The organism is Agrobacterium sp. 22-221-1, from assembly GCF_053522445.1.
Genome location: NZ_JBNWCL010000014.1, coordinates 56714 through 112915, shown reverse-complemented (window position 1 = coordinate 112915; position 56202 = coordinate 56714). Strand labels below are relative to the sequence as shown.

Genomic DNA, 56202 nt, shown 5'->3' with positions numbered 1-56202 from the left:
ACAAGCCCTTCGAAAAGCGCGGGCCGAAGCCGACGAAGAGCTGAGGGCAACTCTGTGACTGACGACGGCAGACATACCTGCTCTCGACGTCATCCTCGGGCTTGTCCCGAGGATCTGCGACCTGTTAATTCCATTCAACGTGATTGGATCCTCGGCACAGGGCCGAGGATGACGCCGCGTAGCTGGTAAGACTCATCTTTCCATCGATTTGCGCTACACCCGTTTTGCGTCTCGCGCGGACAGATAAGCTGTATAGCCAAGAAAAAAGCCCCGCTTTCGCGGGGCTTTTCTGTTTCTATCCGTCAAGAATGCTGCGGTTAGAATTCCAGCGCGCGGTCGCCGTTCTCGTCCTTGATGCGGTTCGGAAGGCCGATCTTGTTCAGGATGTTCAGGAACGGCTTCGGCGGCAGTTCTTCCACATTGGCCATCTGCTTCACGTCCCATTCGCCAGTGGCGATGAGCATGGCAGCGGCGACCGGCGGAACGCCGGCGGTGTAGGAAATGCCCTGCGAGCCGACTTCTTCATAGGCTTCCTTATGGTCGGCCACGTTGTAGATGAAGACTTCGCGTTCCTTGCCGTCCTTGATGCCCTTGACGATATCGCCGATGCAGGTCTTGCCGACGTAATCGGGCGCCAGCGAAGACGGATCGGGCAGCACGGCCTTGACCACCTTCAGCGGCACGACTTCGAGACCTTCGGCGGTCTTGACCGGCTTTTCGGACAGAAGGCCGAGGTTCTTCAGCACCGTGAAGACGTTGATATAGTGATCGCCGAAACCCATCCAGAAGCGCACATCGGCGCCGTCCATGTTCTTGGACAGCGAATGCACTTCGTCATGGCCGGTCATATAGGCCTTCTGCTTGCCGACGACCGGCAGGTCGAATTCCTGGCCGACTTCGAACATCTGGTTCGTCTGCCACTCACCCTTTTGCCAAGAATAGACAACGCCGGTGAATTCGCGGAAATTGATTTCCGGATCGAAGTTGGTCGAGAACCAGCGACCGTGGCTGCCGGCATTGATATCGACGATATCGACCGAGGTGACCTTGTCGAAATAATCATCCTTGGCGAGACGCGCATAGGCGTTCACCACGCCCGGATCGAAGCCGACGCCGAGAATGGCGGTAATGCCCTTTTCCTTGCACTCTTCCGCGCGCTTCCACTCGTAGTTTCCGTACCACGGCGGCGTCTCGCAAATCTTGGTCGGATCCTCGTGGATCGCCGTATCCATATAGGCAACACCCGTGTCCATGCAGGCACGAAGAACGGACATGTTGACGAAAGCCGAACCGACGTTGATGACGATTTCCACGCCGGTTTTCCTGATCAAGGCTTTCGTCGCCTCGATATCCATCGCGTCAAGCGCATGGGCCTCAAGTTTCACATCTGTCTTGAGGCTCTTCTTTTCGCGTACGGACTCGACAATCTTGCGGCACTTTCCCAAAGTCCGTGACGCAATATGAATGTCTCCCAATACATCGCTGTTCTGGGCGCATTTATGCGCCACGACCTGTGCTACGCCACCGGCGCCGATGATCAGAACGTTCTTCTTCATTTCAGGTGATGCCTCCTTTTCCCCGCAGGGATGAGCTTCGTTTCATGTTAAAAACAGGGTTTAAGACAGGCTTTGCTCGAAATCGGCAAAGTCGAATTCACGAACGGCGCGAACGGTGCCGTCCAGTTCCTTGATGGCGATGGTCGGCATCTTCACGCCGTTGAACCAGTTCTTCTTGACCATGGTGTAGCCGGCCGCATCCTGGAAGGAGATGCGGTCGCCGACCTTCAATTCCTTGTCGAAGCGGAAGTCGCCGAAAATATCGCCCGCAAGGCAGGATTTGCCGCAGACCATGTAGGGATGCTCGCCCTCGTTCGGCGACACCTTGGCGGTTTCGCGGTAGATCAGCAGATCGAGCATATGCGCTTCGATGGAGCTGTCGACGATGGCGAGGTTCTTGCCGTTGAACAGCGTGTCGAGAACAGTCACCTCGAGCGTCGTGCTTCTGGTGATCGAGGCTTCGCCCGGCTCCAGATAGACCTGCACGCCGTATTTTTCCGAGAAGGCCGCCAAGCGGTCGCAGAACTGGTCGAGCGGATAATTGTCGCCGGTGAAATGAATGCCGCCGCCGAGGCTGACCCATTCCGCACGCGACAGAAGCGATCCGAATTTCTCCTCGATCTGCGTCAACATGCGGTCGAACAGGGAAAAATCGCTGTTTTCGCAATTATTGTGGATCATGAAGCCGGAAATGCGGTCCATGACCTTGTCGACCTTGGCAACGTCCCATTCGCCGAGACGGCTGAACGGACGCGCAGGATCGGCAAGATCGAAGCTCGAAGAGCTGACCTGCGGGTTGAGGCGCAGACCGCGCGTAATGCCAGAAGCCTTGTCGGAGAAACGCTCGAGCTGACCGATGGAATTGAAGATTATCTTGTCCGCATTCGCAATCACCTCGTCGATTTCATAGTCGGCATAGGCGACGGAATAGGCATGGGTCTCGCCGCCGAATTTCTCGCGGCCGAGACGGACTTCATAAAGCGAGGACGAGGTGGTGCCGTCCATATATTGCGACATGAAATCGAACACCGACCATGTGGCGAAGCACTTCAGCGCCAAGAGCGCCTTGGCGCCGGATTTTTCCCGCACATAGGCAATCTTCTCCATGTTGCGAAGAAGTTTTGTCTTGTCGATGAGGTAATAGGGCGTCTGGAGCATGTCGTTTCACATATTGATTGAAGTCAAGGTACGTCTCGATGATGGGCCTTATAGGATGCTTGTGACAGGAAAACAAATGTCCGGCACCGAATTCCTCGAAAATCGCCCCCGAGCCGAAGTGCCATCAAGAAAACCCGTCCCGTTGCGGAACCAAGCCGGCATCGGCGCGTTTGACTGACGGACAGGCGGGTGTTTCGGCCGCCGAAACGAAGCTTCACGGACGGCGGTGATGTATCATCGTCCTCATCAATGATGTTCAGGAAGGACCTCCCCTATGGCAAGCGTGCGTAGCAGCGTCAGCGACAAGATCCAGCAATCCCTCGAAAACGGCGATGCGGCCGATGTGGCAGCGCAGCTCGCCCAGCTTCGCGAAGATCTGGCTAGTCTTGCCAAGAGCGTGAAGGCGCTCGGCGTCGGCGCTTCGCATGAGCTGAAGGCGCAGGCCGCCCGTGTGGCCGATGACGCGCTTACCGCATCCGGCGAAATGGCCGACAGCGTTCGCAATGAAATCTCCACGCTCAACGACAACCTCACCGACCACGTCCAGAAGAACCCGCTCCAGTCCCTCGGCATCGCCGTCGGCGTCGGTTTCGTGCTCGCCCTCCTGACGCGTCGATAAGGCCGCGCTCATGCTTGAGGCATTGCTGGTCTATCTGGGGGAGACCCAGCGCGAGGGGCGCGTCGTTACACGGCGATTGCGCGCGACCATAATCCTGTCGGTTCTGACCGGGATATTTTTTCTGATCGCCTTCATCGCCGCCGTGGTGGCGGGGTCCATCTATCTTGCCCGGCATGTGGGTGCAGGCCCTGCGGCGCTCGTCGTCGCCGGGACCGCGTTCCTGCTCGGCGTCATCATGCTGGTGGCACTGGCGATCGTCAAACGTCCGAGGGTCTATGCCGCACGTCCCGCTGTCGCGCCTTTGACGGCGGCGCCGCTTGCCGCAGCGCCGCTCGCCCTGCAATCGCTGCTCACGCTGGCGATCCAGGCACGTCCCTATGCGACGCTCGCCGTGGCCGTCGCGGCCGGTTTCCTGGCCACGAGGGTCAATACGAAAAAGTCCAAGTAATTTCTTGGCGACACGATAAGGCAAACCGCGCGTCCAGACGATGGATACGCGGTTTTTTTTATGTTACCCGCGAAGGATAGACTGGTTGATGGCGTTACCCGCCACGCCGCCCTTATTTGAACAAAGTGACATACAGTCTCGGGCAGTCTCGGCGCGTCCGTAATTTTCTGAAAGGCAATTGATGAAGAAGAAAGTCCTTGTCGTCGGCGGTGCCGGCTATATCGGTTCGCACACCTGCCTTCTCCTGTCTGAGCGAGGATATGAACCGGTCGTTTTCGACAATCTGTCCAACGGGCATGAGGAATTCGTCCGCTGGGGACCCTTCGAACAGGGCGATATTCGCGACCGGGCGCGACTGGACGAAGTCTTCGCTAAACACCGGCCGGAAGCCGTTCTGCATTTCGCCGCGCTGATCGAAGTCGGCGAATCCGTCAAGCAGCCCGTGGCTTTCTACGACAACAATGTCATCGGCTCGCTCAACCTGCTCTCCGCCGCCATCGATGCAGGCGTCACGGCCTTCGTTTTTTCGTCCACCTGCGCAACTTACGGATTGCCGGAACAGGTGCCGATCGACGAAACGCACCGGCAGGCGCCGATCAACCCCTATGGCCGCACCAAATGGGTGGTGGAACAGGCGCTGAAGGACTACAGCACCTATAAGGGGCTGCGTTCGGTGATGCTGCGCTACTTCAATGCCGCCGGCGCGGATTTCGAAGGCCGCATCGGCGAATGGCACAAGCCGGAAACCCACGCGATCCCGCTGGCCATCGAGGCCGCACTCGGCCGGCGTCAGGGCTTCAAGGTGTTCGGCACGGATTACGACACGCGCGACGGCACCTGCGTGCGCGACTATATCCACATTCTCGATCTCGCCGATGCACATGTGCGAGCCGTGGATTATCTGCTGGCCGGCGGGGAGACCGTCGAACTCAACCTCGGCACCGGCACCGGCACCACGGTGAAGGAATTGCTGGCGGCGATTTCGGACGTTTCCGGCCGCCCCTTCCCCGTTGAATATACCGGGCGGCGCGACGGCGATTCCACGACGCTCGTCGCCAATAACGACAAGGCGAAGGAGGTTCTCGGCTGGGAACCGCGTTATTCCCTGTCGGACATCATCAAATCCGCCTGGGCGTGGCATTCCTCCCGCAATGCCGGGGATTGAACAGCCGGCGAACAAACATAAAAAGACACCGGCCTGTTGGCCGGTGCCTCCCGCGGGACAGCTGATTGAAGCCGGTCCCGCTCCTGCCTCCCAGGTATGGGAATTAGGGCTTGGTGGCGGATGTCGTCGTGCTGTCGGGAGCCGCCGGCATTGCCGCATTCTTTTCGCTGGCCTTCTGTTCCAGTGTCTTGAATTCGGGAGCGGCCTTCAGCGTTTCCGCCGTTTCGGTCGTTGTCAGACGGATGGTGCCGTCCTGCGCGTTGCGCGTCATCGTTACCTTGTCCATGGGAACAGCGACGTCCTTTGCGCCGATGCCCAGGAAGCCGCCGACGCCGATCACGGCCGCAACCAGACCACCGTCTTCTTCCATGATGAGGTTGGTGACGTTACCGATGCTTTCATCGGCCGCGGTATAGACCGCCTTGCCGATATAATCGTTGGCGCTGACCTGCGTTTCGTCCTGTTCGGTGAGATAAGCGCCGCCTGTCGTTGTCGCCGCGCTGTCATTGGTCGCGGGAGCGGCAGGCGTCATCGGGGTGGCAGGCGGGGTTGCCGGCTCCGTCTGCGCACTCGGATTTGCCGGCGCAGGCTGGGTGGTGCCCTGAGCGATGGCCAGCGGCGCGAAAGCCGTCGTGCCCATGAGGGCGGCAGTGACGAGGATTGTAAGTTTCTTTGCCATTTCGTACCTTCCTTTCATCGTTCTCAACTGGCCGGCGGTGATGAATTTCATGTCCGCTTCTCGGCCGGTTCGTCTGGCAAACGGGTTGGTCGTTGAAATAGTTCCGATTTTTTCAACCGAGCCGGTGCAATTGTGACCTGCCGCAACAACCGAAGGTAAAAATCAGGCATTGCTAAAGGGGGACGGCACGGTATTATCCGTGTCGTAACAATGCCATAACTGCCGGAGTTTTTTGTATGCCTCGACCCGGCGACAGACTGAAAGACATGATCTCGGCTTTGCGTCGGCGCAGTGCGAATTTTTTCCCGACCGCCTCCATCGGCACCTATCTGGTGGTGATGGCTACCGTCATAACCCTGCCGCTCATTCTTTTCGGCGGCTATCTGATGCTGCGCCTCGAGGCGGAAAAACGCGACGACCTGCAACGGGAAACCATTGAGGATGTGCGGGTGGTCTCCCGCAACATCGACCGCCGCCTGCAGGAAATCGCCACCTCGCTCAATCTCCTGTCGCAGTTCCCGGAACTCGAGAGCGGCAACCTCGCCGCGTTTCAGGGGCGCGTCGCAGACAGTCTGAAGCGGGAAGGCCTCTACGCCATTCTCGCCACCAAAGATGGCCAGCAGCGTCTCAATACACGCGTGCCCTATGGCCAGCCGCTCGGCAAGGTGCCAACGGAAGCCAATCTGGCCAGGGCGATCGACTCCCGCCGCATCACCGTCTCGGACATGTTTTTCGGCTCGACCAGCAAGGAATGGGTGTTCAACGTCACCATGCCGCTCGGCCCGGACCTGGACCCCGCCGGAGACGCCCTGATCCTGACGCAGAATACCAGCGACCTGAGCCGGCTCATCCCCACGGAAAACCTGCCGCGCAACTGGGCGGTCGCCATCATTGACGGCAACAACCGCGTTGTCGTCTCAAGCGCGCCCGAAGAGGCGGAAGTGGGCAAGCCGTTTGTCACCCCCGATGTCCTTTCGGAAATGCAGGCCTTCAGCGGCAATTTTTTCGACGGCAAGGGTAATCTCTATGCCTATGCTCAATTGCCGGGCTGGCAATGGAAGACGGTGATGTGGGGTCCGCTCGCCGCAAGCCAGGCGGCGCTGATAGACACCTGGCGACAGATGATGATCGGCAGCCTGCTGCTGGTGCTGATTGCCATTGGCGGCGCCTATCTGGTCGGCCGGCAATTGCGCAGCTCCATTCGTGACCTGACCCTGATGGCCGAGCGCATCGGCGAAGGCGAGATCGTCGCACCCGTCGATACCAAGATAAAGGAGGCCAACCAGGTCGCCATCGCGCTCTCCAACGCATCCTTCGACAGAAGCCAGTCGGAAGAGCGGCTGCAACTGCTGCTGCACGAGCTGGTTCATCGCTCCAAGAACATTCTGACGCTGGTTCAGGCGATGATACGGCAATTGGGACGCGAAAATAAAAGCATTCCGGAATTTCAAAAGGAGGTCGATCACCGCCTGCGCGGCCTTGGAATGTCGATCCGGGCTCTGGCGGAGGTTCAATGGCAGGGTCTGCCGATCCGCAAGCTGATCGAGACCCACCTCGATGTTTTCGGAACCGTGGCGCAGCGCATCGTGCTGGTGGGAGACGATTTCATGCTTTCCCCGGAAGCGGCACAGAATTTCGGTCTGGTGATCCATGAGCTGACGACGAATTCCATCAAATATGGCTCATTGTCGGTCCCATCGGGAAAAATTACCCTGCGCTGGCAGTCGCTTGAAAAAGACGGGCGGCAGATGATCCATCTCGTCTGGACCGAAACCGGCGGACCGCCGGCCAGAGAACCGAGCCGCAAAGGCTTCGGCACCACGGTCATCAAAAGACATGCGGAAGGCGCCTTCGGCGGCCAGGTGCTGACGGAATATCGTGAATCCGGCTTCGAGTGGTCGCTGGAAGCGCCGATGCGTTACTTCACGCCCAAACGGTCGGAACAGACAGGCGCGCATTGAGGCCGGGACTTGCGGACCTATCCGCCGTGCAGACGGCAAAAAAGCCGGGGCAAAAATGGCCGGTATTTTGCACAATGTTAAAAAAAACGCATTTTTTGGGAACCGAATCCGGTCGGGCGTGTTTTTACTGCAGGCCAAGCAATTCCCCCGTCCCCGCCTGAAGCTTGGCTGAAAATAAACAGGTTTCGCCCCTGAAAACCTGTCATAAAAATAGCACGGCTCTTTCATGAGCCGTGCTTTTTGTTTTGGTTTTCATGAAATGAAAGAGGAACCCGGCGCTGCGCGCGATATCGCGATTTCAGGCATCCGCGCCGTCGCCGGACGGAAATTTCAGCCGGTAGACGATCCGCTCCGGCGTCAACTCGTATTCGGCGCTTCCCCCCAATGCGGACGGAACCACCTTTTCGAGCACCACGCTGCCGAAACTGCCGCGCCGGGTCTCCGCCGGCTCTTTCGACGGCATCATCGGCTCATTCCATTCAACGATATAAAAATCACCCTCCTGACGACATTGCAGGGATATGGGCGGGTGATAGGCAAGATTGCCGCTATGGCTGACGGTGTTGACGACCAGCTCGTGGAAGGCGAGCCCGATATAAAGCGCGCCATTCGGATTGAGCAGCAGGTTTTCGCCTTCCATATGGATGAGGTTCGGATATTCCGGCACATAAAGATCGAATTGCTGGCGCAGCAACTCGAATATGCGCGCGCCCCGCCAGTCCGAATCCGTGATGAGATCCTGACTCTGGGCGAGAGCGTGCAGTCGGCCGCGGAACTTACGCAGGAAATCATCCTTGGTCAGGCTGAAACGGGCCGTCTGGCCGGCAAGGCTCTGGATGATCGCCAGGAGATTCTTGGAACGGTGACTGACCTCGCGCAGCAGCGAGCGCAGAAGCTGCTCGCGCCGCCTTTCCGCCGTTACCTCCCGGATGGTGGTTTTCAGCACCGTCTGGTTCGACTGGTTGAAGGTGGAATGGACCTGAAACTGAAAAACCCGGTCCTTGCCGGCGTTGACTTCCAGCATGCCGCGGCTGCCGGCCGTATTCATGTCCTTTTTAAGTTCGGCAAGCCTGGCGGAAAGGTCGTTACCGAACAGATTTTCATCGGTCGGATGGGAATCGGCCGGAAGTTTCCAGACATCCGGCAGATTGGCCACGAATATATAGTCGCGGTTCCAGTCCTGCAGCATGACTGTCTCACCCGAATCGAGCAAGGCGAGGACGAGCGAATCGTGAAGTTCGCTTTCGTCCCTCTCCGCGTTATGCCATGCCAGCCGATGCAAATTCGTCTCCTTGCAGAAAGCCGCGGGGCAGCCCCACGACCGTAACCGCCAACGCCCGGGCACCAGAGTGGTTCCCGGTCAGCCTGCGGTTTCGGCAAAATTCACGCCGCGACGCGTGAGCTTTCGTTGAAAAACAGGGCCTGGCTGATAAGCGCTTTCACCATGTCCGGATTAAACGGCTTCGTCACAAGGAATGTCGGCTCCGGCCGCTCGCCCGTCAGAAGACGCTCGGGGAAGGCGGTGATGAAGATTACCGGCAGCGTGGTCATCTGCAGGATGTCCTTCATCGCATCGAGACCGGAACTGCCATCGGCGAGCTGAATATCGGCAAGTATCATCTTCGGCTGGGTGCGATGGAAGAGATCGAGCGCTTCCGTGTGGGTGCGGGCGATGCCCGTGACGCGGTGGCCGAGATCGGTGACCATCTGCTCGATATCCATGGCGATCAGAGGTTCGTCCTCGATGATCATGATATCGGTCGCCACCTGCCGGGCGATTTCAGACGCTGCCTCGTCGATCAGCTTGCCGACCTGATCCTCGGAGACTTTCAGAACCTCTGCGGTTTCCGAAGGCGTGAATTCTTCGACCGTCGTCAAAAGGAATGCCTGACGGGCCAGCGCCGGCACGGCGGAGAGGTTGGCCGAGGCGCGTTTTTCCCATCCCGACAGGTTTTCGTCGGTCTTAATATTGATCGTGACGGAACTAAAGATCGATACGAACAATTGATAAAGCGAAACGCGATCGCTGCTTGTCTGCGGAAAAATGCTGATATCGGCGATCAGAGCTTCGAGTGTTGCCGCAACATAGGCATCGCCCGTCGATTGTGAGCCGCAAACGGCACGCGCGAACCTGCGCAGATATGGCAGGTGCGGTGCGATGCGTGTAGAAACTGACATGGAATTCTCCCCTTTCATGCGGTCTGCAACGCAAACCCACGATAGCAACGTGCGCATTGCAAAAAAAGTTCCGGACCGCCGGAACTATTTTTTTCACGGCGCATTCTTTGCCACGACGCAAAAGGAATACCGGACGTTATGAGCATATTTCAATCGGACCAAGATCAGCCGGACAATTCGGCCGCCCCCCAGGTTCCACACTCCGGGCGGGCGGTGATTTCCCGTAAGCTCAGGGAGCTTTATGATGCCGTTCAGGATGAAGGCATCCCTGACAAATTCCTCGACCTTCTCGAAAAACTCGATGAAGCCGAAAGCAGAGCCAAAATGAAGGCTTCGGAGGAATGATGGCGAAAGAGCCGGAGCAGACAGAATACAATTTCAAACGGGAAATGCTGGCGGCGCTGCCGAACCTGCGCGCCTTCGCGATTTCGCTCATCCGTTCGCGGGATCGTGCCGACGACCTCGTGCAGGACACGATCATGAAGGCATGGGCGAAACAGGACAGCTACCAGCCGGGCACCAATATGCGGGCGTGGCTGGTGACGATCCTGCGCAACGAGTTCTACAGCCAGATCCGCAAGTCCGGCCGTGAGGTGCAGGATACGGACGGCGTCTATACCTCGCGCCTGTCGGTGCCGCCGGAACAGCATGGTTCGGTCGACCTCCAGGATTTCCGCGCAGCACTGGCAAAACTGCCGGACGACCAGCGTGAAGCGATCCTGCTGATCGGTGCCTCGGGTTTTGCTTACGAGGAAGCCGCCGAAATCTGCGGTTGCCCTGTCGGCACCATCAAGAGCCGCGTCAGCCGCGCAAGGCTGCGCCTGCAGGAATTGCTCGGCATCGAAAACGAAAACGAGTTCGGCCCGGACGCGCAGATGAGCGCGGTCACCGCCGCCGCCACGGCGCGCTGAATTCGGACAGTGGCGAACGGGCAGGCCTGCGTCTGCCCGTTAAAACGATGACAAAGGCCGCAAACCTCTCCTCCGTCATGCCGGATCTAGTCCGGGGTGACGGTGTGCGGATGATACGGCGAGCGCGCGCCTGCCACTGTCTTCGTGTTACCCCTTCAGATACCCGTTTCCTTGACCGATTGCATGACCACGAAGGTCGAGGTGTTGGCGACGGATGGTAGGCTCGAGATTTTCTCGCCAAGTACCCTTCGATACTTGCGGATGTCGCTGGTGCGCACTTTCAGAAGATAATCGAAGGCGCCGGCGATCATGTGGCACTCCTCCACTTCCTTGATCTTGCGCACCGCCGCGTTGAATTCCTCCAGCGCCTTTTCGCGCGTATCGGAAAGCTTTACCTCGGCGAAGGCGATGTGATCGACACCGAGCTTCTGCGGATTGAGCATGGCGCGGAAGCCGAGAATATAGCCCTCATCCACCAGCCGCTTCAGCCGCGTCTGGCAGGGCGTCTTGGAAAGACCGACCCTTTTCGAGAGCTGCAGCACGGACATGCGCCCGTCTTCGCTCAGCGCCTCGAGAATCTTGAGATCGAAGTGATCCAGATCGTCTGTTTTTTGACTATTTGCCATGTAATTTAACGCCATATCTCAAAAATAAAAGTTCATATTGCCTGTTTTATCCTGAAAATAGGGCCATAGCAATTTCTGCGGTGATGATATTGTCTGCCACAGGATGACAAGCGGCGGGCGGAGGACACGCTGCCGCCGAAGGTCTGTCTTCAACAGCGTTTTCAGGATTTTCAGAATGGCCGATGGTGCAAGCAACGCCGGTGTAGTGGCGAACGGTATCTTCCAGAATTTTGCGCCGCCGGTGCGCGAGCAAAGCCTGCTGCGCAAGGCGATCACCGCCGCCTATCGCCGCCCGGAGGAAGAATGCCTGGCGCCGCTGATCGAGGCGGCGACGGTGACGGCGGAAGAGACGAAAGCCATTCGCGACACGGCCCGCAAACTGATCGAGGCATTGCGCGCCAAGACCAAGGGCACCGGCGTCGAAGGTCTGGTGCAGGAATATTCGCTCTCCAGCCATGAGGGCGTGGCGCTGATGTGCCTTGCCGAAGCGCTGCTGCGCATTCCCGACACCGCTACCCGCGACGCACTGATCCGCGACAAGATCGCGCGCGGCGACTGGAAGTCCCATATTGGCGGCGGGCGCTCACTTTTCGTAAACGCCGCCACCTGGGGTCTCGTCATCACCGGCAAGCTGACCTCGACGGTAAACGATAGCGGCCTTTCGGCGGCGCTGACAAAGCTGATCGCCCGCGCCGGCGAACCCGTCATCCGCCGTGGCGTCGATATGGCCATGCGCATGATGGGCGAACAGTTTGTGACCGGCGAAACCATCGGCGAAGCGATCAAGCGTTCGAAGCCGCTGGAAGAACAGGGCTTCCAATATTCCTACGATATGCTGGGCGAAGCCGCGACCACCGCCAAAGATGCGGAGCGTTATTACAAGGACTACGAAAACGCCATCCACGCCATCGGCAAGGCCTCTGCCGGCCGCGGCATCTATGGCGGTCCCGGCATTTCCATCAAGCTTTCGGCGCTGCATCCGCGCTATGCGCGCGCCCAGGCCGAACGGGTGATGGCGGAACTGCTGCCGCGCGTCAAATCCCTGATGCTGCTCAGCAAGAAATACGATATCGGCCTCAACATCGATGCGGAGGAAGCCGACCGGCTGGAACTGTCGCTCGATCTTCTGGAAGAGCTGGCGCTCGACAGGGACCTCGCCGGCTGGAACGGCCTCGGTTTCGTCGTGCAGGCCTATGGCCGCCGCTGCCCCTTCGTTCTGGATTACATTATCGATCTCGCCCGCCGTTCGGGCCGCCGCATCATGGTGCGTCTCGTCAAGGGCGCCTATTGGGACGCGGAAATCAAGCGCGCGCAGGTGGAGGGGCTGGAAGACTTTCCGGTCTTCACCCGCAAGGTCCACACGGATGTCTCCTACATTGCCTGCGCCCGCAAGCTGCTCGCCGCACGCGATCTGGTGTTCCCTCAATTTGCGACCCACAATGCGCAGTCCATGGCGACGATCTACCATCTCGCCGGCCCCGGCTTCAAACTCGGCGACTATGAGTTCCAGTGCCTGCATGGCATGGGCGAACCGCTTTACAGCGAAGTCGTCGGCAAGAAGAAGCTCGACCGCCCCTGCCGCTTCTATGCCCCCGTCGGCACCCATGAGACGCTGCTCGCCTATCTCGTCCGCCGCCTGCTGGAAAACGGTGCGAACTCTTCCTTCGTCAACCGCATTGCCGACCCATCCGTGCCGGTGGATTCCCTGCTGGAAGACCCGGTTGCCGTCGTCAAGGCCTATACCGTTCCCGGCGCACGTCACGACCGCATCGCCGCTCCCGAAGGCCTGTTCGGCCCGGAACGCAAAAACTCCGCCGGTCTCGATCTTTCCAGCGAAACGACGCTTACAGCACTGGACAAAACCCTGAAGGCAGGTGCTGCGACGGAATGGAAAGCCACAGCGCCGCAGGCAGGGGGCAACACGCGCCCGGTTCTCAACCCCGGCGACCACAATGATATCGTCGGCCATGTGACGGAGCCCACCGAATCCGATGTCGAAGCGGCAATGCAGCGGGCGGCGGCCTCAAGCTGGCCCTCCACCCCGGTGGAAGAACGCGCCGCCTGCCTGGAGCGCGCCGCCGATGCGATGCAGGCCGAAATGCCCGCCCTGCTCGGCCTCGTCATGCGCGAAGCGGGAAAATCCATGCCCAACGCCATTGCCGAGGTGCGCGAGGCCATCGACTTCCTGCGTTATTACGCAGCGGAAGCCCGCAGGAACTTCAAATCCGGCGAAACGCCGCTCGGCCCGGTCGTCTGCATCAGCCCGTGGAACTTCCCGCTCGCCATTTTCATCGGTCAGGTGACAGCGGCGCTGGTTGCCGGCAATCCGGTGCTGGCAAAGCCCGCCGAAGAAACGCCGCTGATCGCGGCGCAGGGCGTGCGCCTGTTGCATGAGGCCGGCGTGCCGCAGGATGCAGTGCAGCTTCTGCCGGGCGACGGCAAGACGGGTGCCGCACTTGTTGGCTCACCCCTTACAGCCGGCGTGATGTTCACGGGTTCGACGGAAGTGGCGCGGCTTATTCAGGGCCAGCTTGCCGGCCGGGTTCTGGCCAATGGCCAGCCGGTGCCGCTGATCGCCGAAACCGGCGGCCAGAACGCCATGATCGTCGATTCTTCCGCACTTGCCGAGCAGGTCGTCGCCGATGTCATCGCATCCGCTTTCGACAGCGCCGGCCAGCGCTGCTCGGCGCTGCGCATTCTCTGCCTGCAGGAAGATGTGGCGGACCGCACGCTGACCATGCTGAAAGGCGCACTGCATGAATTGCGCATCGGCCGCACCGACAAGCTCTCCGTCGATGTCGGCCCCGTCATTACCGCCGAGGCGAAGGGCATCATCGAAAAACATATCGAGGGTATGCGCGGGCTCGGCCATCGCATCGAACAGATCACGCTTGCCGGCGAAACCGGCAAGGGCACCTTCGTGCCGCCGACAATCATCGAGATGAAATCGCTCGCCGATCTGAAGCGCGAAGTCTTCGGCCCGGTGCTGCACGTCATCCGCTTCAAGCGCGACAATCTCGACCGGCTGATCGATGAAATCAACGCGACCGGTTACGGCCTGACCTTCGGCCTGCATACCCGTCTCGACGATACGATCCAGCACGTTCTGTCCCGCGTCGCGGCCGGCAATCTTTATGTGAACCGCAACATCATCGGCGCGGTGGTCGGCGTGCAGCCCTTTGGCGGACGCGGCCTTTCCGGCACCGGCCCAAAGGCCGGCGGGCCGCTCTATCTCGGCCGTATGACGCAAACCGCACCGAAGATCGACCGCATTGCCAGCCAGCAGGATCAGGCCGCCGTCGATCTCGCCCGCTGGCTGGATGAAAACGGCGAGACAGTCGCGGCCGAAGCCGCACGGCAGGCGGCGGCACTTTCCGGCCTCGGCTTCGAAACCGAGCTGGCCGGTCCCGTCGGCGAGCGCAATGTCTATGCACTGCATCCGCGTGGAAAGGTTCTGCTGGTTCCGGCAACCGAACAGGGGCTTTACCGCCAGCTTGCGGCAGCGCTCGCGACCGGAAACGCGGTTGTCATCGACAATGCTTCGGGACTGGAGAAATCCATTTACGGACTGCCGGCAACCGTGACCTCGCGCATCGTCTGGGCGGACGACTGGGCAAAGTCCGGTCCCTTCGCCAGCGCGCTGGTCGAGGGCGATGCGCAGCGTATCGTGGCGGTCAATGAAAAGATCGCCGCCCTGCCCGGCCCGCTGGTTCTCGTTCAGGCCGCGGCAACGGAAGCGCTTTCCGGGGAAAGCCAGCCCTATACTCTCGACTGGCTGGTCGAAGAGGTTTCCGTCAGCGTCAATACCACGGCCGCCGGCGGCAATGCCAGCCTGATGAGCATTGGCTGATGATATCGTCCGGCGGGGTCTCGGCCCTGCCGGTTCATGCCTTATCCGTTGGTGTCGCCACGGCCGAAGAGCTGGTTCAGAACCTGCTCTTCCAGCCTTGCGAATTCCGCCGTGCCATGACGGCGCGGCCGCGGCAGTTTCACATCGAGATCGAGCGCGATGCGCCCTTCATCGATGACGACGATGCGATCCGCAAGCGCCACGGCCTCCGATACATCATGGGTGACGAGAACGGCGGTGAATTTCTGCTTGCGCCAGATGCGCTCCAGCAGAAGCTGCATTTCAATGCGGGTGAGCGCATCGAGCGCGCCGAGCGGTTCATCCAGCGCCAGGATTTGCGGATGGGCCACCAGCGCGCGCGCCAGCGCCACGCGCTGCTTCTGGCCGCCGGAAAGCACATAGGGCCACTCACCCGCCCGGTCCTTCAGCCCCACCTCGTCGAGAATTGTAAGCGCCTGCTCCTGCGCCGCCTCACCCTTGGCGATGCCGGTCAGCCCCACGGAGACGTTGCTCGCGATACGTTCCCACGGCAGAAGACGCGGCTCCTGAAACATCATGCGGGTGCGGCTCGATGCATCTTTCGAGACGGTTCCGGTGGTCGGCGTGTCGAGGCCGGCCAGAATACGCAGGAGCGTGCTCTTACCACAGCCGCTCTTGCCGATGATGGCCAGAAACTCGCCTTCTCGCACATCGAGATTGATGCCGCGCAGAACCGGTTTGTCGCCGAAGCTCTTCGCTACATTGCGGAAGCTGAAGGCAACCTTGCCTTCGGTCGTCTTCTCGCGTTGTTCGATTTTCCCCTGCGACGGGAGGGAGGACGGGGCATCCGGGCGTCTCAGCGTCGTAACATTGCCGGTCGACATGGGTTACCTCAGACTTTCTTGAAGGCTGGATGCCATTGCAGGAAGATGCTTTCGAGGAAGCGGGCGAAACTGTCGGCCAGCTTGCCGAGAAGCGCATAGATGAGGATCGACAGTACCACGACGTCGATCAGCAGGAACTCGCGCGCCTGCATGGCCATATAGCCAAGGCCGGACGAGGACGAGATGGTTTCGGCGACGATCAGCGTCAGCCACATGATGCCGAGCGCATAACGCAGGCCGGTGAAAATGGCGGGCAGCGCGCCGGGCAGAATGACCCGCCGGAACAGCGTGAAGGGCGACATGCCATAGGTGCGGCCCATTTCCACCAGTTGCGGATCGACACCCTGAATGCCGAGCAGCGTGTTGATGTAGATCGGGAAAAACACCCCAAGCGCGACGAGGAACAGCTTCGCCTCCTCATCGATGCCGAACCAGAGGATGACCAGCGGAATGAGCGCCAGATGCGGAATGTTGCGGATCATCTGCAGCGTCGTATCGGTGAAGCTGCGGGAGAATTTCGAGAGGCCATTGGCCAGGCCGAAAATGAAGCCGATGGAGCCGCCAATGGCGAAACCGGCGAGTGCGCGGGCGGAGCTGACGCCGATATTGGCGACAAGCTCACCCGAGAGCAGAAGCCGCCAGAAGGCTTCCGCGACAGCCGAAGGAGCAGGCAGCACATTGGCGGAAATCAGACCGGCACGCGCTGCCGCCTCCCAGCCCGCAAGAATGAGTGCGGGGAGCAGCCAGCCTGTGACGCCGCCAATCTCGATACGCTTTCCGGTGCTCATGGCATGCCCTCCGGCTCTTGCTCAGTTCGTCGCGCCCGACCAGACGGCATCCTTGATGCTGATCTGTTTCGGGATCAGGCCGAGGCGATAAAAGCGGTCAGCGGTTTCCTGCTGGCTGGCGACGATCTTGTCATCGATCTTGGTAATGCCGAATTCCGAGCGGTTCGCGGCGAGCGTCTGCGCTTCCAACGGCACGCCCGTCACTTCATGCAAAGCTGCGGCGACCTTGTCGCGGTTGGCGGCAGACCATTTCGCCGCCTCGCCCAGAGCATCGATGGTAATGTTGATGGTATCCGCATTGGATTTGGCGTAATCGCGATTGGCGAGGAAATAGGTGCTGACGGCGAGCACATCGCTGGTGCGGGCCAGAGTGACCGGCTTGTAGCGGGTTTCGGCAATCGCATAGAAGGGATCCCAGACGGCCCAGGCGTCGATCTTGTCGCTGGCGAAAGCTGCCGCGGCATCGGCAGGGCTGAGATAGACCACCTCGATATCGCTGAATTTCAGGCCGCTCTTCTCCAGCGCCGCCACCAGCAGATTATGCGCGCTGGTGCCCTTGCCGACGCCGACCTTCTTGCCCTTGAGATCGGCAACCGACTTGATGCCGCTTTCGGGCTTGGTGAAGATCGCTTCGCCCTTGCCATTCGAAGGAAGGGCCGCGACATAAACGATGGCGGAACCGGCCGCCTGACCGAAGATCGGCGGCGCATCCCCCGTCCAGCCGACATTGATGGAGCCGACATTCAGGGCTTCCACCAGCGGCGGACCAGCGGTGAATTCGACCCACGAAACCTTCACGCCCTTGGCCTCAAGCGCCTTTTCGATGACGCCCTGTTGTCTGGCGATCACCGGCAGGCCGGTTTTCTGGTAACCGATCTTCAGCTCTTCCGCCGCCTGCGCCTGCAGCGGCAGGGCGGAGAATGCGGCGGCAACAAAAAGGCTGGCGGAAAGCGCGCGGCGGGTGATGGCTGGCATTTCATCTCCTTGTCACCAGCCCCTCTGGCCGGTTCACGATATGGAGCAATGCTAGGGTTTTCCATTAAAACGATAGAGAGACGATAATTCAATATGAGCAATATTGCGGGAATAAAATTCCGCGCAAATGCCTCTTTTCCGCAAATCGTCGCGGACGCCCTCGTCCGACCCATCGAATAGAAATGCCGGCGCGGATGGAACCGCGCCGGCATGATGGATCAATTTCTCTATGGAAGCGATTATTCGATATCGAAGGAAACGCCCTGCGCCAAAGGCAGCGCCTTGGAGTAGTTGATGGTGTTGGTGGCGCGGCGCATATAGGCCTTCCACGCATCCGAACCGGATTCACGGCCGCCGCCGGTTTCCTTCTCACCGCCGAAAGCGCCGCCGATTTCCGCACCCGAGGTGCCGATATTGACGTTGGCAATGCCGCAATCGGAGCCTTCCGACGACAGGAACCGTTCCGATTCCTGCATGTCGCGGGTGAAGATCGATGAGGAAAGACCAGCAGCGACGGCGTTATGGTCGTCTATCGCCTGATCGAGGTCGCTGTATTTCATGACGTAGAGGATCGGCGCGAAAGTCTCTTCCAGCACCGGTCCCGCCTGCTTCGGCATTTCGACAAGCGCCGGCTTGACGTAATAAGCATCCGGCGCACCCGTATCCACGCGGCCGCCGCCATTCACCACGCCATCATGGGCTTTCGCCGCTTCGAGGGCCTTCTGCATGCCGTCGAAAGCCGCCTTGTCGACCAGCGGGCCGACGAGGGCCGATGTTTCCAGCGGGTTGCCGACGGAAACGGAGGCATAGGCCTTTTTCAGGCGCGGCACGAGCTGGTCATAGACGCTGTCATGCACGAAGAGACGGCGAAGCGTGGTGCAGCGCTGGCCGGCCGTGCCCATGGCGCCGAAGGCGATGGCGCGCAGCGCCATGTCGAGATCGGCGGAAGGGCAGACGATACCGGCATTGTTGCCGCCCAGTTCCAGAATGGCGCGGGCGAAGCGTTTCGCCAGACGCGGGCCGACATCGCGGCCCATGCGGGTGGAGCCGGTGGCCGAAACGAGCGGCACCTTGGGATTGTCCACCAGAGCTTCACCCACGGCGCGGTCGCCGATCAGAAGCTGCGAGAGACCTTCCGGCGCATCGCCGAAGCGGGCGGCGGCGCGCTCGAAGATGCCCTGAACGGCAAGCGCCGTGAGCGGCGTCTTTTCCGAAGGCTTCCAGACCACCGAATTGCCGCAGACGATGGCGAGCGCCGCATTCCACGACCACACCGCAACCGGGAAGTTGAAGGCGGAGATGACACCGACAACGCCGAGCGGATGCCAGGTTTCCATCATGCGGTGGCCGGGGCGTTCGGTGGCGATGGTGAGACCATAAAGCTGGCGGGAAAGACCGACCGCGAAATCGCAGATATCGATCATTTCCTGCACTTCGCCGAGGCCCTCGGAGGGAACCTTGCCCGCTTCCAGCGAGACAAGACGGCCGAGATCGGCCTTGAAGGCGCGCAGCTCTTCGCCAAGCAGCCGGATCAGTTCACCGCGACGGGGCGCCGGCACATTGCGCCATGCCTTGAAGGCGGCATCGGCCCGGTCGATCACGGCTGCGACACCCGCGACCGAAACGGTCTTGAGATTCGCGACCTGTTCACCCGTCACCGGGCTGAAGGAGGCCATATCGCCGCCGGTATAGAGATCGCGGGCAACGCCCATCCTGTCGAGCAGGGCCGCAGCTTCCTGTTTCACGTCGAGCTTCGTGGTCGCATCCATGTCCATCGTCCTTTTGGCTTAAAAGGGGAGGAAAGGCCGTTTCGATACGGCGCTTTCAACTCCCGTCACTCTTCTTTCCCCGAATTTGCCATTCGTTATGTGAAACTGGTGTTTTGCACCGTTCCATTCTTTCCCGTAATCATATATGGCCATAATGACCCTTTTCCAATGAGGAAAGCGGGTAAGTTGATGCGAGAATGGAATGGATCCGCGCAGAAGACTGGTTCCTGACATCGTTACCCTGCAAGCGTTCGAATGCGCGGCACGGCACGGCAATTTTACGCGTGCAGCGGAAGAACTCAACCTTACGCAGAGCGCGGTGAGCCGACAGATCGGCGAACTGGAAGCGCAGACCGGAATGCAGCTTTTCGAGCGCATCCGCAGGCGGGTCGTGCTTTCCGAAGCGGGGCGTAAATTCCTGCCGGATGTGCGGCGCCTGCTGCAGCAATCCGAACAGCTGATGGTGCGCGCGGTTTCAGCCGGAACTTCACATGCATCGCTTTCCGTCGCGACATTGCCGACATTCGGCAGCCGCTGGCTGATGCCGCGCCTCCACCGCTTTATCGACGCCAATCCTGATATGACGATCACCATCGGCTCGCGCTCGCATCCCTTCGACTTCGACGAGGAAGGTTTCGATCTCGCCATTCACTACGGCCAGCCGGTCTGGGCGCATGGCACCTGCACATTTTTGTGCAACGAGGTGATCGTGCCGGTAGCAAGCCCCGCCCTTGTGCGCCGCGCCGGCGTGAACCAGCCGCAGGATCTGACCGGGCAGCCGCTCCTGCATGTGACGACGCGGCCGAAACTATGGACGGAATGGCTGGAGATGAACGGGGTGACGGCGGAGAATGCCTATCAGGGAAGCCGTTTCGACCAATTCTCGATGATCATCGAGGCCGCCGCAAGCGGCATCGGCTTTGCCCTTCTGCCGAAATATCTCATCGAGGCGGAACTTGCCTCCGGCCGCCTCGAAATCGTCTTCGACATTCCCCTGCAGACCGACAAGAGCTATTACGTCGCCCTGCCGGAAGGGCGGCAGGACAATGCGCTGGCCCGCGCCTTTCAGGGCTGGTTGCTCGATCAGGTCGGCAAGCCGGTGTAATCCGTCATCCGCTCAGTTCGAAGGGCGGAGGGAAACATCATCAAGTCCCGGAAGATCGGGGCCGACGGGCACGATGCGGGTCGGATTGAGCGCCTTGATGGAATAATAACCGCGCTTGATATGGTCGATATTGACCGTATCGCGCACGCCCTGAACGTTCAGCACCCGCATCATATAGGCCTGCAGCGCGGGGTAATCGGCGATACGGCGAAGATTGCATTTGAACAGGCCGTAATAGGCGGCATCGAAACGCACCAGCGTCACGAAAAGCCGGACATCCGTTTCGGTCAGCAGATCGCCGAACAGGAAAGGTCCGCCTGAAACGAGGCGGCTTTCGAGCTCCTGAAGCGTTGCGAACACATCGGCGAAGGCCTCTTCATAGGCGATCTGCGTGGTGGCGAAACCGGTTCTGTAAACGCCGTTGTTGAGGCGTGGATAGATGCGGTCATTGAGAGCGTCGATCTCATCGCGCAGACGTTCCGGATACAGGTCCACGCTATTATCGGCCAGAGCGCCGAAACCGGAATTCAGCATGCGCAGAATATCGGCGGATTCGTTATTGACGATGGTTTTCGTCTTTTTGTCCCAAAGCACGGGCACGGTGGCGCGGCCGGTATAGTGCGGATCCGCGCTGGTATAGACCTCATGCATATAGGTGAAGCCGTTGAGCGTATCGCGATCCGAACCCGGATAGCCGCCGAATTTCCAGCCCTCGTCGGAAAGCGCCGGCTCAACCACGGAAACGGAAATCACCTCTTCCAGCTTCTTCAGCTTTCGGCCGATCAGCGTGCGCGATGCCCAGGGGCAGATCAGCGCGACGTAAAGATGATAACGGCCGCTTTCGGCCGTAAAACCGCCCTCGCCCGTCGGCCCTGCCGAACCATCAGGCGTCACCCAGTTGCGGAAACCGGAGGTCTGGCGAACGAAGCCGCCTTTCTTGTCGGTTGCCTGCACCGGATGCCATTCGGCGGTCCATTTTCCATCCACGAGCATTTGCGGCTCTCCGTTCATCTAAAGATGAAAGCCTTATGGGCCGGGTTGCCGCCGCTTCACAAGCCGCGCTTCGGTTGACGCACTGTTTCCGATCAAGAGTGAGTTCAAAGCCGATTGCGGAAAAACGGGTTCCAGCGCACGGTGCCGAGCCTCACCTTTTCGCGGATCATCGTCAGCAGTCCCGATGCGGCGATGACGGCCAGACCAAGCACGGCGACCGCATCCGGATATTCGTGGAAAAAAGCCATGCCGATCGCCACGGCCCAGAGGATTTGCGAATAATGCGACGGCGCGATCTGGCTTGCTGGCGCGATGCGGGTTGCGACCAGAAGGGTGATCTGCCCCGTTGCCGTGCAAAGGCCGATGAAGGCGAAAGCCAATAGCTGGTGCAGGTTGGGCATGACGAATTCGGGGATGGAGGCAATACCGTTGAAGGTGAGGCCATAAATCAGGAGCACGCCCATGATCGAGGTGCGCTTTTCCTTGCCCGCAAGCGAGCGCAGCAAAACGATGGTCATTGCCGCGAGGAACGCAACGCCGATGGCGGCGAAATGCCCGAGTTCCAGCGTCTTGAAGCCCGGCCGCACGACGAGGATCACGCCGACGATGCCGGCCAGAACCGCCGCCCAGCGCCATGGACCGATATTCTCCTTCAGCACCACGGCGGAAAGCACGGTCACGAAGAGCGGCGACAGGAAGATCAGCGCATAGGCTTCCGCCAGCGGAATGGTGGTGAAGGCGTAGATGCCGAAAATACCCGCGAAAAGGCCGGAGATGGCGCGCCCGTGCACGGCGAAGGGCCGGCTCATGCGCCAGAATTCACGCCACCTTTCCTCGCGCGGCTTGCTGAAGAAAATGAAAATGCCGGAAAATAGAATGCTGAAGAAGCCGATTTCGAAAACGCTGATCTGCGATCCAAGCGACTTGATGGTGGCATCGCCCATGGAAAAGGTCGCATAAGCGAACAGACCGAGCAGAAAACCCTTTTGCATTTGAACGTCCCCAAACACCGACCGCAATGCAAAGCATACCCCGGCCGCGTGGAACGCGACCCGGACGCCCCTTGAAGGGACAGACAGTCTGGCAGATTTGATCCTCAGTCCTATGGCTAGACCCGGCTACCTATGAGTGCAAGCCGCAAAAGAAGTAAAATTGCCCGATTGGACCCGGCCAGTGCAAATGGCTGCAAGGTGCGGCAAATTTGTCCCGCCATGGCCATCACATCCCCGTCATGGAAAGAGGTTAGCCGGTGTTGATCGTGGCGCTTGGCGACGGGCATGAAGGCGGCTAAATATTATCATGCGATTTTCACCCGCCGATTTCCCCGGCTGGTATTGCCGCGTTAACATGGCCTCGCTAACCGAAAGGAAAAAGAATGCGGATTGTGATGATCGGTTCGGGTTATGTCGGCCTCGTGTCCGGCGCGTGTTTTGCGGATTTCGGCCATGACGTGGTCTGCGTCGACAAGATGCCGGAGAAGATCGAAGCCCTGAAAAACGGCCATATCCCGATCTTCGAGCCGGGCCTGGAGACCATCGTCGCCAACAATGCCAAGGCCGGGCGGTTGAGCTTCACCACCGATCTTTCCGCAGCCGTTGCCAATGCCGATGTCGTCTTCATCGCGGTCGGCACGCCGTCGCGGCGCGGCGATGGCCATGCGGATCTCGGTTATGTCTATGCGGCGGCGAAAGAGATCGCCCATGCGCTTGACGGCTTCACGGTGATCGTCACCAAATCCACCGTTCCCGTCGGCACCGGCGACGAGGTGGAGCGTATCATCCACGAGGAAAACCCCTCGGCCGATTTCGCCGTCGTCTCCAACCCGGAATTCCTGCGCGAAGGCGCCGCCATCGAGGATTTCAAGCGGCCGGACCGCATCGTCGTCGGCCTTTCGGATGAGCGCGCCCGCCCCGTCATGACCGAGGTTTACCGCCCGCTTTATCTCAATCAGTCGCCGCTGCTTTTCACCACAAGGCGCGCTTCCGAACTCATCAAATATGCCGCCAACGCCTTTCTGGCGATGAAGATCACCTTCATCAACGAGATGGCTGACCTCTGCGAAAAGGTCGGCGCCAATGTGCAGGATGTCTCGCGCGGCATCGGTCTCGATGGCCGCATCGGCCCGAAATTCCTGCATGCCGGTCCCGGTTATGGCGGTTCCTGTTTCCCGAAGGATACGCTGGCGCTCGCCAAGACCGCGCAGGACTATGATGCGCCGGTGCGGCTGATCGAGACCACCATCGCCATTAACGACAACCGCAAACGCGCCATGGGCCGCAAAGTCATCAACGCGGTGGGCGGCGATGTGCGCGGCAAGAAGATCGCTGTGCTTGGCCTCACCTTTAAACCGAATACCGACGACATGCGCGACAGCCCGGCAATCGCCATCATCCAGACCCTGCAGGACGGCGGCGCGAAAGTGGTGGGTTACGATCCGGAAGGCATGGCGAATGCCCGCCATCTGATGGAAGACATCGACTATGCGGCCGGCCCCTACGAGGCGGCGGAAGATGCCGACGCCGTGGTGATCGTGACGGAATGGAACCAGTTCCGCGCGCTCGACCTGCCGCGCCTGAAAGCGATCATGAAAACCCCTGTTCTGGTGGACCTGCGCAATATCTACCGCACGGATGAGGTCGCCGCGCATGGCTTTATCTATGCCGCAGTCGGCCGTCCGCACGAAGGCGGTTCCGACAAGGGCGCATAGAGGTTTCGTTTTCGCCATTTCATTAAAAGGTTTTCTGCGCTTCGGTCAGACCGCAAACGCACCAACGAATTCGGGATATAATCATCATGCGTTATCTGGTTACCGGCACGGCTGGCTTCATCGGTTTTTATGTTGCGAAGCGACTGTTGGACGCCGGCCATTTCGTGACCGGCTTCGACGGCATGACGAAATATTACGATGTCAGCCTCAAGGAAAAACGCCACGCCATCCTTTCCCGCTCCAACGGTTTCCGGGCCGAAATCGGCATGCTGGAAGATACGGATGCGCTGAAGCGCGCGGCTGAGGCCGCCGAACCGGAGATCATCATCCACCTCGCCGCACAGGCAGGCGTCCGTTACAGCCTTGAAAATCCGCGCGCCTATATCGATTCCAATCTCATCGGCTCATTCAACATGCTGGAGCTCGCGAGAAGCCTTGAGGTCAAGCACCTGATGCTGGCATCGACCTCCTCCATCTACGGCGCCAACGAAAAAATACCCTTCGCGGAAAGCGACAAGGCCGACGAGCCGATGACGCTTTACGCCGCCACCAAAAAATCGATGGAGCTGATGGCGCATAGCTATGCCCATCTGCACAAGCTGCCCACCACCGCCTTCCGTTTCTTCACGGTCTATGGCCCGTGGGGACGGCCGGACATGGCGCCGATCAAATTCGTCGACGCCGTTTCCAACGGCCGGCCGATCGATATTTACGGGCAAGGCAATATGAGCCGCGATTTCACCTATATCGACGATCTGGTGGAGGGCATCGTCCGGTTGAGCGCGATCATCCCGTCCGAGGAAAACCGCGTCACGCAGGAAGGTGTCACCGACACGCTCTCGCACCACGCGCCCTTCCGCGTGGTCAATATCGGCGGCGGCCAGCCGGTGGAGCTGATGCATTTCGTCGAAACGGTCGAAAAGGCGGTCGGGAAACCCGCGATCCGCAACATGCTGCCGATGCAGCAGGGCGATGTTCCCCGCACCTTCGCCTCGCCCGATCTTCTGAAGGCATTGACCGGTTACGTGCCGCAAACCCCGGTCGAAGAGGGGATCAAGGCCCTCGTCGCCTGGTATCGCGAGATGCATCCCGCCGAATTACGGGAATAACCTCACAGCGTCGCCAGCAGGCGATTGGAGATGGTGCCGCCGGAAGCGCTCTGCATGGTGATCTTGGTTTCCACGGCCTCGATGATCGTGTCGCTGAAATTCATCTCCGTGAGATCGCGGATATTGGAAAGCCCGCCCGGCGAAAACACGTTCACCTCCAGTATCTTGTCCCCGACGATATCGAGCCCGACGAGGAACATGCCGTCCTCCACCAGCTTCGGCCGCACCATTTCGGCAAGCGCCACGATCTCATCCGTCACCTTCACGGCTTCCGCCGTGCCATGGGCATGGATATTGGAGCGCAGGTCGCCCTTGGCGGGCACGCGGCGAAGGGCGGCATATTTGCCTTCACGCATCAGCGGGCGGCCATTCATCATGAAGAAACGAATATCGCCATCCTTGGCGGCTGGCAGATAGGCCTGCGCGATCAGATAACCCTCAAGGCTGACAGCCTCGAAAATCTGGTTGAGATTGGTCTCCTTGCTGGAGCCGATCTTGAAGACGTTCTTGCCGCCGGATCCCTGCAGCGGCTTGACGATGACGCCCTTTGGATGCGCGTCGGCAAAGGCGCGTATTTCCTCGACATTGCGCGAAATGATCGTGGTCGGGCGGACGATTTCGGGAAAGCTCTGGAAATAGAGCTTGTTCTGCGCGAGCGCCAGACCTTCGGGATCGTTCAGAACCACGACGCCGCGCTGTTCGGCAAGCCGCCCGAACAGGATGCCGGCATGCACCGCCCATGGCCGTGTGGTCTGGTCGAGCGAGGGGTCGCTGCGCAGCATCAGCGCATCGATTTCCTCCACATCCATGGTCCGCCGTTCCAGCGCCTTGTCCTGCAGCGTGGAATGGAACGTCTCGCCTTTCTTGACTTTACCCTTCGGCAGCACGGTGGCGTGAATGGTCAAACTGTCATCCGAGCGCAGCGTGAAATCGCCGGGCGTCAGATAGACCACCTCATGGCCGCGATTGAGCGCGGCCATGGCAAGCAGGCCGGTCGCGTAGTTCGGTCCCTCGGTTTCGATGGAATTGACGAAAAATGCGATACGCATGAAGCCCCTCCTATAATGTCGCCAGTTCGGCAATGGATAATCCCGCCCGTATTTTTTCCAGCCGTTCATTGGCCTTGGCGGGCAGCAGGAATGCGGGCCTGACGCCCGGCGGGCGAAGCAGGCCGCGCAGGGCGAGCTCCTGCATCACCGGAAAATGGGCGGCGGCGATCTTGCCCATCCAAAACGGATCGAGCGCTCCGCCCCTGCGCAGATGGTCCAGCACCTCCGCCAGCCCGCGCAGATAAATCGCGTCCTTGGAAAGACCGCCGCCGCGATAGATGCGCAGCACCATGTTGAAGGCCCCGGCTTCATCGAAACCGTGATCGCGGGTCATGGTGCGGAAGGTCTCCACGAAGCTTGCCCCATCCAGCATGGCGGCGCAGCCGATAACGCGACCGGCGATCAGCCGCAGGCGCTCGCGCGTCATGCCGCCGGCCAGATGTTCCGCCAGCACCGCCAGCCCTTCCTGCACGCCCTCATACCCGGAAAGGCCGGTGCGGAAGAGCCGCAGCCCCTGAAACGAGCCGTTGAAATAGGTGAGAAGATGCACGCCGATCTCATGCGACAGCAGCGCCTCGACACGGCGCTGCTCCATGACGGTGTGGCGGGAAATCAAGAGCTTCTCGCCCGTCACCATCAGGCCCGGCGGCAGGTCGTCGCGGATCTCGACGCGCGCCTTGAATTCCGGGTCTTCCGCAAGATAGGTCTCGACCATCTCCCGCGACTTCTTGGCGACCGCGTAACAATCGACCATGGCGATTTCGCTGCTTTCCTCCCCGCGCGGGCAATCCGCAAGCACCCGCAGCGCCAGCTGAAGGAGGGCCGGTTCGACAGCGCCATAAAGGGCGCGTGAAAAATCGGTGAAGGTGCGATGGTGCAGATTGGCGAGCATCGTCAGCTGCAGATCGATCTCCTGCTGTTTCTCCCGGTAGAGATTATAAAGCACCGGGTCTTCCAGATGATCGAAAACAACGGAATAAAGCTTGCGTTTCTGCTCCTCGACATCGACGCCGAGCGGCCGGTAGAGCAGGCGCGGCGCGAACTGAAAGCCGCCATCGCGAAATTCCTCGAAGGCTCGGCGGGCATTGATGGGCGTGACGGAAAGCAGAAAATCGAAGGATGAAACAATATCGTCGACGGACCGGTCGGCGCGCCTGACGGCATCGACGAAGGCCTTGCGCCCCAGCGCCCGATGGCTGGTAACCTTGAGCGCGTCCTTGCCCGAAGCGAAGGATGAAAAAGCCTGCAAGCCGGCATCGAAAAGATCGGCGATCATCGTCACCCGCAGGCCCGGATAATCCGCACCGGATTCCGGCTGGCGGTAGATAGGCGCAAAACGCACGCCGATACAGGGAAAATCGAGGCCCGCTTTCTTGAAGCGCTGAACCGGATCGGCATCCGGTTCCGGCCGGGTGATGCGCGGCGTGCGAAAGCGTACCTCGGCTTCACAAACCGCCTTGATGAAGACCCGGCGGGCATTCTGCGTTTCTGGCTCAGCTGTCGCCGAGACTGAAACCTCATAGTGCGGCAGGAAAGGCGAATCGTCTGCCAGCAGGATGTCATGCTCCAGCTCGCCGATATCGAGGACCATGAAAGCACCGAAACGCTGCCGCATAACCGTGCCAACGGCCTCAATCAGCGGCGCGGCCTCCTGAATGGTCGACGCGATCAGATAGGAGGCATGGGCAGCGGCGATATCGCGGGCGGCGAGATTTTTCGTGCCGCCCGTCAGATGCAGGCAGAGGAACGGCAGCGGCCGGTCGATATGCAGACGGCCATCTTTGCCGACATCGCGGCGGATGGCCTTGCCGGCCTCGAGGCAGGACACGACGTCATCGACCAGATCGGCGATGGGAGACGGTGCGCTGCGGGCGGAGGAGAGGTTCATCGCCGCGACCTCAGGCACTCTTCGAGCACCGGCTGGAGTGTTGCGATCGCTTGGCGAATATCCGCCACCACACGCGCATCCGGCTTTCCCGTCCACTCGTCCATGAAGAATTTCTTGAACTCGATTGCGATGGCGCAGCCATTTTCGGCGAACCTTTCATGGATGAAACGGGTCTGCTCCCCCTTGCCCTGGAACGCCACGTTCTCGCGAACATCGAGGCGGCGTCCGCCGATGGTCGCTGACGCGAAATGGTGCCCGACCGCGCTCACGATATCGCCCCAGCGGCTACGATCCATGGAAAAGGTGCCGATATTGATATCAGGCGCTTCCGCCTGCGCCGTCGGTGGCGCGGCGGCGCCCTGCCGGCGATGATTATAGCTGTGTACATCCAGCACCACGAAAGCACCGTGCCGCCTCTCGATTGCAGAGAGCACGGTCTCCAGCATCGCATAATAGTCGGCGTGAAAATCGAGCGATTGCCGGATGGCTTCCCGCGCCGGCTCCTCTTTCCAGACCTCAAGCCCCCAGGATTGTTCCGGCTTCAGATAGATCGCCTGATCGGCCGCACGGTTGAGATCGATTTCGAAACGCGAATGGTGAACGACGAGACGGTTCGTCAATCCCGCGACCATCTCACCGGTGAAAGGGTCTTCCTCCCGCAGCCGCTGTTCCGGGGAAAGGGCGATGAGCCCGGATATGTTCGGTCTAATGCGATGACCGTCGTGAATGGCCGTGCCGATAACCGGTGAATTGCCGAAATCGATCGACCAGAAACCCTTGTTTTCGTTGTTACCGTAGTATTCGCCGTCACTCTGTCTGGCTGCCATGCTGCCTCCCCTGCATCGGGGATAAAACAGCGGGACATGCCCGTTTGTTCCGGTAAAAAATTGCGCGCGATACACTCGGCTTCGGCAACGACGCCGCCGGAAAAAACTGCGGAACCTTACCGGAAAGCCCACGTTGTTCCAGCAGGAGGGGCTGCCGTGTCAAGCGGACGCGATGGCGCTGAAGAACATCGGGATTTTTCCGTTTTCTCCCGGTGGCCAACGAAATGGCAGCCGAGCTTCTTACCCATCCGGCACCCCTCCGTTCCCGCTTTCCACGCACAAGGAGCCGCGACATGGAAAAGACCGAAACACGCAAACTTGCGGAAGAATATTTGCGTCTCGGCGGCACGCGTCAGGTGATGATCGACGACAACAAGACCTTCGTGCGCCAATGGCAGCACGAACCGGCGGAAGCCGAACGGTTCTGGCAAACGCACATCGAAAATCTCGACGCGGAGCGCCTCAAGGACGTGGAATTTTTCCTGCCCTCCATGAATTCCGACAAGGGCAAGTGAACCCAGAAGGAGACAGGTATGACTGCCATCAACGCTGCAAAAATCCTCATTCTCGCAACGGACGGCTATGAGCGTTCCGAATTGCGCGTGCCCTATGACCGGCTGAAGGCCAAAGGTGCGGACGTCAAGATCGCCTCCATCAAGGAGGGCGAGATCAGGAGCTGGGACAAGAAGAACTGGGGCGACAGCATCGCCGTCGATATTCCCGCCCAGGCCGTAAAAACGGAAGATTTTGACGCGCTGGTTCTTCCCGGCGGCCAGATCAATCCGGACGTTCTGCGCCATGACGAGGATGCGATGCGGGTGGTGCGCGATTTCATCAAATCCGGCAAGGTGGTGGCCGCCATCTGCCACGCGCCATGGCTGCTTGTCGAAGCCGACGCCCTGCGTGGCCGCGACGCCACCTCCTATTGGTCGATTAAGACTGACCTCAAGAACGCCGGCGCCAACTGGAAGGATGAAAAGGTGGTGACCGACAAGGGGATCATTACCTCCCGCAGCCCTGACGATCTCGATGCCTTCGTCGCCAAGATCGTGGAAGAGGTCGAGGAAGGCCGCCACGAACGCCGCGCCGCTTAAGACACGCACCCTATTCCCGTGCCGCCGGTTTTCCGGCGGCACTTCTATTTGGGAGGAAGACATGAAAAGCAGATTGCTGGCAAGCGGCGCGGAGCGTACCTTCATCCTCGTCATCGATCCCGAGGAAGAAGCCTTCGAGGCCATCAGGCGCTTTGCCAAGGCCGAGAACATCAACGCCGCCTCGGTGAGCGCGATAGGCGCCTTCGCCACGGCAACACTCGCCTTTTTCGATCTTTCGACGCAGGACTATAAGGAAATACCGGTCACCGACCAGAGCGAGGTTCTGAGCCTGCTCGGCGATATCACCCTTGACGAGAACGACACGCCCAATCCGCACCTGCATGTGGTTCTGGGCTTTGCCGATGGCTCCACCAAGGGCGGCCATTTTCTAAAAGGGGTGGTGCGGCCGACGCTGGAAGTCGTCATCCGCGAAACACCTGCGGAATTGCGGCGCAGCTATCGCCCGGAATTCGGCATCGCTCTCATCGATCCCGCGAAATAAACCCACGGAACCGGAAAAACGCCATTGCGTTATCGCTTTGAACAGGGGGCGGCATGGTGGCGGCGATCAATCGAAGAGATACGGATGATGACGAGGTCGGGCAATTTCTGATCGGCCTCGCGCGCGGCACGGCGGGTGCATTGCTGTTTGCCCTGCCCATGCTGATGACCATGGAAATGTGGTTTCTCGGTCTTTACGTCAATTCCTGGCGGCTTCTTCTGCTCTGCACTCTCAACCTGCCGCTGCTGTTGCTTCTCGCCCGCCGCATCGGTTTCGAAAATGTTCACTCCTGGAGCCAGGCGCTGCGCGACGCGATAATGGCCTATGGGCTGGGCATCGCCGTCAGCGCCGCCGTGCTGCTGCTGTTCGGCATTCTGAACGACCAGATCACCGCCTCCAATATCGTCGCCAAGATTGCGCTGCAATCCGTTCCAGCCAGCATCGGCGCACTGCTTGGGCGCAGCCAGCTCGGTCAGCATTCCGACGCGGAGGATGAAGAGGAGGGCGAATATTCCGGCGAGACGGGTTATCTGCACGAACTGTTCATGATGGTGGTCGGCGCGCTTTTCCTCAGCCTCAATGTCGCGCCGACGGAAGAAATGATCCTGATCGCCTATAAGGTGACGCCCTATCACATTCTGGCGCTTTGCCTGCTGTCGGTCGCCATCATGCATGGCTTTGTCTACGCGCTTCACTTCAAGGGTTCGCACCAGCTTCACGAAGGGCAGAAGTGGTGGCAATCCTTCATCCGCTTCACCCTGCCCGGCTATGTCATCGCCATCGCCATCAGCATCTATACGCTCTGGACCTTCGAGCGCCTCGACCACACCTCGCTGTCGCAGATCATGAATGCCGCCGTCATTCTCGGCGTTCCCGCCTCGATCGGCGCGGCCTCCGCCCGGTTGATCCTGTGAGGACAAGATGACGATATCCAAGGGCCGCAAACATACGGAAAGCCCCGAGCCTCATTGGGTGGAATGGCTGACGGGCGCCATCTGCACGCTTCTTGTCGCCGCCATGCTCGGCTGGATCGGTTATGACATTTATCGCTACAGGCCGGAGGATGCCCGTTTCGAAATCGCCGTTACCGGCGTGGAGGCGCAGGCCGGGCAATACCGGGTGCGGTTCGATATCCGCAACCTGTCCATGACGACGGCGGCGCAGGTGCAGGTGCGCGGCGACCTGCAGCAAAACGGCGCAACGCTGGAGAGCGCCGATGTGACATTCGATTACGTCGCCTCGGAGTCTCGCGACACCGGCACGCTTTTCTTCCGCAACGATCCCCGCAGCGCAACGCTCACCATCAATGTCGCCGGCTATACCGAGCCGTGACACCTTTCAGGATGATTTCATGCCGACATCGGAACTGACGAAAGAACGCGACCTCAGGGATTCAAAGCCCGTGTGGGCGGATACGCCGCGCATTGGCGTCCGCAGCAGGCACACGCCGGAGGCCGACCGTTACGACACGATCGTCGTCGGCGCCGGCATCAGCGGCGCGCTGGTGTCCCACGCCCTGCAACGGCCGGGTCAATCCATGCTGATCGTCGACCGGCGCGAGCCGGTCATGGGCAGCAGCGTCGCCAGCACCGCGATGATCCAGCACGAAATCGACACGCCGCTGACGCAGCTTCGAAAGATGATCGGCAGGCACGCGGCTGACAGGGCATGGCAGCGTTCCGCCCGCGCCGTCCTGCGGCTGGAGGAAATCGTTTCTTCGCTCGGCATTTCCTGCAGCATGAGGCGCAAACAGGCCCTTTATCTGGCTGGAGACGAAATGGGATCGCGCGCGTTAAAGGCCGAAGCGGATGCCCGCAAAGAAGCGGGCATCGAGGCCCGCTTTCTCACCGCTGCGGAACTGAGAGAGCAATACGGCTTGCACCGGACCGGGGCTATCCTCAGCGATATTTCGGCCTCCGCCAATCCCGCGCAGCTGACGGCCGGCCTGCTGCGCCACACGACGGTCGCCGGCGCAGAAATCGTCTCCCAGCTTGAGATCACCGATCTCAGGAACCTCGGCGATGGGGTTGTCCTTGCCACCGCCGGCGGCAAAATTCTTTCAGCGCGCAATGTCGTTTTCTGCACCGGCTATGAATTCCTGAAAATGCTGGAGAGCCCGAAACACCAGATTATTTCCACCTGGGCGCTGGCGAGCAGAAAGGGGCTAGACCTACCCGACTGGCTGGAGAACCATATTGTCTGGGAGGCATCCGATCCCTATCTCTACCTGCGCACCGACCGCGAGGGGCGGATGATCGCCGGAGGCGAGGACGAGGAAAACCCGACCGCCTACCAGTCGGAGCGCAAGCTCGCCGCCAAGGCGGAGACGATCCGCCGCAAGATCGAAAAGCTTCTCGGCATCGATATGGGAAAGCCGGAATATCGCTGGGCGGCGGCCTTCGGCACGACCACCACCGGCCTGCCGCTGATTGGCGCTGTGCCCGGAATGAACAACGTCTATGCCGTGATGGGTTTCGGTGGCAACGGCATCACTTTCAGCCAGATCGCCGCTGAAATCGTGGCCGCCGCCGTCAATGGCGGCAAGGATCCCGACGCCGATCTTTTCCGCTTCGGCTGACGTCGTTCATTCCTCCTTGATGCCCGCCGCCACCTGTATGCGGCGCAGCGTCCACAGGACGACAATGCCCATTACAGAAGCAAGAAGGGCAAGCGGCCACATGCCAAGGCCAGCCGACAGGCCGATTGCCGCCGAAAGCCACATGCTGGCGCCCGTCGTCAGGCCTTTGACATCGCCTCTGGTATAAACGACCACACCCGCCGCGAGAAAGGCGATGCCCGCCGTCACGGCCTCCACCAGCCGGATGGGGTCGAGCCGCGCGGCCTCATGGCCTTCCGCCATCGTCTCCATCATGTGAATGGTGATGACGCAGAAGGTGACGGCGGCGAGGCCGATCAGCATGTTGGTGCGCAGGCCAGCCGTGTTCTTGTGAAACTCACGTTCCAGACCGATCAGGCCGCACAGGATGACCGCGCCGAATACACGCACCAGCAGCACCTCGAAGGGGATGGAAATATTCATGGAAAATTCTTCTGCAAGGCTCTGGGGCACTGTCGCGTCTCCTCCCGAAATTTCTTCACACTAAGTTCGCAGAGGCGCGTTGGTTCCGCGCGGCAATATAAACGTTGCGCGCAACCGAGCCGGAACCATGGGCGCAGCAAAGGGTTTGTCTCCCGTGCGCATGGGCGCACGTCATGCATTTTCACACATGGGAGAAGGAACAATGGCCGAGAAGAAACTCGACGACCTGTTTTACGATACGCTGAAGGATATCTACTACGCCGAGAGGCAGATCCTGAAAGCCCTGCCGAAAATGGCGCGGGCGGCGACCGATCCGAAGCTGAAACAGGCCTTTGAAAAACACAAGGAAGAAACGCAGGGACACATCGAACGCCTGCAGGAAGTGTTCGAGATCATCGGCAGGCGGGCGCAGGGCAAGACCTGCGAAGCTATCCAGGGCATCATTGCCGAAGGTGAGGAGATCATCGACGATTTCAAGGGCACCGCGGCTCTCGATGCCGGCCTCATCTCGTCGGCGCAGGCGGTCGAGCATTACGAGATCGCCCGCTACGGCACGTTGAAAGCCTGGGCGGAAAAGCTTGGACACGGCAATGTCGTTTCCCTGCTGGACGCCACGCTGAAGGAAGAGTCCAAGACCGATGACGCGCTGACTTCGCTCGCCAAGACTTCGATCAATGCGGCAGCCCAGAAAAAGGCGGCATGAGGCTGTCTGCGACACCAACAAAAAACCGGAATGGGCGACCATTCCGGTTTTTTTAGTGTCTTGAAACCTGCGGAAGTTACGGCAGGGTATAGGCGATCACATAATCGCCCGGCTTGGTTCCGACGGAGCCGTGGCCACCCGCAACCATCACCACATATTGCTTGCCGCCATCCAGCGCATAGGTCATCGGCGTTGCCTGGCCGCCGGCCGGCAGGCGCGCTTCCCAAAGCTGCTTGCCGGTCGTCAGGTCATAGGCGCGCAGGTAGTTGTCGACGGCCGCACCGAGGAAGGCGACGCCGCCCTTGGTGATCATCGGCCCGCCAATGCCCGGCACACCCACCTTGAAGGGCAGCGGCAGCGGCGTCATGTCATGGACCGTGCCGTTCTTGTGCTTGTAGGCGATATCGCCGGTGCGGAGATCAGCCCCCGCGACGTAACCCCACGGCGGGGCCTGGCAGGGGATTTTCAGCGGGCCGAGGAACGGGCCCATGAACACGCCATAGGGCGCGCCGTCATTGCGGTTGAGGCCCTGTTCGCTACCCTTTTCGTCTTGACCCTTCGGCGGAATATCGGCGCGCGGCACCAGCCGCGAGGTGAAGGCGAGATAGGTCGGCATGCCGAACATCACCTGACGCTCGGGATCGACCGCCACGCTGCCCCAGTTGAACGTACCGAAATTGCCGGGATAGATGATCGAACCGGTCAGCGAAGGCGGCGTGTAGCGGCCCTTGTAGTTCAGCTGATGGAAGCGAATGCGGCAGGCGAGCTGATCGAACATGGAGACGCCCCACATGTCCTTTTCCTGCAAGGGCTCCGGCTTGAAGGACAAGGCCGTTGTCGGCTGCGTCGGAGAGGTGAAGTCCTCCGGGATGGCGCCGCCCGGCGCGGGCTCTTCGGTGATCGGCAGAAGCGGCTCGCCGGTGCGCCGGTCGAGAACGTAGATATCGCCCTGCTTGGTGGGGCCGACGAGAGCCGGAACGGTCTGGCCATCCTTGGTAATGTCGAGCAGCACCGGCTGGGCCGGCACGTCCATGTCCCAGAGATCGTGATGAACCGTCTGGCGCACCCAGCGATCCTTGCCGGTGTTTATATCCAGCGCGACGATGGAGGAGGAATATTTCTCCACATTCTCGCTGCGGCCCATGCCGAGCTGATCCGGCACCTGATTGCCGAGCGGGATATAAACGAGGCCGAGGCCTTCATCGTAACTGAAGACCGACCAGCTATTCGGAGAATTGGTGGTGTAGGTTTCACCCGCCGAAATCGGTTCGGTTTTCGCCGGGTTACCGGAATCCCAGTTCCAGACGAGCGCGCCGCTGTTCACATCGAAAGAACGAATGACGCCGGACTGTTCCTGCGTGGAATAGTTGTCGTTCACGGCACCGCCGATGATGATCTTGCCCGCCACGATGACGGGCGGCGAGGTCGAATAATAGTAACCGGCAGGATTGTATTTCATGCCCTGCTCGAGATGCAGCACACCCTGATCGGCAAAGGACGTGCAGACCTGACCGGTGGCGGCGTCAAGCGCGATCAGCCGCGCATCCGAGGTCGGCAGGTAGACGCGCTCGGCGCAGGCCGTACCTTGAGCGGCATTCGGCTCGGCATAATAGGAAACGCCGCGGCATGTCTGGTGCTGGCGATCCGGATTGAGACCGACATTCGGGTCGTATTTCCACTTTTCCTTGCCGGTGGCGGCATCGATGGCAATCACCCAATTATGCGGCGTGCAGATATAAAGCGTGTTGCCGATCTTCAGCGGCGTCACCTGATAGGTGGTTTCCCCCACATCATCGGGCAGCTTCACATCGCCCGTCTGGTAACGCCAGGCTTCCTTGAGCTGCGAGACGTTGTCGACATTGACCTGGGTCAGCGGCGAATAACGCTGGCCATAGGGCGTGCGGCCATATTGATGCCAGTCACCGTCAGGCACATTGCCGCCATAGGCGGGCGTGGCAGAGGCCGTTTCCTGAGGCAGGAAACCTGCCGTATCGTGCGGATCCTGCGCCATGGAATATCCGGCCACGATGATGGAGGCGAGGACGGACAGCGCAAGCGGCCAGGCATTCGGCCCGTAGCTAAGCCCGGTCGGGCTCGAAAAACCGAGCGGCTTTCTGACCCAGGGAACCAGAAGCCAGAGGCCGATGAGAATGATGATGCCGCCGCGCGGGCCAAGCTGCCACCAGTCGAAACCGACTTCCCAGACGGCCCAGGCGAGCGTCGCGACAATGAAGACGGCATAAACGTGAAGGGCTGCACGATTGCGCTTGAACAGCAGAATGGCCGTCAAAAGAAAGGCCAGTCCGGAAAGCACGTAATAAAAGCTCCCGCCCAGCATGACGAGCTGAGAGCCGAAACCGAACAGCGCAAGACCGATCAGCGTGAGAACAACTGCAGTGACGGTGACTGCCATGAATGAAACCCCCGATTCCTGTCACTTTGCGTGAAATGAAATCGGGCGCGATCTGGTTCCATGAAAATTATCATCGGCGCGAAAAAACTTCACGCCATGGTGGTCACGGGTTTTGCGGTGCTCCGGTCGAATCCTGCGGCACGGGATTTGTCTCTGTCGATGACGGCGGCTGGGCGCGGCCATTCGCCGGATTGTTGTCGAAGCTTCCGGATCCGGACGGCTGCTGCGGCACGGGCGCAGTCTCGGTCTGCGGGTTCTGCGGCAGGTTCTCGTCGGGTTCGAAAACCGAATATTCGACAACGGCCCAAACCACCAATGCAAGAAGCACGCTGACGATCAGAATGACAAGCACGGGACGGCCGCGCGCCCCCTGCCGCGCGCGCGTTGCCGTTTCGCTTTTCGGCGCATCCCGACCGTCGAGATAGCTGGCATTTTCTCTGGCCATGTCGTTCACTCCCTGTAACCCTGTTGATCTAATCATTGGGGTCAGGGTTTTGTTCCAGACGCGGAAAAGGATTAGTTTCAACCCCATTCCAGCGGCCTGCGTATCGAAGCGCCAGCGCAGCGTTGGATATGCGAAAATTATTTCGCGGTCCAGCCGCCATCGATGGAAATGGTGGTGCCGGTGATGGAGCGGGCCATATCGCCGGAGAGATAAAGCGCCATTTCCGCCACTTCTTCCGGTTGCACAAACCGCCTGGTCGGCTGCGGCGCAAGCATCACCTTCTTCACCACCTCCTCCTCGCTCATGCCATGCACGCGCGCCTGATCGGCAACCTGGGCGGCGACAAGCGGCGTCCAAACATAACCGGGGCAGATGGCGTTGCAGGTGATGCCGAGTTCGGCCACCTCCAGCGCCACGCTTTTCGTCAGGCCCACCACCGCATGTTTGGTCGCCACATAAGGCCCCTTGAAGGGCGAAGCGCGCAGGCCGTGCGCGGAAGCGATGTTGACGATGCGGCCCCAGCCTCTTTCCTTCATGCCCGGCAGGGCCGCATGGATGGTGTGAAACGTGCTGTCGAGCGAGATGGCAACGATGCGGGAAAAATCGGCGAAATCGAACTCGTCGATCGGCGCGACCTTCTGAATGCCGGCATTGTTGACGAGGACGTCGATATGACCGAATTCGGCAATGACGGTTTCCGGCAGATGGGCGCTTTCATCATAATTGGCGAGGTTGGCGGCAAAATAGACCGGCCTGTGCCGCGCCACCTTCGCGACCGCCTCCAGCGCCTGCGTCGCCTCCTCCGTCGTCTCTATGCCATGCACCGCGACCAGATACCCCGCCTCGGCGAAACGCTTGGCGATGGCGAGCCCGATGCCGCTGGTGGAACCCGTGACGAGCACGGTTTTCGGTTGATCCTCCATCGGCCTAGTCCTTCAGCTGCGGCAGGTTGCGGAAAAGTTCGAGCGCTTCGGGATTGGCGAGCGCATCGGCATTCTTCACCGGCCGGCCATGGATGGTGTCGCGCACCGCGATTTCGGAAATCTTGCCCGAACGCGTGCGGGGAATGGCGCTGACGGCAATGATCCTTGCCGGCACATGCCGCGGCGTCGCACCCGAACGGATGCGGCTGCGGATGGTCTTTTCCAGCTCTTCCGTCAGGGTTGCACCGCCCTTCATGCGCAGGAAGAGGATGACCCGCTGGTCACCGTCGATATCCTGCCCCACGGCAATGGCCTCTTCGACTTCAGGCACGGTCTCCACCTGCCGGTAGATTTCCGCAGTCCCGATGCGAACCCCGCCGGGATTGAGCGTCGTATCCGAACGGCCATGGATGACATAACCGCCGGAGGGGCGCATTTCGGCAAAATCGCCATGCGCCCAGATGCCCGGAAACCGGTCGAAATAGGCGGCCTGATAGCGCGAACCGTCCTCATCGCCCCAGAACTTCACCGGCATGGACAGATGCGCATTGCGGCAGACGAGTTCGCCGGCAACGCCACGAACGGAACGGCCCTCATCGTCGAGCGTGTCGATATCCATGCCGAGCATCGCACCCTGCAATTCGCCGCGATGCACCGGCTGCAAAGGGTTGCCGCCGAGGAAACAGGCGCAGATGTCAGTACCGCCGGAAATGGAGGCGAGGTGTACGTCGGCCTTCCAGTCGCGATAGATATAATCGAAGGATTGCGGGATGAGCGGCGAGCCTGTCGAAAGGATCGTGCTGAGCGATGAAAGATCGTGGCTTTCGCGCGGCTTCAGCCCGGCCTTCAGGCAGGCGTCGATAAACTTCGCCGACGTGCCGAAAGTGGCGATCCGTTCGGCGTCGATGAGATCGATTAGCCGCGCGGATGTTGGATAACCGGGATTGCCGTCATAGGTGACGAGCGTAGCGCCAAGCGCCAGACCGGAGACCTGCCAGTTCCACATCATCCAGCCGCAGGTGGTGAAATAGAAAAAGCGCTCCCCTTCCTGAATATCGCATTGCAGCTTCAGTTCCTTCATGTGCTGAAGAAGCAACCCGCCGCCGGAATGGGTGATGCATTTCGGCTTGCCGGTGGTGCCCGAGGAATAAAGGATCGCCAGCGGCGCCTTGACGGGCAGACGGTTGAAGGCGATCTCGCCCGCCGCATAAGGCGCGACGAAATCCGTAAGCGTCACGCAGCCGAGATCGGCAAGGCTTGCGGGCACGGCATCGCCGATCAGCACGATCCTTTCAGGAGCCGCACTTTCCGCGACGGCGCGGATGGTCGGGCCGACATCGATGCGTTTGCCGGCATAACCATATTCCGGCACGGCGATGAGGATTTTCGGACCGATCTGCGACAGGCGGTCGGAGGCTCCCGCCGGGCCGAAATCCGGCGAGCAGGAGGACCAGATCGCCCCGATGGCGCTCGCGGCCAGATAGCTGACAATCGCCTCGACATCATGGGTGACGATGGCCCCGACGCGGTCGCCTTCGCTCACACCCGCATGGGCAAGCGCCTGCACCATGCGGGACACTTCGTCGTAAAGCTCTCTGCGGGTAATCTCGCGCCTTGTGCCATCGTCGCGATGGGCGATGATCGCCAGCCGCTCATCGGCATCGCGCAGCAGGTTTTCGGCATAATTAAGTCTTGCACCCGGATAAAACTCGGCCTCCCGTATGGTCTTGCCGGGCTTGAATGCCGTATCGCCGCGCGTGCCGATAATGCCGAGTTCGTCCCACAGCGCATCGTAAAATTCATCCGGCGCGTTGATGGACCAGCGCAGCAGGCCGGCATAGTCACCGGCGGCCTGCCCGTGCAGCTTTGCGGTTTTCGTCGCGAAGGCGAAAAGCGCCGAGCGCTCCAGCCTCTCCTCCGGCGGCACCCATAAGATGTCGGATGGCGCGGCGTCCGTCATGCTTCGCCCCCGCGCAGCATTTCGACGATGGCGGAAAAATCGCGTCCGCCGCTCCCCTCATCGACGAAGTTCTCATAAAGCGCCGCCGCTGCCGCACCGAGCGGAGTGGAAGCCCCGGCTCCATTCGCGGCCTCCTGCGAAAGCTTCAGATCCTTCAGCATCAGGGCCGCCGCAAATCCGGGCTGGTAATCCTTGTTGGCGGGCGATGTCGGCACCGGGCCCGGCACCGGGCAATACGTGGTGAGCGACCAGCATTGCCCGGAAGAGGTGGAGGCGACATCGAACAGCGCCTGATGCGAAAGACCCAGCTTTTCTCCCAGCACGAAGGCTTCAGAAACGGCGATCATGGAAATGCCAAGGATCATGTTGTTGCAGATCTTGGCCGCCTGGCCGTTACCGCCCTTGCCGCAATGCACGATCTTCTTGCCCATCGCCTCCAGCACCGGCTTTGCCGCAGAGAAAGCCTCCGCTTCGCCGCCGCACATGAAGGTCAGGGTGCCCGCCGCAGCCCCGCCCGTTCCGCCGGAAACGGGGGCATCCACCGATGGGCAACCGGCGGAAGCGGCCAGCTCATGTGCCTTCAGGGCACTTTCCATATCCACCGTCGAGCAATCGATGAGAAGCGTTCCAGCAGGGATTTTCCGAACCAGATCGCCATAGACCGACACGACATGTTCGCCCTTCGGCAGCATGGTGATGATCACCTCAGCCGCTTCGATAGCCTCGGCGGAATCCGCCGCTACGGGAATGCCCGCCTCTTTCGCCGCCGCGCGGCAGGCTTCGGAAAGATCGTGACCCCTGACGGCATATCCGGCCTTGACGAGATTGGCGGCCATGGGCAGGCCCATATGTCCCAGCCCGATAAAAGCGACGGTCTTCATCGGAGCGCTCCTTTCAGCGATTATCCGCAAGGATCATGTCGGCGGCCTTTTCGGCAATCATGATCGTTGGGGAATTGGTATTTCCGGATGTGATGCGCGGCATCACCGATGCATCGGCGACGCGCAGCCCGGCGAGCCGGCGGAATTTCAGCCGCGCATCGACCACGCTTTCCATATCCGACCCCATGCGCAGCGTGCCGACAGGGTGGAAGATGGTGGTGCCGATATCGCCCGCCGCCTTTGCAAGATCATTGTCGTTCTCAAAGGAGGGACCCGGCTTGTATTCCTGCGGCTTGAAGCGCGCGAAGGCCGGCTGGGCGACGATGCGGCGCGTCAGCCGCATGGCGTCGATGGCCACCTGGCGGTCGCCTTCGGTGGAAAGATAGTTCGGGCGGATTTCCGGCTGCATGGCGAAATCCGGTCCTTTCACATGCACTGAGCCCCGGCTTTCCGGCCGCAAATTGCAGACGCTTGCGGTAATGGCCGGAAAAGTGTGAACCGGATCGCCGAACTTGTCGAGCGAAACCGGCTGGACATGATACTCCAGATCGGCGGTTTCCTTTTCCGGCGAAGATCGGGTGAAAACACCAAGCTGGCTCGGCGCCATCGACATCGGCCCGGAGCGCGTCAGCGCATATTCGAGGCCGATCCTAGCCTTGCCGAACAGGGTGGAGGCCCTTTCATTCAGCGTCAGGACGCCGGAGACCTTATAGACCATGCGCAGCTGCAGATGGTCCTGCAGGTTCTCGCCCACACCCTGAACCTCCGCCACCGTGTCGATACCGGCCGCCTGCAACACATCGCCACGGCCGACGCCGGAAAGCTCCAGAATATGCGGCGAGCCGATGGCACCGGCGGACAGCACCGTCTCGCGCCGCGCCCGCATCTTTTTCAAGACGCCATCATGGTGAAACTCGACGCCGGTGACACGGCCTTCTTCGATGATGAGGCGCTTGACATGGGCCTTGGTCAGAACCGTCAGGTTCTTGCGGCCGAGCGCCGGTTTCAGGAAGGCTTTCGCCGTGTTCCAGCGCCAGCCAGCCCGCTGGTTGACGTCGAAATAACCGGCGCCTTCATTGTCCCCCCGGTTGAAATCATCGGTCGCGGGAATGCCGGCTTCGCCCGCCGCCTTCTGGAAAGCATCCAGCACATCCCAGCGCACCCGCGCCTTTTCCACCCGCCATTCGCCGCCGGCGGAATGCATCTCGTTTTTGCCGCGATAAAAGTCTTCCGACTTCAGGAAATAGGGCAGGATATCGTTCCACCCCCACCCCTCGCAGCCAAGCTGCCGCCACATATCGTAATCGCGCGCCTGGCCGCGCATATAGATCATGCCGTTGATGGAGGAGCAGCCGCCAAGCACCTTGCCGCGCGGATAGATCAGCGAGCGGCCGTTCAGCCCCGGCTCTTCCGCCGTCTTGAAACACCAGTCGGTGCGCGGATTGTTGATGCAATAGAGATAACCGACCGGAATGTGGATCCAGTGGTAATTGTCGTTGCCGCCCGCTTCCAGAAGCAGCACGCGGTTGTTCGGATCTTTCGAAAGGCGGTTGGCGAGAACGCATCCGGCACTCCCCGCTCCGATGACGATATAGTCATATTCGCCCATGCTCTTCTCCATGCGCCACCCTTGCCGCACCGTCCCGGGCGCGGAGGAGGCCTTGTCTGTGTTTTCAAAAATGTTTAGCCGCGGTGCTGGAAGCCGAGTTTTCTCCCAAGCCGCGACGCGTAAAATTCGCCGATAAGACCCCGTCGGAACACCAGAACGCAGGCCATGAAAACGAGGCCGGTAATGATGGTGACCGGGAAATCCGATGTCGCGAGATAGTTCTGCAGCGTGACGACGAGACCCGCGCCAAAAATCGGGCCAATCATGGTGCCGATGCCGCCGAGCAGCGTCATCAGGATCACTTCACCGGACATCTGCCAGGTCACATCCGTCAGCGTCGCGAACTGGAAGACCAGCGCCTTCAGACCGCCCGCGAGACCGGCCAGCGTCGCCGACATCACGAAAGCGCCGAGCTTGTAGCGCTGCACGCTGTAGCCCAGCGAAATGGCGCGCTGTTCGTTTTCGCGTATGGATTTCAGGATCATGCCGAAGGGCGAATTGACGAAACGCCAGATGACAAGAAGCGCCAACACAAAGGCGGCCAGCACCGTGTAATAGATGTTGAGCGGCGCATTGAGATCGAGAAGGCCAAAGAGATGGCCGCGCGGCACGCCCTGCAAGCCGTCCTCACCATGGGTGAAGGGCGCCTGAAGGCAGAAGAAATAAAACATCTGCGACAGCGCCAGCGTGATCATGGCGAAATAGATGCCCTGACGGCGAATGGCGAAGAAGCCGATAACGAGACCGAGCAGCGCCGCACCCGCCATGCCAATGACAAGGCCGATTTCCGGCGTCACGCCCCATTCCTTCACCGAATAGGCGGTGAAATAGGCTGCACCGCCGAAAAACGCCGCATGGCCAAAGGACAGCAGTCCGGTGTAACCGATCAGCAGATTGAAGGCGCAGGCAAACAGCGCAAAGCACAGGAGCTTCATCAGAAAGATCGGATAAACGAACATCGGCGCGGCGATGAGGACGGCAAGCCCCGCGAGAATTAGCACAGTCTTGATGGTTCCGGCAGTCGCGGACACTTCCGTCTGCGGTATCGTACCGGCAGTGGGGCTATGGGTGGCTTTGGACATATCAGGCGTCCTTTCCGAAAAGTCCGGCGGGGCGGATGAGCAGCACAAAGGCCATGATGACGAAGATGACGATGTTGGAGGCTTCCGGGTAGAACACCTTGGTCAAGCCTTCGGCGACACCCAGCATGTAACCGGTGACGATGGCGCCCATGATCGACCCCATGCCGCCGACCACGACCACGGCAAAGACGACGATGATGAGGTTCGTGCCCATCAGCGGCGAGACCTGATAGATCGGCGCGGCGAGAACCCCGGTGAAACCGGCAAGGCCGGCTCCCAGCGCGTAGGTCAGCGTCAGGAGAACAGGCACATTGATGCCGAAAGCCTGCACCAGCGTCGGGTTTTCCGTCGCAGCGCGCAGATAGGAGCCAAGCCGCGTCTTTTCGATCAACGCCCAGGTGGCGATGCAGACGATGAGCGAAATGACGACGACAAAAGCGCGGTAATTCGGCAGGAACATGAAGCCGAGATTGGTGCCGCCGGCAAGCTCGCGCGGCACCGAATAGGGTTGGCCCGCCGCGCCATAAAGCCAGCGGAACGTGCCTTCCACCACCAGCGCCAGACCGAAGGTGAATAGCAGCCCGTAAAGCGGATCGAGATCGTAAAGCCGTGACAGCAGGAAGCGTTCGACGATCGCACCGAAAAGCGCCACGACGAAAGGTGTGACGATGAGCGCCACCCAGAAATTGATGCCGAAATATTGCAGGCCGAGGAAGGCGACGAAAGCGCCGAGCATATATTGCGCGCCATGGGCAAAATTGATGACGCGCAGCAGGCCGAAAATGACGGCAAGGCCAAGCGACAACAGCGCATAAAACGACCCGTTGATGAGGCCCACCAGCAATTGCCCGAGCAGTGCCTGAATTGGAACGCCGAAGATCATCGTCATCGTTAAACCCCCAGCACCTTGTTGAGCTCGCCCATGCGGCCGGAAAGCTCGCTGACCGGAAAATTGCTAACCATCTGGCCGTGATCCATCAGGTAGAAACGGTCGGCGATACGGCTGGCAAAACGGAAATTCTGTTCGACCAGAACAACGGTCATGCCGCGGCTCTTCAGCTTTTGCAGCACCTCGCCGATGCGCTGCACGATAACAGGGGCAAGTCCCTCGGTCGGTTCATCAAGCAGCAGCACCTTCACCCCGGTGCGCAGGATGCGCGCCATGGCCAGCATCTGCTGCTCGCCGCCGGAAAGCTTGGTGCCGGGGCTGGTGCGGCGTTCGTAGAGATTGGGAAACAACTCGTATATCTCATCGAGCGTCATGCCGCCGGATGCGACGACGGGCGGCAGCTTCAGATTTTCCTCGACGCTCAGCGTCGCGAAGATGCCGCGCTCTTCCGGCACGAAACCGAGGCCGTATTTCGCCGTGCGATGCAGCGGCACCGGCATCAGATCCTTGCCGGCCAGCTTGATGACGCCCTTGCGGTTGCGAATGATGCCCATGATGGTGCGCAGCGTCGTGGTCTTCCCCACGCCGTTACGGCCGAGAATGGTGATGGTTTCACCCTCGCCGACCGTCAGATCGACACCGTGTAGGGCCTGGCTTTCACCGTACCAGGATTTCAGGTTGGAGACTTCGAGCATTGCCGCCATATCAAGCCTCCTCCGTGCCCATATAGGCCGTGCGCACACGCGGATCGGCGGCAACGGCGGCATAATCGCCCTCCGCCAGAATTTCACCCCGCTGCAGAACCGTGACGTGGTGGCAGATATCGGCCACGACTTTCAGATTATGTTCAACCATCAGCACCGCGCGGGTTTTGGCCACCTCGCGGATGAGTTCGGCCACATGGGAGACATCCTCGCCGCCCATGCCCGCCATCGGTTCATCGAGCAGCAGAACCTTCGGATCGAGCGCGAGCGTGGTGGCGATTTCGAGAACCCGCTTGCGGCCGTAAGAAAGATCGGCCGCAAGCGCATGTTTTTCCCGTGTCAGGCCGACCATGGCGATCAGCTCCTCGGCTCGGGCGTTCAGCCTGTCGAGCGAGGAGAGCGGCAGCCAGAATTGCGTTGCAAGGCTGTTCGGCCGCTGCAACGCCACCCGCACGTTTTCCAGAACCGTCAGATGCGGAAACACCGCCGATATCTGGAAAGACCTGACGAGGCCGAGACGCGCCACCTTGTCCGGTGGCGTCCTTGTTATGTCCGTTCCCATGAAGGTGATCGCCCCGCCTGTCGGCTGGAGAAACTTGGTCAACAGGTTGAAGACCGTGGTTTTGCCGGCACCGTTCGGACCGATAAGCGCATGCACGCGGGCATGGTGGACGTCGAGATCGACGTTTTTCACGGCCGCGAATGCGCCGAAGGTCTTGGAGAGACCGCGCGCCGAAAGAACGACGCGAGGTTCGGCCTGCCCGGCAAGGGCGGGAGCGATCGTCATCAAGCTTTCCCCTTTTTATTCTTCTTTACTGCGTTACCAGCGGGCAACCGCTCTTTGCGGGGTCCATGAAGGCTTCCTTGCCGGGGATGGTGGCCAGTACCTTGTAATAATCCCACGGCTGCTTGCTTTCGTCCGGCTTCTTCACTTCCATGAGATACATGTCGTGGATCATGCGGCCATTGGCGGCCACATGGCCGTCCTTCGAGAAGACGTCGTTGACAGGCATTTCCTTCATGGCCTTGGCAACGGCATCGGCATCGTCGGTGCCGGCCTTTTCGATGGCTTTCAGGTAATGCAGCACGGCGGAATAGGTGCCGGCATGAACCATGTTCGGCATGGCGCCAGTGCGTTCCTTGAAGCGTTCGCCGAACTTGCGCGATTCATCGTCGCGGTCCCAATAAAAACCTTCCGTCAGCGTCAGGCCCTGCGCGGCTTCAAGACCGAGGCCGTGGACTTCGGCAAGCGTGAAGAGAAGCGCCGCAAGCCGCTGGCCACCCGCCACGATGCCGAATTCGGCTGCCTGCTTGATGGCGTTGGAGGTGTCGAGACCGGCATTGGCAAGGCCGATGACCTTCGCGCCCGAGGACTGCGCCTGCAGCAGGAAAGAGGAGTAGTCCGTCGTTGCGAGCGGATGGCGCACGGAACCCAGAACCTTACCGCCATTGGACTTGACGAAATTGGCGGTATTTTCTTCCAGCGAATAACCGAAGGCATAGTCGGCGGTCAGGAAGAACCAGCTGTCGCCGCCCTGCTTGACGAGCGCGCCGCCGGTGCCGACCGCCAGCGAATAGGTGTCATAGGCCCAGTGGAAACCATAGGGGCTGCACTGCTTGCCGGTGAGCTCGGTGGTTGCCGCACCCGTATTGATGGTGATCTTTTTCTTGTCCTTCGACAGCGCCTGCACGGCAAGGCCGACCGACGACGAGGTCAGTTCCATGATCGAATCGACCTGTTCGGTATCGTACCATTGGCGGGCGATATTGGAGGCGACGTCCGCCTTGTTCTGGTGGTCGGCGGTCACCACTTCCACCGGCGCATCGAGCACCTTGCCGCCGAAATCCTCAACCGCCATCTTCGCGGCCTCGTAAGAGTACTTACCGCCAAAGTTGGCGTAGACGCCCGACTGGTCGTTCAGGATACCGATCTTGACCTTGCCGTCCGAAATCTCGGCGGCATAAGCGGCGGTGCCGGCGGCCAGTGCCATGGCCGTGGATAAAACGATACTCTTGCGCATGACTTCTCCTCCCAGAGATGATTGCGAGCCTCAGATTGTCTGTGCAACGGTGAACGAACCGCGTGGGGGACCTGCATGCCATTGCACCTGAACGGTCACACCGCCCTCCTCAAAGCGATGCATCCTGAGCCTAGACTTCTCGAATTCGGCCGTTGACACAAGAGCGGGGCATCATCAAATTGCGAACAGGAACTGTTCATTTTTGAACAGAACTCTTGATGGGAGACAAATATGGCCACCCCTTTTACCTGGGACGACCTGCAATATTTTCTGGCCGTGGCCCGCACCGGACAGCTCTCATCGGCAGCCCGAAGCCTGCGCACCAGCCACGCCACCGTCTCCCGCCATATCGACCGGCTGGAATTCTCGCTTAAAACCAAGCTGTTCGAGCGAAACCCGCGCGGTTATGAACTCACGACCGTCGGGCGGCGGCTGGTGGATACGGTCGAGCGTATCGAGGCGGAAGCGGAAAGGCTGCAATCGGATATTTCCGAAAGCGGCAGCCTGCTGCGCGGCGTGGTGCGCCTTAGCGCGCCTGAAGGTTTTTCCAATTTTTTCTTCGTGGAAAGGCTGAAAGACTTCGCCGTCACCCATCCGCACATCATGGTGGAAATGGTGACGATCCAGCAGATCATGGCGCTTTCCCGAAAGGAGGCGGATGTCGCCGTCACGCTCGATCCGCCGAAGGCCGGTCCCTATATCAACGAACAGATCATCGATTACACGCTGCATATCTATGCCTCGCGTTCCTATCTCGCCGGGCGACCGAAAATCACCAAGCGCGAGGACCTGCTCGATCACTTTTTCATCGGTTACGTGCAGGACCTGATCTTCTCGCCGGGTCTCGACTATATGCGCGATGTGCTGCCCGGCCTGCGTCCGGGCTTTCAGTCCTCGAGTATTTTCGCGCAGCTGACGGCCACGCTGAGTGGCCGGGGCCTGTGCATCCTGCCGAATTTCATCGCCGCGCGTTTCCCGGACCTGCAGATGGTGCTTGCCGGTGAGGTGGAACTGCGGCGGGGCTATTGGCTGACGAGCCATCAAGACCTTGCCAATGTGCCGCGTGTACGCTCGCTGATGGACTTCATTCTCACCACGGCGCGCGCGCATGAAAAACTCTTCATCCTCGACCGCAGGACGATGGTCTGAACAGCCATCGTTCACATTTCGGCGACACCGTGTCTACACGCGGCCGGTTGGAGGATGCGCGTGCCAGCCTATATGACTGACAACAACGAAGCCGGTTTGTGAAGACCGGCATCCTCCGACATCTGGAAGGTCATCATGAAAAAAATCGGATTCCTGTCCTTCGGCCACTGGACGCCCTCGCCCCAGTCGCAGACCCGCTCGGCTGCGGACACGCTGCTGCAATCGATAGACCTCGCCGTCGCGGCGGAAGAGCTGGGTGCCGACGGCGCCTATTTCCGCGTGCACCATTTCGCCCGCCAGCTTGCCTCGCCCTTTCCGCTGCTGGCTGCCGTCGGCGCGCGCACGAAAAAGATCGAGATCGGCACCGGCGTCATCGACATGCGTTATGAAAACCCGTTCTACATGGCGGAGGACGCCGGTTCGGCCGACCTCATCGCCGGCGGACGCCTGCAGCTCGGCATCAGCCGTGGCTCGCCGGAGCAGGTGATCGATGGCTGGCGTTATTTCGGTTACCGTCCGGCCGAGGGCCAGAGCGAAGAAGACATGGCGCGTCAGCACACCGAAGTCTTCCTCGAGCTTTTGAAGGGCGAAGGTTTCGCTGAGCCGAATCCGCGCCCGATGTTCCCCAACCCGCCCGGCCTTTTGCGACTGGAGCCGCATTCCGAAGGGCTGCGCGAGCGCATCTGGTGGGGTTCGAGTTCCAATGCAACGGCGGTGTGGGCGGCAAAGCTCGGCATGAACCTGCAAAGCTCCACCCTGAAGACGGACGAAACGGGCGAGCCTTTCCATGTTCAGCAAGCGCAGCAAATTCGCACCTTCCGAGAAGCATGGAAGGAAGCAGGCCACACCCGCGAGCCGCGTGTGTCGGTCAGCCGCAGCATCTTCGCCCTCGTCAATGATCGCGACCGGTCGTATTTCGGTTACGGCAACGAAGGCGATGACAAGATCGGTTATATCGACGACAAGACGCGCGCGATCTTCGGGCGCAGCTATGCCGCCGAGCCGGAAAAACTGATCGAACAGCTGAAAGCCGACGAGGCCATCGCCGAGGCCGATACGCTGCTTCTGACCGTGCCGAACCAGCTGGGCGTCGATTACAACGCCCATGTGATCGAGACGATCCTCAAGCAGGTAGCGCCGGCTCTCGGCTGGCGCTAAATTTGGAAAAATTGCATCATCCACACTCCGTCATGCCGGATCTAGTCCGGCATGACGGAGAACGTGCTTTCCCTCCCTTAAAATCCGGGCTGTATACCGCTGCTCATTTCACCGCCTTGCCATAACGGGCGAAGCTTTCCGCCAGCGGCGTGGTGCTGGCGCCGGGGTGCTCCGGACGTTTGTAAACGCCATCCCGCACATGGATCGGCTCTTCGAAATGATCCTTGATCCACGGAATATATTCGAGAATGGTCGAAGCCGGGTGCCAGTAGCTCAGATGCACATGCACCTGGCTCATCTCGCCGGCATGCGGCACCACGGGCAGGCGATGGGCGAGCGCGAGATCGGCGACCTGGATATATTCGGTGATGCCGCCAAGTCGGGTCACATCCGGCTGGACATAGGCAACCGCGCCGGCATCGATGAATGAGCGGAACGCATCCACCGTGTAAAGCTGCTCCCCGAGCGCAATCGGAATCGAAGTATTGCGCGCCAGCCGCGCATGGCTCGTCACATCGTCATACCAGAGCGGTTCCTCGAACCAGTAAATGTCCAGATCTTTCGCCGCCGCGCAGAAACGCTGGCATGTGGGCAAATCCCACTTGCCGTTGCCGTCGATGGCGATGCGGATGGACGAACCGACACGCTTGCGCACGGCCGCAAGGCGGGCAATATCGAGATTCGGATCGTCATGCCCGACCTTGATCTTCAGCCGGGTGAAACCGTCTTCCTCCACCGCCCTTGCGCTGCCCGTCAGCAAATCCTCCAGCGTGAAGGAAAGCCAGCCAATATCGGTATTATAGGCCTCCACCGCCGCCGTGCGCGCGCCGCCGAGATAGTGCCAGAGCGGCACGCCCGCCTTTTTCGCCTTCAGGTCCCAGAGCGCAACGTCAACTGCGGCCAGCGCCAGATGGGTGATGCCCGCCCTGCCGACCCATTGCAGCGCCGGATAACGGGCCAGTTTCGTCCACAGCCTCGAATGCTCCGATGCATCCTCCCCCACCAGCAAGGGCGCGTAACAATCGCTGATGCAGGATGTGATCAGCCTGTCCGACGGCAGATGCGCGTGGGTGCCGGTAAAACCATAGCCCTCAAGGCCATCGCTGGTGGTGATCTTTGCACCGACGACGCCCCAATGGGTGATGCTGTGGGTGGAATCGGAAATGGACTCCGATGTCAGCGGCAGGTGCAGGATGAAAGGTTCGACAGCGGTAATTTTCATGATCGGTCATTCCTCGATGCTTGATCGCTTCCGGGGAGGAATAGACGCCACGTCCCCGCGACCACGGGCCGCGCAGATGGGCTTTCGGGAAATTGCCAGACCGCCCTCCTCCAGCAGCCGGCTCCCAATGACGGATAGAGCTAAAGGAAAAATGGCCTTTGTAAAATAAAAAATTTTTTATTTTTAATATTCAGCCATTGCCAGCCCTTCGAAGCTGAGCAATGATGCCGCCATGAACTCGCTGGTCAAAGTCACTCTCGCCGAACAGGCGCATCAGGAACTGCGCGCGCGTATCGTCAGCGGCAGATTGCGCGGTGGCGAACGCCTGCTGCCCAATGAGCTTGCCGCCGATCTCGGCATCAGCCCCACGCCGGTGAAGGAAGCCTGCCTGAAACTCGAGGCCGATGGGCTGGTGGTCAATTCCTCCCGGCGCGGCATGGTGGTGCGCGATTTCACCGTGGAGGATGTGGAGGAACTTTACGCCGCCAGAATGCTGCTCGAAAAAGGCGCCGTGGAAGTGGCCTTCGACGCCGGGCAACTGGATGGAGCGCTGCACGCGGAACTGCTGGAAAGCCTTGCGAAACATCGCGAATTCGCCAAAGGCTCGACGCTCGACGAATTGTCGAAAGCGCTTTTTTACGACCGCAGCTTCCATACGACCCTTGTGTCGGCCGCGCGCATTCCGGTCATTTCCGGCTCGCATGAGCGCATTCTTGACCAGACCCACACGGTTTTCGTCTCGATCCTCGGCGACTACGCCCGCTCGGTCGAGGAGCACCAGAATATCGCCGATGCCATCGCCGCAGGCAGCAAGGCCCAGATCGTCGATGCCCTGTGGCGGCATCTCGAGCGCAGCCGCCAGAATACGCTGCGCCAGGTCAGGCTGCTCAAAGAGGCCGGCGCCTGATCATTCCGCATATAAGGGGAGGAACCGACATGATGCGCCACAAGCCGGACGCCGCAACGAAAGCGGCGCGAGCCACAACCGTCCCGTTCCGCATGGGGATTTCGCATCGATGACAGACCGGCTTTCCGCTGCAACCCTGCCCCGCCTGCCGCAATCCGTAACGACACCGGCCTATAACCGCCAAAGCGTCACGCCGGGCATCGTCCACCTCGGCGTCGGGGCCTTTCATCGGGCGCATCAAGCGGTTTTCATCGACGATTGCCTTAATCGCGGCGAAACCCGATGGGGCATCGTCGCCGCATCGCTGCGCAGTTCGGATACGCGCGACGCCATCGAGCCGCAGGATAATCTCTACACCTTTTGCCTGCGAGACGGGGAGAGCGAGCGCCTGCGCGTGATCGGTTCGATTCTCGAAACCATCGTCGCCACGGAAGAGCCTGAACGGCTGGTGGAGCGGATGGCCGATCCGCGCGTCCTCATCGTCACCCTGACCGTGACGGAAAAAGGTTACCTGACCAATCTCGCCTCCCGCAGCCTGCTGCGCGATCATCCCGATATCGTCCATGACCTTGAAAACCCGGAGCGGCCGCGCTCCATCTTCGGCTTCATCCTTGCGGCCACACGGCGCAGGCGCAGGCAAGGTTCTCAGCCCCTGACGCTCCTGTCCTGCGACAACCTGCCCGCCAACGGCCATGTGCTGCAAAAGCTGCTGCTGGAATTTGCGGAACTGGCCGATCCGGAACTGGCATCCTTCATTGAAACCAATATTGCCTGCCCCTGCTCGATGGTGGACCGGATCGTTCCCGCCACCACGGATGCGGACCGGGAGGCGATTTCGACCGCACTCGGCCTCAGCGATGCCTGGCCGGTGGTGGCCGAACCCTATTTCCGTTTCGTCATTGAAGATCGTTTTCCGCATGGAAGGCCGGCGCTCGAGAAGTCGGGCGTGGAATTCGTCGGCAATGTCGAACCATACGAGCATATGAAGCTCAGAATGCTGAACGGCTCCCACAGCGCCATCGCCGCCATCGGCCAGATTGCCGGCCTTGCGACGGTGGCGGATGCGTGGGGTGAAAAGCCCGTGCGCGATTTCATCGACGCCTATTGGCGCGAGATCGAACGGACGCTCGATCCCGCCGTCGACGGTGCGGAATTCGCAGCCGGCCTGCGGCAGCGTTTCGCCAATCCCTCATTGCAGCACAAGACCATGCAGATCGCCTCCGATGCGTCGCAGAAAGTACCGCTGCGCATTCTTGGCCCCTTGCGCGAATTGCTTGCGGAGAAGGCTGAAAGCCGGACGGTCATTTTCGCCGTCGCGCTCTGGATCAGGTCCTGCGCGGACAAGAATGAAAAGGGGCAGCCGATCACCATTCTCGATCCCGCTTTCAAGGAGTGGGATGCGCCGGATCAACTGGCAATGACGCCGGATGCGGTCGTCGACCGTTTTCTGACTTTCGAACGCACATTTGGCAGCGACCTGCCCAGGAACGAAACCTTCGTCCCAACCCTGAAAGCCGCCTATCGCGACATTCGGGAACAGGGCGCACTTGCGGCAATCGAGCCTTTCCTGAAGTCCTGAAAAAGAACAGGCCGGAAATCCGGCCTGTTTTTAACCTCGGTCGTCAGTCTTCAGGCTGTCGCTGCCAGCCGTGCCGCCTTGCGGCGTTCCACGCGGGCGCGGATGGCATCGACATCCGTGATCGGTGTCGCGGCGAAAAGCTGGCGGGTATAGGGATGCTTCGGGTCGGCGAAGAGTTCCTCGCGCGTGCCCTGCTCCACCGCCACCCCCTTCGAAATGACCATCACATCGTCGGCGATGTAACGCACCACCGAAAGATCGTGGCTGACGAAAACATAGGTCAGCTCGAATTCTTCCTGAAGGTCGGCGAGAAGGTTCAGCACCTGCGCCTGCACCGAAAGATCGAGCGCGGAGACCGGTTCGTCCAGCACCAGCAGCGCCGGGTTCAGCATCAGTGCGCGCGCAATGGCGATGCGCTGGCGCTGGCCGCCGGAGAACATGTGCGGATAACGGTTGAAATGCTCAGGACCGAGACCGACCTTCACCAGCATGGCTTCGGCCCGCTCGCGGCGCTCGGAAGCCGGTATCTTGGTGTTGATGACCAGCGGCTCCATCAGCACGTCGCCCACCTTCTGGCGCGGATTGAGGCTGCCATAGGGGTTCTGGAACACCATCTGCACCTTGGAGCGCATCTCCGTATCGGGACGGCGTCTGGCGATATCGACCGGCTTGCCTTCGATCTTCAGTTCACCGCCGGATGCCGGATCGATCAGCGCGATGATGCGGGCCAGCGTCGATTTACCGGAGCCGGATTCACCGACGATGGCGAGCGTCTTGCCGCGCTCGACGGTAAAGTCGATGCCTTTAAGGGCCTGCACCGTCTTGGCGCCGCCGAACAGGCCGCCGGGAACGTGATAGTCGCGGGTAATGCCCTTGCCTTCGACAACGATACTCATTGAACGCCCTCCTTGCCGAAGAAATCGGAAACCGTGGGCAGACGGTCGCCGGTGGCATTTTCCGGCAGGGCCGAAAGCAGTGCCTTGGTATAGGGATGCTGCGGGGCCTCGAACAGGCTCAAGACATCCGCCTCCTCCATCTTGCGGCCCTTATATTGCACGACGACGCGGTCTGCGGTTTCCGCCACCACGCCCATGTCATGGGTGATGAGGATCAGCGCCATGCCATATTCCGCCTGCAGGTTCATCAGCAGATCGAGGATCTGCTTCTGGATCGTCACATCGAGCGCGGTGGTCGGCTCGTCGGCGATCAGCAGGCGCGGTTTGGAAGCGATCGCAATCGCGATCATCACGCGCTGGCACTGGCCGCCCGACATCTGGTGCGGATAGGCCTTGAGCTTGGTTTCCGGCTCGGGAATGCCGACAGCACGGAACAGTTCCAGGGCGCGGGCACGCGCAGCAGCGCCGCTCATGCCGAGATTGAGGCGCAGAACCTCCTCGATCTGGAAACCGACCGTGAAGGACGGGTTGAGCGAGGCGACCGGCTCCTGGAAGATCATGGTGATCTCGCGACCGATCACCCGGCGGCGCTCCTGCGGCGACATGGCCAAAAGGTTCTTGCCGTCGAAGGTCATCTCGTCGGCGGTGATCGTCGCCGTATCGGGCAGAAGCCCCATGACGGCGAGCATCGATACCGACTTGCCGGAACCGGACTCACCGACGATGGCCAGCACCTCGTGTTTGTCCACGGAGACATCGATGCCGTTGACGGCCGTGAAGGCGCCGGTGGCGGTGGCGAATTTGACGGTGAGGTTCTTGATTTTCAGCAGGCTCATCGCTCAGCTCCGCTTCAGTTTAGGATCGAGCGCATCGCGCAGGCCGTCACCCATGAGGTTGATGGCGAGCACCGAGATCAGGATCGTCAGGCCCGGAAGGGTCACGACCCACCAGGCGCGCAGGATGAATTCGCGTGCTTCCGCCAGCATCGTGCCCCATTCCGAAGCGGGCGGCTGCGCGCCCATGCCGAGGAAGCCGAGAGCGGCGGCATCGAGAACCGCGGACGAGAAGGAAAGCGTCGCCTGAACGATCAGCGGCGCAAGGCAGTTCGGCAGGATGGTCTTGAACATCAGCCGGATATTGCCGGCGCCGGCCACGCGGGCGGCGGTGACATATTCTCGTCTCAACTCACTCATGACGGCCGCACGCGTCAGACGCGCGAAATGCGGCTGGTAGACGATGGCAATCGCGATCATGGCATTGGTGAGACCCGGCCCGAGGACCGCCACCAGAACCAGCGCCAGAAGCAGCGACGGAAACGCCAGAATGACATCCATCACGCGCATGATGACGGTATCCACCCAGCCACCGAAGAAGCCGGCGACGAGACCGATGACGATACCGCCGACAAGGGCGATGGAGACGACGACGACGCCGATGAACAGCGAATATTGCGCGCCGTAGATCAGGCGGGACAGCATGTCGCGGCCCACCGCGTCGGTGCCGAAGAAGAAGCCGGCGCGGCCGCCTTCCTGCCAGACCGGCGGGACGAGCAGCGCATCGCGATATTGTTGTGTCGGATCATGCGGGGCAAGGATGGGCGCGAAGATCGCCACCAGCACAAGCAGGATGAAGACGGCAAGCCCGATGACGGCGCCGCGGTTCTGGCGGAAATAGAACCAGAAATCGGCAAGCATCCGGCGGCGGATGGCGGCGTCCGAAAGGCGGACGCCGGGGGTGGTGATCACATCGGTCATTTGTGACGGATCCTCGGATTGATGAGGCCATAGGTCAGATCGACGAG

General features: G+C 60.5%; 54 protein-coding genes (2 of these 54 only partly in view). 22 read left to right on the top strand and 32 right to left on the bottom strand.

Annotated elements, in window-relative coordinates; genetic code table 11:
* A protein-coding gene (locus tag ACQZ5N_RS19865; protein WP_448733885.1) for a DEAD/DEAH box helicase crosses the window boundary here: on the top strand, positions 1-44 show its final stretch. 1804 nt of this gene lie to the left of the window's left edge; the window shows 44 of its 1848 coding nt (coding positions 1805-1848); the start codon falls outside the window, past its left edge; it ends in the stop codon at positions 42-44.
* Positions 45-317: 273 nt separating this feature from the next.
* Here the strand turns inward: ACQZ5N_RS19865 and ACQZ5N_RS19860 are convergent, their stop codons facing one another.
* Both ACQZ5N_RS19860 and nspC read right to left on the bottom strand, forming a co-directional pair.
* Positions 318-1556: a saccharopine dehydrogenase family protein gene (locus tag ACQZ5N_RS19860; RefSeq protein WP_269829422.1), complete on the bottom strand. Its 1239-nt coding sequence runs from the start codon at positions 1554-1556 to the stop codon at positions 318-320.
* Between the two features lie 60 nt (positions 1557-1616).
* The gene (gene nspC / locus ACQZ5N_RS19855) at positions 1617-2714 is read right to left on the bottom strand and encodes a carboxynorspermidine decarboxylase (RefSeq protein WP_448733884.1); all 1098 of its coding nucleotides are present in this window, start codon (positions 2712-2714) and stop codon (positions 1617-1619) included.
* Between the two features lie 274 nt (positions 2715-2988).
* Between nspC and ACQZ5N_RS19850 the strand changes: the two genes are divergently transcribed.
* From ACQZ5N_RS19850 to galE, 3 genes are all read left to right on the top strand, one after another.
* On the top strand, positions 2989-3333 hold the full coding sequence (locus ACQZ5N_RS19850; RefSeq protein ID WP_003522534.1) for a DUF883 family protein: 345 nt from the start codon (positions 2989-2991) through the stop codon (positions 3331-3333).
* 10 nt (positions 3334-3343) lie between these two features.
* Complete coding sequence (locus ACQZ5N_RS19845; RefSeq protein ID WP_003508754.1) at positions 3344-3781, top strand: hypothetical protein; 438 nt, start codon at positions 3344-3346, stop codon at positions 3779-3781.
* Positions 3782-3962: 181 nt separating this feature from the next.
* The gene (galE, locus tag ACQZ5N_RS19840) at positions 3963-4946 is read left to right on the top strand and encodes a UDP-glucose 4-epimerase GalE (protein WP_035239308.1); all 984 of its coding nucleotides are present in this window, start codon (positions 3963-3965) and stop codon (positions 4944-4946) included.
* A 103-nt stretch (positions 4947-5049) separates the two neighbouring features.
* Here galE and ACQZ5N_RS19835 read toward each other — a convergent pair whose 3' ends face one another.
* Positions 5050-5625 (bottom strand): PRC-barrel domain-containing protein, encoded by a 576-nt coding sequence (locus ACQZ5N_RS19835; RefSeq protein ID WP_448733883.1) that lies wholly within the window; start codon positions 5623-5625, stop codon positions 5050-5052.
* Positions 5626-5861: 236 nt separating this feature from the next.
* Here ACQZ5N_RS19835 and ACQZ5N_RS19830 point away from each other — a divergent pair, with 236 nt between their 5' ends.
* Positions 5862-7586, top strand: a complete 1725-nt coding sequence (locus ACQZ5N_RS19830) for a sensor histidine kinase (RefSeq protein ID WP_448733882.1) — start codon at positions 5862-5864, stop codon at positions 7584-7586.
* Between the two features lie 298 nt (positions 7587-7884).
* On the opposite strand, the gene ACQZ5N_RS19825 is transcribed toward ACQZ5N_RS19830, so the two are convergent.
* Together ACQZ5N_RS19825 and ACQZ5N_RS19820 are read right to left on the bottom strand one after the other, a co-directional pair.
* Complete coding sequence (locus ACQZ5N_RS19825; protein WP_020811597.1) at positions 7885-8868, bottom strand: sensor histidine kinase; 984 nt, start codon at positions 8866-8868, stop codon at positions 7885-7887.
* A gap of 101 nt (positions 8869-8969) precedes the next feature.
* Positions 8970-9764: a response regulator gene (locus tag ACQZ5N_RS19820; protein WP_003522529.1), complete on the bottom strand. Its 795-nt coding sequence runs from the start codon at positions 9762-9764 to the stop codon at positions 8970-8972.
* 138 nt (positions 9765-9902) lie between these two features.
* Between ACQZ5N_RS19820 and ACQZ5N_RS19815 the strand changes: the two genes are divergently transcribed.
* Together ACQZ5N_RS19815 and ACQZ5N_RS19810 are read left to right on the top strand one after the other, a co-directional pair.
* A complete protein-coding gene (locus ACQZ5N_RS19815) occupies positions 9903-10109 on the top strand; it encodes a NepR family anti-sigma factor (RefSeq protein WP_003522527.1) in 207 nt (68 codons plus the stop codon).
* Positions 10109-10675: an RNA polymerase sigma factor gene (locus ACQZ5N_RS19810; RefSeq protein ID WP_003508744.1), complete on the top strand. Its 567-nt coding sequence runs from the start codon at positions 10109-10111 to the stop codon at positions 10673-10675. Before ACQZ5N_RS19815 ends, ACQZ5N_RS19810 begins: the two co-directional genes overlap by 1 nt.
* Before the next feature lie 155 nt (positions 10676-10830).
* Here the strand turns inward: ACQZ5N_RS19810 and ACQZ5N_RS19805 are convergent, their stop codons facing one another.
* The gene (locus tag ACQZ5N_RS19805; protein WP_003522526.1) at positions 10831-11301 is read right to left on the bottom strand and encodes an Lrp/AsnC ligand binding domain-containing protein; all 471 of its coding nucleotides are present in this window, start codon (positions 11299-11301) and stop codon (positions 10831-10833) included.
* Between the two features lie 175 nt (positions 11302-11476).
* Between ACQZ5N_RS19805 and putA the strand changes: the two genes are divergently transcribed.
* Positions 11477-15151, top strand: coding sequence for a trifunctional transcriptional regulator/proline dehydrogenase/L-glutamate gamma-semialdehyde dehydrogenase (gene putA / locus ACQZ5N_RS19800; protein ID WP_448733881.1), 3675 nt, complete (start codon positions 11477-11479; stop codon positions 15149-15151).
* A 41-nt stretch (positions 15152-15192) separates the two neighbouring features.
* On the opposite strand, the gene ACQZ5N_RS19795 is transcribed toward putA, so the two are convergent.
* The 4 genes from ACQZ5N_RS19795 to amaB all read right to left on the bottom strand — a co-directional run bounded on the left by ACQZ5N_RS19795 (position 15193) and on the right by amaB (position 19546).
* Positions 15193-16014 carry an ABC transporter ATP-binding protein gene (locus ACQZ5N_RS19795; RefSeq protein WP_448733880.1) on the bottom strand — a complete coding sequence of 274 codons (822 nt, stop codon included), beginning with the start codon at positions 16012-16014 and terminating at the stop codon, positions 15193-15195.
* An 8-nt stretch (positions 16015-16022) separates the two neighbouring features.
* Positions 16023-16802 carry an ABC transporter permease subunit gene (locus ACQZ5N_RS19790; protein WP_448733879.1) on the bottom strand — a complete coding sequence of 260 codons (780 nt, stop codon included), beginning with the start codon at positions 16800-16802 and terminating at the stop codon, positions 16023-16025.
* Between the two features lie 21 nt (positions 16803-16823).
* Positions 16824-17777, bottom strand: coding sequence for an aliphatic sulfonate ABC transporter substrate-binding protein (locus ACQZ5N_RS19785; RefSeq protein ID WP_448733878.1), 954 nt, complete (start codon positions 17775-17777; stop codon positions 16824-16826).
* Positions 17778-18016: 239 nt separating this feature from the next.
* Complete coding sequence (amaB, locus tag ACQZ5N_RS19780) at positions 18017-19546, bottom strand: L-piperidine-6-carboxylate dehydrogenase (RefSeq protein WP_448733877.1); 1530 nt, start codon at positions 19544-19546, stop codon at positions 18017-18019.
* Positions 19547-19748: 202 nt separating this feature from the next.
* Between amaB and ACQZ5N_RS19775 the strand changes: the two genes are divergently transcribed.
* On the top strand, positions 19749-20651 hold the full coding sequence (locus ACQZ5N_RS19775; protein WP_448733876.1) for a LysR family transcriptional regulator: 903 nt from the start codon (positions 19749-19751) through the stop codon (positions 20649-20651).
* A 12-nt stretch (positions 20652-20663) separates the two neighbouring features.
* Here the strand turns inward: ACQZ5N_RS19775 and ACQZ5N_RS19770 are convergent, their stop codons facing one another.
* Both ACQZ5N_RS19770 and ACQZ5N_RS19765 read right to left on the bottom strand, forming a co-directional pair.
* Positions 20664-21644: a glutathione S-transferase family protein gene (locus ACQZ5N_RS19770; RefSeq protein ID WP_448733875.1), complete on the bottom strand. Its 981-nt coding sequence runs from the start codon at positions 21642-21644 to the stop codon at positions 20664-20666.
* Between the two features lie 104 nt (positions 21645-21748).
* Positions 21749-22636, bottom strand: a complete 888-nt coding sequence (locus ACQZ5N_RS19765) for a DMT family transporter (RefSeq protein ID WP_003522518.1) — start codon at positions 22634-22636, stop codon at positions 21749-21751.
* A 383-nt stretch (positions 22637-23019) separates the two neighbouring features.
* Between ACQZ5N_RS19765 and ACQZ5N_RS19760 the strand changes: the two genes are divergently transcribed.
* Positions 23020-24351, top strand: a complete 1332-nt coding sequence (locus ACQZ5N_RS19760; RefSeq protein WP_448733874.1) for a UDP-glucose dehydrogenase family protein — start codon at positions 23020-23022, stop codon at positions 24349-24351.
* Positions 24352-24437: 86 nt separating this feature from the next.
* Positions 24438-25460: an NAD-dependent epimerase gene (locus tag ACQZ5N_RS19755; protein ID WP_448733873.1), complete on the top strand. Its 1023-nt coding sequence runs from the start codon at positions 24438-24440 to the stop codon at positions 25458-25460.
* A gap of 2 nt (positions 25461-25462) precedes the next feature.
* On the opposite strand, the gene ACQZ5N_RS19750 is transcribed toward ACQZ5N_RS19755, so the two are convergent.
* From ACQZ5N_RS19750 to ACQZ5N_RS19740, 3 genes are read right to left on the bottom strand one after another with little or no spacing between them, the layout of a single operon-like run.
* Positions 25463-26509, bottom strand: coding sequence for a glutathione synthase (locus ACQZ5N_RS19750; protein ID WP_448733872.1), 1047 nt, complete (start codon positions 26507-26509; stop codon positions 25463-25465).
* 10 nt (positions 26510-26519) lie between these two features.
* A complete protein-coding gene (locus ACQZ5N_RS19745; RefSeq protein WP_448733889.1) occupies positions 26520-28397 on the bottom strand; it encodes a flavohemoglobin expression-modulating QEGLA motif protein in 1878 nt (625 codons plus the stop codon).
* Positions 28394-29224 carry an N-formylglutamate amidohydrolase gene (locus ACQZ5N_RS19740; protein ID WP_448733871.1) on the bottom strand — a complete coding sequence of 277 codons (831 nt, stop codon included), beginning with the start codon at positions 29222-29224 and terminating at the stop codon, positions 28394-28396. The genes ACQZ5N_RS19745 and ACQZ5N_RS19740 overlap by 4 nt, the downstream gene beginning before the upstream one ends.
* Before the next feature lie 293 nt (positions 29225-29517).
* On the opposite strand from ACQZ5N_RS19740, the gene ACQZ5N_RS19735 reads away from it, so the two are divergent.
* The 6 genes from ACQZ5N_RS19735 (at position 29518) to ACQZ5N_RS19710 (ending at position 33398) form a co-directional block, all read left to right on the top strand.
* Positions 29518-29739, top strand: a complete 222-nt coding sequence (locus tag ACQZ5N_RS19735; protein ID WP_020811542.1) for a hypothetical protein — start codon at positions 29518-29520, stop codon at positions 29737-29739.
* Positions 29740-29757: 18 nt separating this feature from the next.
* Positions 29758-30318, top strand: a complete 561-nt coding sequence (locus tag ACQZ5N_RS19730) for a type 1 glutamine amidotransferase domain-containing protein (protein ID WP_425645465.1) — start codon at positions 29758-29760, stop codon at positions 30316-30318.
* A 61-nt stretch (positions 30319-30379) separates the two neighbouring features.
* On the top strand, positions 30380-30820 hold the full coding sequence (locus ACQZ5N_RS19725; protein WP_448733870.1) for a PPC domain-containing DNA-binding protein: 441 nt from the start codon (positions 30380-30382) through the stop codon (positions 30818-30820).
* Between the two features lie 53 nt (positions 30821-30873).
* On the top strand, positions 30874-31734 hold the full coding sequence (locus ACQZ5N_RS19720; protein WP_448733869.1) for a TIGR02587 family membrane protein: 861 nt from the start codon (positions 30874-30876) through the stop codon (positions 31732-31734).
* Positions 31735-31741: 7 nt separating this feature from the next.
* The gene (locus ACQZ5N_RS19715) at positions 31742-32152 is read left to right on the top strand and encodes a TIGR02588 family protein (RefSeq protein WP_059756861.1); all 411 of its coding nucleotides are present in this window, start codon (positions 31742-31744) and stop codon (positions 32150-32152) included.
* 19 nt (positions 32153-32171) lie between these two features.
* On the top strand, positions 32172-33398 hold the full coding sequence (locus ACQZ5N_RS19710) for an NAD(P)/FAD-dependent oxidoreductase (protein WP_448733868.1): 1227 nt from the start codon (positions 32172-32174) through the stop codon (positions 33396-33398).
* Between the two features lie 6 nt (positions 33399-33404).
* Here the strand turns inward: ACQZ5N_RS19710 and ACQZ5N_RS19705 are convergent, their stop codons facing one another.
* Complete coding sequence (locus ACQZ5N_RS19705; RefSeq protein WP_059756862.1) at positions 33405-33890, bottom strand: MgtC/SapB family protein; 486 nt, start codon at positions 33888-33890, stop codon at positions 33405-33407.
* Between the two features lie 172 nt (positions 33891-34062).
* Here ACQZ5N_RS19705 and ACQZ5N_RS19700 point away from each other — a divergent pair, with 172 nt between their 5' ends.
* The gene (locus tag ACQZ5N_RS19700) at positions 34063-34563 is read left to right on the top strand and encodes a YciE/YciF ferroxidase family protein (protein WP_020811535.1); all 501 of its coding nucleotides are present in this window, start codon (positions 34063-34065) and stop codon (positions 34561-34563) included.
* Positions 34564-34639: 76 nt separating this feature from the next.
* On the opposite strand, the gene ACQZ5N_RS19695 is transcribed toward ACQZ5N_RS19700, so the two are convergent.
* From ACQZ5N_RS19695 to ACQZ5N_RS19645, 11 genes are all read right to left on the bottom strand, one after another.
* Positions 34640-36976 carry a glucose/quinate/shikimate family membrane-bound PQQ-dependent dehydrogenase gene (locus ACQZ5N_RS19695; RefSeq protein ID WP_448733867.1) on the bottom strand — a complete coding sequence of 779 codons (2337 nt, stop codon included), beginning with the start codon at positions 36974-36976 and terminating at the stop codon, positions 34640-34642.
* A 103-nt stretch (positions 36977-37079) separates the two neighbouring features.
* Positions 37080-37421, bottom strand: coding sequence for a hypothetical protein (locus ACQZ5N_RS19690; RefSeq protein WP_448733866.1), 342 nt, complete (start codon positions 37419-37421; stop codon positions 37080-37082).
* 137 nt (positions 37422-37558) lie between these two features.
* Positions 37559-38344 carry a 3-hydroxybutyrate dehydrogenase gene (locus ACQZ5N_RS19685; protein WP_448733865.1) on the bottom strand — a complete coding sequence of 262 codons (786 nt, stop codon included), beginning with the start codon at positions 38342-38344 and terminating at the stop codon, positions 37559-37561.
* Positions 38345-38348: 4 nt separating this feature from the next.
* On the bottom strand, positions 38349-40304 hold the full coding sequence (locus ACQZ5N_RS19680; RefSeq protein WP_448733864.1) for an acetoacetate--CoA ligase: 1956 nt from the start codon (positions 40302-40304) through the stop codon (positions 38349-38351).
* Positions 40301-41185 (bottom strand): 3-hydroxyisobutyrate dehydrogenase, encoded by an 885-nt coding sequence (gene mmsB, locus ACQZ5N_RS19675; RefSeq protein WP_448733863.1) that lies wholly within the window; start codon positions 41183-41185, stop codon positions 40301-40303. The genes ACQZ5N_RS19680 and mmsB overlap by 4 nt, the downstream gene beginning before the upstream one ends.
* A 13-nt stretch (positions 41186-41198) precedes the next feature.
* Positions 41199-42794, bottom strand: coding sequence for a GMC family oxidoreductase (locus ACQZ5N_RS19670; protein ID WP_003522498.1), 1596 nt, complete (start codon positions 42792-42794; stop codon positions 41199-41201).
* Positions 42795-42868: 74 nt separating this feature from the next.
* The gene (locus tag ACQZ5N_RS19665; RefSeq protein WP_137453354.1) at positions 42869-43876 is read right to left on the bottom strand and encodes a branched-chain amino acid ABC transporter permease; all 1008 of its coding nucleotides are present in this window, start codon (positions 43874-43876) and stop codon (positions 42869-42871) included.
* A gap of 1 nt (position 43877) precedes the next feature.
* Positions 43878-44765 carry a branched-chain amino acid ABC transporter permease gene (locus ACQZ5N_RS19660; RefSeq protein ID WP_003522496.1) on the bottom strand — a complete coding sequence of 296 codons (888 nt, stop codon included), beginning with the start codon at positions 44763-44765 and terminating at the stop codon, positions 43878-43880.
* A 2-nt stretch (positions 44766-44767) separates the two neighbouring features.
* Positions 44768-45469 (bottom strand): ABC transporter ATP-binding protein, encoded by a 702-nt coding sequence (locus ACQZ5N_RS19655; RefSeq protein WP_448733862.1) that lies wholly within the window; start codon positions 45467-45469, stop codon positions 44768-44770.
* A gap of 1 nt (position 45470) precedes the next feature.
* Positions 45471-46256, bottom strand: coding sequence for an ABC transporter ATP-binding protein (locus ACQZ5N_RS19650; protein WP_059756888.1), 786 nt, complete (start codon positions 46254-46256; stop codon positions 45471-45473).
* A gap of 25 nt (positions 46257-46281) precedes the next feature.
* Positions 46282-47490, bottom strand: a complete 1209-nt coding sequence (locus tag ACQZ5N_RS19645) for an ABC transporter substrate-binding protein (protein WP_059756891.1) — start codon at positions 47488-47490, stop codon at positions 46282-46284.
* A 231-nt stretch (positions 47491-47721) separates the two neighbouring features.
* Between ACQZ5N_RS19645 and ACQZ5N_RS19640 the strand changes: the two genes are divergently transcribed.
* Entirely contained in the window at positions 47722-48639 is a 918-nt protein-coding gene (locus ACQZ5N_RS19640) for a LysR family transcriptional regulator (RefSeq protein ID WP_059756893.1), read from the top strand.
* Positions 48640-48774: 135 nt separating this feature from the next.
* The gene (locus ACQZ5N_RS19635; RefSeq protein ID WP_003522491.1) at positions 48775-49797 is read left to right on the top strand and encodes an LLM class flavin-dependent oxidoreductase; all 1023 of its coding nucleotides are present in this window, start codon (positions 48775-48777) and stop codon (positions 49795-49797) included.
* A 103-nt stretch (positions 49798-49900) separates the two neighbouring features.
* Here ACQZ5N_RS19635 and ACQZ5N_RS19630 read toward each other — a convergent pair whose 3' ends face one another.
* Positions 49901-51019 carry a mandelate racemase/muconate lactonizing enzyme family protein gene (locus tag ACQZ5N_RS19630; RefSeq protein ID WP_448733861.1) on the bottom strand — a complete coding sequence of 373 codons (1119 nt, stop codon included), beginning with the start codon at positions 51017-51019 and terminating at the stop codon, positions 49901-49903.
* Positions 51020-51251: 232 nt separating this feature from the next.
* Between ACQZ5N_RS19630 and ACQZ5N_RS19625 the strand changes: the two genes are divergently transcribed.
* Both ACQZ5N_RS19625 and ACQZ5N_RS19620 read left to right on the top strand, forming a co-directional pair.
* Positions 51252-51926, top strand: a complete 675-nt coding sequence (locus tag ACQZ5N_RS19625; RefSeq protein ID WP_020809100.1) for a GntR family transcriptional regulator — start codon at positions 51252-51254, stop codon at positions 51924-51926.
* 109 nt (positions 51927-52035) lie between these two features.
* Positions 52036-53505, top strand: a complete 1470-nt coding sequence (locus ACQZ5N_RS19620) for a mannitol dehydrogenase family protein (RefSeq protein WP_448733860.1) — start codon at positions 52036-52038, stop codon at positions 53503-53505.
* A gap of 50 nt (positions 53506-53555) precedes the next feature.
* Here the strand turns inward: ACQZ5N_RS19620 and ACQZ5N_RS19615 are convergent, their stop codons facing one another.
* The 4 genes in view from ACQZ5N_RS19615 to ACQZ5N_RS19600 are tightly spaced (at most 3 nt apart) and all read right to left on the bottom strand, a layout consistent with a single transcriptional unit that may run on beyond the window.
* On the bottom strand, positions 53556-54401 hold the full coding sequence (locus ACQZ5N_RS19615; RefSeq protein WP_003522486.1) for an ATP-binding cassette domain-containing protein: 846 nt from the start codon (positions 54399-54401) through the stop codon (positions 53556-53558).
* Positions 54398-55237 (bottom strand): ABC transporter ATP-binding protein, encoded by an 840-nt coding sequence (locus tag ACQZ5N_RS19610; protein ID WP_003522485.1) that lies wholly within the window; start codon positions 55235-55237, stop codon positions 54398-54400. The genes ACQZ5N_RS19615 and ACQZ5N_RS19610 overlap by 4 nt, the downstream gene beginning before the upstream one ends.
* 3 nt (positions 55238-55240) lie before the next feature.
* Positions 55241-56155: an ABC transporter permease subunit gene (locus ACQZ5N_RS19605; RefSeq protein WP_137453360.1), complete on the bottom strand. Its 915-nt coding sequence runs from the start codon at positions 56153-56155 to the stop codon at positions 55241-55243.
* Positions 56152-56202 carry the 3' end of an ABC transporter permease subunit gene (locus ACQZ5N_RS19600; RefSeq protein ID WP_003522483.1) on the bottom strand. It continues 957 nt past the right edge of the window, so only the last 51 of its 1008 coding nucleotides appear in the window; its start codon lies beyond the right edge, outside the window — the gene reads right to left on this strand; it ends in the stop codon at positions 56152-56154. The genes ACQZ5N_RS19605 and ACQZ5N_RS19600 overlap by 4 nt, the downstream gene beginning before the upstream one ends.

Excerpts from the sequence above, each read along its gene's own strand:
- ACQZ5N_RS19775 (WP_448733876.1), top strand. The coding sequence starts at position 19,749 with ATGGATCCGCGCAGAAGACTGGTTCCTGACATCGTTACCCTGCAAGCG.
- ACQZ5N_RS19805 (WP_003522526.1), bottom strand. The coding sequence starts at position 11,301 with ATGGCAAATAGTCAAAAAACAGACGATCTGGATCACTTCGATCTCAAG.
- ACQZ5N_RS19765 (WP_003522518.1), bottom strand. The coding sequence starts at position 22,636 with ATGCAAAAGGGTTTTCTGCTCGGTCTGTTCGCTTATGCGACCTTTTCC.
- ACQZ5N_RS19625 (WP_020809100.1), top strand. The coding sequence starts at position 51,252 with ATGAACTCGCTGGTCAAAGTCACTCTCGCCGAACAGGCGCATCAGGAA.
- ACQZ5N_RS19655 (WP_448733862.1), bottom strand. The coding sequence starts at position 45,469 with ATGGCGGCAATGCTCGAAGTCTCCAACCTGAAATCCTGGTACGGTGAA.
- ACQZ5N_RS19815 (WP_003522527.1), top strand. The coding sequence starts at position 9,903 with ATGAGCATATTTCAATCGGACCAAGATCAGCCGGACAATTCGGCCGCC.
- ACQZ5N_RS19640 (WP_059756893.1), top strand. The coding sequence starts at position 47,722 with ATGGCCACCCCTTTTACCTGGGACGACCTGCAATATTTTCTGGCCGTG.
- ACQZ5N_RS19615 (WP_003522486.1), bottom strand. The coding sequence starts at position 54,401 with ATGAGTATCGTTGTCGAAGGCAAGGGCATTACCCGCGACTATCACGTT.
- ACQZ5N_RS19700 (WP_020811535.1), top strand. The coding sequence starts at position 34,063 with ATGGCCGAGAAGAAACTCGACGACCTGTTTTACGATACGCTGAAGGAT.
- ACQZ5N_RS19730 (WP_425645465.1), top strand. The coding sequence starts at position 29,758 with ATGACTGCCATCAACGCTGCAAAAATCCTCATTCTCGCAACGGACGGC.
- ACQZ5N_RS19835 (WP_448733883.1), bottom strand. The coding sequence starts at position 5,625 with ATGGCAAAGAAACTTACAATCCTCGTCACTGCCGCCCTCATGGGCACG.
- ACQZ5N_RS19785 (WP_448733878.1), bottom strand. The coding sequence starts at position 17,777 with ATGCCAGCCATCACCCGCCGCGCGCTTTCCGCCAGCCTTTTTGTTGCC.
- ACQZ5N_RS19740 (WP_448733871.1), bottom strand. The coding sequence starts at position 29,224 with ATGGCAGCCAGACAGAGTGACGGCGAATACTACGGTAACAACGAAAAC.
- ACQZ5N_RS19680 (WP_448733864.1), bottom strand. The coding sequence starts at position 40,304 with ATGACGGACGCCGCGCCATCCGACATCTTATGGGTGCCGCCGGAGGAG.
- ACQZ5N_RS19670 (WP_003522498.1), bottom strand. The coding sequence starts at position 42,794 with ATGGGCGAATATGACTATATCGTCATCGGAGCGGGGAGTGCCGGATGC.
- ACQZ5N_RS19620 (WP_448733860.1), top strand. The coding sequence starts at position 52,036 with ATGACAGACCGGCTTTCCGCTGCAACCCTGCCCCGCCTGCCGCAATCC.
- ACQZ5N_RS19755 (WP_448733873.1), top strand. The coding sequence starts at position 24,438 with ATGCGTTATCTGGTTACCGGCACGGCTGGCTTCATCGGTTTTTATGTT.
- ACQZ5N_RS19645 (WP_059756891.1), bottom strand. The coding sequence starts at position 47,490 with ATGCGCAAGAGTATCGTTTTATCCACGGCCATGGCACTGGCCGCCGGC.
- ACQZ5N_RS19845 (WP_003508754.1), top strand. The coding sequence starts at position 3,344 with ATGCTTGAGGCATTGCTGGTCTATCTGGGGGAGACCCAGCGCGAGGGG.
- ACQZ5N_RS19630 (WP_448733861.1), bottom strand. The coding sequence starts at position 51,019 with ATGAAAATTACCGCTGTCGAACCTTTCATCCTGCACCTGCCGCTGACA.
- ACQZ5N_RS19710 (WP_448733868.1), top strand. The coding sequence starts at position 32,172 with ATGCCGACATCGGAACTGACGAAAGAACGCGACCTCAGGGATTCAAAG.
- ACQZ5N_RS19635 (WP_003522491.1), top strand. The coding sequence starts at position 48,775 with ATGAAAAAAATCGGATTCCTGTCCTTCGGCCACTGGACGCCCTCGCCC.
- ACQZ5N_RS19715 (WP_059756861.1), top strand. The coding sequence starts at position 31,742 with ATGACGATATCCAAGGGCCGCAAACATACGGAAAGCCCCGAGCCTCAT.
- ACQZ5N_RS19650 (WP_059756888.1), bottom strand. The coding sequence starts at position 46,256 with ATGACGATCGCTCCCGCCCTTGCCGGGCAGGCCGAACCTCGCGTCGTT.
- nspC (WP_448733884.1), bottom strand. The coding sequence starts at position 2,714 with ATGCTCCAGACGCCCTATTACCTCATCGACAAGACAAAACTTCTTCGC.
- ACQZ5N_RS19790 (WP_448733879.1), bottom strand. The coding sequence starts at position 16,802 with ATGAGCACCGGAAAGCGTATCGAGATTGGCGGCGTCACAGGCTGGCTG.
- ACQZ5N_RS19860 (WP_269829422.1), bottom strand. The coding sequence starts at position 1,556 with ATGAAGAAGAACGTTCTGATCATCGGCGCCGGTGGCGTAGCACAGGTC.
- ACQZ5N_RS19660 (WP_003522496.1), bottom strand. The coding sequence starts at position 44,765 with ATGACGATGATCTTCGGCGTTCCAATTCAGGCACTGCTCGGGCAATTG.
- ACQZ5N_RS19750 (WP_448733872.1), bottom strand. The coding sequence starts at position 26,509 with ATGCGTATCGCATTTTTCGTCAATTCCATCGAAACCGAGGGACCGAAC.
- ACQZ5N_RS19795 (WP_448733880.1), bottom strand. The coding sequence starts at position 16,014 with ATGTCGACCGGCAATGTTACGACGCTGAGACGCCCGGATGCCCCGTCC.
- ACQZ5N_RS19810 (WP_003508744.1), top strand. The coding sequence starts at position 10,109 with ATGGCGAAAGAGCCGGAGCAGACAGAATACAATTTCAAACGGGAAATG.
- ACQZ5N_RS19690 (WP_448733866.1), bottom strand. The coding sequence starts at position 37,421 with ATGGCCAGAGAAAATGCCAGCTATCTCGACGGTCGGGATGCGCCGAAA.
- ACQZ5N_RS19850 (WP_003522534.1), top strand. The coding sequence starts at position 2,989 with ATGGCAAGCGTGCGTAGCAGCGTCAGCGACAAGATCCAGCAATCCCTC.
- ACQZ5N_RS19725 (WP_448733870.1), top strand. The coding sequence starts at position 30,380 with ATGAAAAGCAGATTGCTGGCAAGCGGCGCGGAGCGTACCTTCATCCTC.
- ACQZ5N_RS19830 (WP_448733882.1), top strand. The coding sequence starts at position 5,862 with ATGCCTCGACCCGGCGACAGACTGAAAGACATGATCTCGGCTTTGCGT.
- ACQZ5N_RS19665 (WP_137453354.1), bottom strand. The coding sequence starts at position 43,876 with ATGTCCAAAGCCACCCATAGCCCCACTGCCGGTACGATACCGCAGACG.
- ACQZ5N_RS19610 (WP_003522485.1), bottom strand. The coding sequence starts at position 55,237 with ATGAGCCTGCTGAAAATCAAGAACCTCACCGTCAAATTCGCCACCGCC.
- ACQZ5N_RS19695 (WP_448733867.1), bottom strand. The coding sequence starts at position 36,976 with ATGGCAGTCACCGTCACTGCAGTTGTTCTCACGCTGATCGGTCTTGCG.
- ACQZ5N_RS19720 (WP_448733869.1), top strand. The coding sequence starts at position 30,874 with ATGGTGGCGGCGATCAATCGAAGAGATACGGATGATGACGAGGTCGGG.
- ACQZ5N_RS19605 (WP_137453360.1), bottom strand. The coding sequence starts at position 56,155 with ATGACCGATGTGATCACCACCCCCGGCGTCCGCCTTTCGGACGCCGCC.
- ACQZ5N_RS19760 (WP_448733874.1), top strand. The coding sequence starts at position 23,020 with ATGCGGATTGTGATGATCGGTTCGGGTTATGTCGGCCTCGTGTCCGGC.
- ACQZ5N_RS19735 (WP_020811542.1), top strand. The coding sequence starts at position 29,518 with ATGGAAAAGACCGAAACACGCAAACTTGCGGAAGAATATTTGCGTCTC.
- amaB (WP_448733877.1), bottom strand. The coding sequence starts at position 19,546 with ATGGATGCGACCACGAAGCTCGACGTGAAACAGGAAGCTGCGGCCCTG.
- mmsB (WP_448733863.1), bottom strand. The coding sequence starts at position 41,185 with ATGAAGACCGTCGCTTTTATCGGGCTGGGACATATGGGCCTGCCCATG.
- ACQZ5N_RS19820 (WP_003522529.1), bottom strand. The coding sequence starts at position 9,764 with ATGTCAGTTTCTACACGCATCGCACCGCACCTGCCATATCTGCGCAGG.
- galE (WP_035239308.1), top strand. The coding sequence starts at position 3,963 with ATGAAGAAGAAAGTCCTTGTCGTCGGCGGTGCCGGCTATATCGGTTCG.
- putA (WP_448733881.1), top strand. The coding sequence starts at position 11,477 with ATGGCCGATGGTGCAAGCAACGCCGGTGTAGTGGCGAACGGTATCTTC.
- ACQZ5N_RS19685 (WP_448733865.1), bottom strand. The coding sequence starts at position 38,344 with ATGGAGGATCAACCGAAAACCGTGCTCGTCACGGGTTCCACCAGCGGC.
- ACQZ5N_RS19770 (WP_448733875.1), bottom strand. The coding sequence starts at position 21,644 with ATGCTCGTGGATGGAAAATGGACCGCCGAATGGCATCCGGTGCAGGCA.
- ACQZ5N_RS19745 (WP_448733889.1), bottom strand. The coding sequence starts at position 28,397 with ATGAACCTCTCCTCCGCCCGCAGCGCACCGTCTCCCATCGCCGATCTG.